We start from the raw sequence: 43,254 nt of genomic DNA, 5'->3' as shown, positions 1-43,254 counted from the left end.
GGGGGGCCGTTGCCGTTGCGGGGGGGGGGGCCGGGGTTGGGCCCCGGCACGGCGCCCGCGCCGAGGTGCTCGGTCACGGTCGATGTCCCGGTCGATTCCCGTACGGGCTCCGCCGCGACCCCGGCGCGGGCGAGCGCGCCGGCCAGGTCGAGGGGGTGCCCCTCGGGGAGTTCACGGACGCGCCAGGCGCCGTTCCCGGCGACCCGTGCGGCGTCCAGGAAGGCGAGGGCGGCGACGACCGCGGCCCGCGCGGCGTCCTCCCCGGAAACCCGGAACACCTGCGCCCCGACGCGCAGCAACGCGTCGCACACGGGCCGGGCCCCGCCGGTCGGCGCGGCCGCCGCGTCGGCGCCGGGCGCCTCGACCGGTCCGGCGGATGCGGCCTCGGTCGGCGGCCCAGCCTCGGCTGTCACCCCGGCCTGGGCTGTCACCCCGGCCTCGCTCGCGGAAGCGGCGGATGCGGCCTCGGTCGGCGGCCCGGCCTGGGCTGCCCCCCCGGCCCGGGCTGACCCGCCGGCCTCGGCGGCAGCCCGGCCGGAGACGGCCGCCGCCCCGGCCTCGCTCGCGGAAGCGGCGGATGCGGCTTCGGTCGACGGCCCAGCCTCGGCTGCCACCCCGGCCTGGGCTGCCCCCCCGGCCTGGGCTGACCCCCCGGCCTCGGCGGCAGCCCGGCCGGAGACGGCCGCCGCCCCGGCCTCGCGCGCGGGTCCGGCGGCCTCGGCCTCGGCCGGCGACTCCGCCTCGGCGCCGGGCCCGGTGCCCCCGCCCCCGGCCGCCGCCGTCCCCCCGACGCCCGTCGACGACCCACTGCTTTCGGCCACCCCCGTCGCCGCGGGGACTGCGATCAAGGTCACATCCGCGCCGAGGGCGGCGACGTCCGCGCGGCCGTCGTCGAGGGCGAAGAGGAAACGGCCGGAGAGGGCAGCCGCGCGCGGGTCCGCGCAGAGCAGGGCGTCCAGGTCGCGGGCCCACAACTGCACGTCGGCGTGGCCGTTTCCGTCGAGGCCGGCGGCCGGGGAGGCCACGATGTTGCGGACGCGCTCGTGCGTGGGGGAGGGCAGCAGGCCCGCCCCGTCGAGGAGCGCGGCCAGCTCCGCCCCGCAGCCCTCGCCGAGACCGCGCAGCTCCGCGTTGCCGCGCGAGGTGATGCTGACGCGCCCGTCGCCCAGGGTCTCCGCCGCCCCGGCCAGGACAACCGCCTGATGAGCCGTCAGGCGACCCCCGGGCAGGCGGAGTCGGGCCAGGCGGCCGTCGTCGGCGGGGTGCAGGCGCAGCGCCCCGGGGCAGGCGTCGCCACGGTCCCGTATGCGAGGTTCGCCCGGTTCGGGCGGTGGGGGTGGGGTGGGCGGCATGGCGGCGAGCATACCCACGGGGCACGGCCGGCCACCGGGTGTGATCCGGTCGACTCTGCCGGGGCCCTCCGGCCCGGCGGCGGCACGATCTAGGATGCAGACCGGCATGGGGTCCCAGGGCCCCGGGGAGGAAGCCCGGTGTGAATCCGGCGCGGTCCCGCCACTGTGAGCCCCGACCTGAAACGGGACGGGTGAGCCAGGAACTCCCGCCGTCCACACGACCACCCGGGGCGCGGACCACCCCGAGGAAGGGCCTGAGCTCGCCATGCTCCTGCTGCTGTCGCACTCCGACACCGACCTGCTCAGCGCCCGTGCGGCGAACGCCGCCGCGCCCGACGGCCCGGTCGAGTACCGCTTCGCCAACCCCGCCCGGCTCCCGCTCGCCGAACTCCCCGGCCTCCTCGACGGCGCCGACCTCGTCGTCGTCCGCCTCCTCGGCGGCCTGCGCTCCTGGCAGGACGGCCTGGACGCGGTCCTCGCCGCCGGCAAGCCCGTCGTCGTGCTCAGCGGCGAACAGGCCCCGGACGCCCAGCTCATGGAGGCCTCCACCGTCCCGGTCGGCGTCGCCACCGAGGCGCACGCCTACCTGGCGCACGGCGGCCCCGCCAACCTGGAGCAGCTGGCCCGCTTCCTCTCCGACACGGTCCTGCTCACCGGCCACGGCTTCGAGGCCCCGGCCGCCGCCCCCACCTGGGGCCCGCTGGAGCGGACCGCCGCGCCCGGGAACGCCAGCGGCCCGACCGTCGCCGTGCTCTACTACCGCGCCCACCACATGAGCGGCAACACCGCCTTCGTCGGCTCGCTCTGCGACGCGATCGAGGCCGCCGGCGGACGGCCGCTGCCGCTGTACGTGGCGTCGCTGCGCGCCCCGGAACCGGAGCTGCTCGACACCCTCCGTACGGCGGACGCGATCGTCACCACCGTGCTCGCGGCGGGCGGCACCAAGCCGGCCGAGGCGCAGGCGGGCGGTGACGAGGAGGCCTGGGACGCGGGCGCGCTCGCCGCCCTCGACGTACCGATCCTGCAGGCGCTGTGCCTGACCGGCTCGCGCTCCGCCTGGGAGGAGAACGACGAGGGCCTGTCGCCGCTGGACGCGGCGAACCAGATCGCCGTCCCCGAGTTCGACGGCCGCCTCATCACCGTCCCGTTCTCCTTCAAGGAGATCGACGCCGACGGCCTGCCCGCGTACGTCGCCGACGCCGAGCGCGCCGCCCGCGTCGCCGGGATCGCCGTCCGGCACGCCCGGCTGCGCCACATCCCGAACGCCGAGAAGAAGCTGGCGCTCGTCCTCTCCGCGTACCCGACGAAGCACTCCCGGATCGGCAACGCGGTCGGCCTCGACACCCCCGCCTCCGCCGTCGCCCTGCTCCGCCGCCTCCGCGAGGAGGGGTACGACTTCGGCCCGGCCGAGGAGCTGCCGGGCCTGGTCTCCGGCGACGGCGACGAGCTGATCTACGCCCTCATCGAGGCCGGCGGCCACGACCAGGACTGGCTCACCGAGGAGCAGCTGGCGAAGAACCCGGTCCGCATCCCGGCCGCCGACTACAAGCGCTGGTACGCCGAGCTGCCCGCGGAGCTGCGCGAGCAGGTGGAGGAGCACTGGGGCCCGGCGCCCGGCGAGATGTTCCTCGACCGGTCGCGGAACCCGGAGGGCGACATCGTCCTCGCCGCGCTGCGCCGCGGGAACCTGCTGGTCCTCATCCAGCCGCCGCGCGGCTTCGGCGAGAACCCGATCGCGATCTACCACGACCCCGATCTCCCGCCGTCCCACCACTACCTGGCCGCCTACCGCTGGATCGCCGCGCGCGCCGAGGACGGCGGCTTCGGCGCCGACGCCATGGTGCACCTCGGCAAGCACGGCAACCTGGAGTGGCTGCCCGGCAAGAACGCCGGTCTCTCCGCCGCCTGCGGCCCCGACGCGGCCCTCGGCGACCTGCCGCTCGTCTACCCGTTCCTCGTCAACGACCCGGGCGAGGGCACCCAGGCCAAGCGGCGCGTCCACGCGACGCTCGTCGACCACCTCGTGCCGCCGATGGCCCGCGCCGACTCGTACGGCGACATCGCGCGCCTGGAGCAGCTCCTCGACGAGTACGCGCAGATCAGCTCCATGGACCCGGCGAAGCTGCCCGCGATCCGCGCCCAGATCTGGACGCTGATCCAGGCCGCCAAGCTCGACCACGACCTCGGCATGGAGGAGCGCCCCGAGGACGACGGCTTCGACGACTTCCTCCTGCACGTCGACGGCTGGCTGTGTGAGGTCAAGGACGCCCAGATCAGGGACGGTCTGCACGTCCTCGGTGGCGCGCCGACCGGCGCGGCCCGGGTCAACCTGGTCCTCTCGATCCTGCGCGCCCGCCAGATCTGGGGCGGCACGCAGGCGCTGCCGGGTCTGCGCGAGGCGCTCGGCCTGGACGAGTCGGCCGCGACCCGCACCACCGCCGACGAGGCGGAGGAGAAGGCCCGCGCGCTTGTCGAGGCGATGGAGGCGGCGGACTGGTCGGTGGACGCGGTCGCGTCCGTGGCCGCCGCGTACGGCCCCGAGGTGCACGCCGTCCTGCGGTTCGCGTGCGAGCAGGTCGTGCCGCGGCTCGCCGCCACCACCGACGAACTCGCCCACGCCGTGCACGCCCTCAACGGCGGCTTCGTCCCGGCGGGCCCTTCCGGTTCGCCGCTGCGCGGACTCGTCAACGTCCTGCCGACCGGCCGGAACTTCTACTCGGTCGACCCGAAGGCCGTGCCGTCGCGGCTCGCCTGGGAGACCGGCCAGGCGCTCGCCGACTCGCTCCTGGAGCGCTACCGCACCGACAACGGCACCTGGCCGACGTCCGTGGGCCTCTCCCTGTGGGGGACGAGCGCGATGCGGACCGCCGGCGACGACGTGGCCGAGGCGCTCGCGCTGCTCGGCGTCCGGCCGCTCTGGGACGAGGCGTCCCGCCGGGTGAACGGCCTGGAGCCGATCCCGCTCGCCGAGCTGGGCCGCCCGCGCATCGACGTGACGCTGCGCATCTCGGGCTTTTTCCGGGACGCGTTCCCGCACGTCATCGGCCTCCTCGACGACGCCGTCCGGCTGGTGGCCGCCCTGGACGAGTCCGCCGAGGACAACTACGTACGGGCGCACGCGCAGGCCGACCTCGCCGAGCACGGCGACGAGCGGCGCGCCACGACCCGCATCTTCGGCTCGCGGCCGGGCACGTACGGCGCGGGCATCCTCCAGCTGATCGACTCGCGCGACTGGCGGACGGACGCCGACCTCGCCGAGGTGTACACGGTGTGGGGCGGTTACGCGTACGGGCGCGGGCTCGAAGGCCGCTTGGCGCGCGCCGAGATGGAGACCGCGTACAAGCGGATCGCGGTCGCGGCGAAGAACACGGACACGCGCGAGCACGACATCGCCGACTCCGACGACTACTTCCAGTACCACGGCGGCATGGTGGCGACCGTCCGCGCGCTGAAGGGCACGGCCCCCGAGGCGTACATCGGCGACTCGACCCGCCCCGAGACCGTCCGCACGCGCACGCTCGTCGAGGAGACCTCCCGCGTCTTCCGCGCCCGCGTGGTGAACCCGCGCTGGATCGAGGCGATGCGCCGCCACGGCTACAAGGGCGCGTTCGAGCTGGCGGCGACCGTCGACTACCTCTTCGGGTACGACGCGACGACGGGCGTGGTCGCCGACTGGATGTACGACAAGCTGACGCAGGAGTACGTCCTCGACCCGGAGAACCAGGCCTTCCTGAAGGAGGCCAACCCCTGGGCCCTGCACGGCATCGCGGAACGGCTCCTGGAGGCCGAGTCGCGCGGCATGTGGGAGAAGCCGGACGCGGAGACCCTGGCCGCCCTGCGCCAGGTCTTCCTGGAGACGGAGGGCGACCTGGAGGGTTCCTCCGACGACTAGGCCGCCTCTTTCCGATCAGGACGGGGCCGTGACGGGAACCGGGGCCGGTGCCAGGTCGAGGCGGCGGCCCCGGAAGCCTGCCCGCAGGCGGCGGTCGTGGCTGACCACGACCAGCGTGCCCGGGTAGGACGCGAGCGCGGCCTCGATCTCCTCCACCAGGCCGGGGGCCAGGTGGTTGGTCGGCTCGTCCAGGAGGAGCAGGTCGGCCGGTGAGGTCACCAGCCGGGCCAGTTCCAGTTTGCGGCGCTGGCCCGTCGAAAGCTGCCGTACCGGGGTCGCCAGATCCCGGGCGGCGAAGAGCCCGAGGGCGAGCAGTTCGTCCTCGCGGCCCTCTCCGAAGGCCTCGCCCACCGTACGGGGGTCGTGGGGTGGGGCCGTGTCCTGGCGGAGCAGCCCGACCCGGGCCGGTACGTTCACCGTGCCCGTGTCCGGGGCGAGTTCGCCCGTCAGGACCCGGAGGAGGGTGCTCTTGCCCGCGCCGTTGGGCCCGGTGACCAGGAGCCGCTCGCCCGGGTCGAGGTGGAGGGCGTCGAGTCGGAGCCGGCCGTCCACCCGCACCCCGGTGACGTCCACGGACGCGGCCTCGCCGGTGAGTCGCGCGCGGAACCGCAGCGGCTCCGGCGGTGCCGGCACGGGGTGGGCGGTGAGCCGGGCGAGCCGCTCGCGGGCGGTGCGGATGCGGCTCATCGCTCCGTGCGCCCGGGACCGGGCCCGGAAGGCGCCCGCCCCGCTGAACGCGGCCGGTGCCTTGCGCGGGATCGCCGAGAGGCGGTCGATCCCGGCGTCGGCGAGGGCCGTCGTGCGGGCCAGTTCGGCCTTCCACTCCTCGTGCTCCCGGGCCCTGCGGGCCCGTTCGGCGGCCCGGCCCGCCAGGTATCCCGCGTAGCCGTTGCCGTACCGCCGGACGGTGTGCCGGTCCTCGTCCACCTCCAGGACGGCGGTGGTGACGCGTTCGAGGAAGACCCGGTCGTGGGAGACGGCCACGACCGTGCCCCGGTGCCCGCGCAGCCGCTCCTCCAGCCAGGCCACGGCCTCGTCGTCGAGGTCGTTGGTCGGTTCGTCGAGCAGCAGCAGTTCGGGCTCGGCGGCGAGGACGGCGGCGAGGGCGAGCCGGGACCGCTGTCCGCCGGAGAGGGTGCCCAGCGGGCGGGCCCGGTCCAGCGGGCGGGGTTCGCCGAGCCGCCGCAGGACGGTCTCGACCCGCCGGTCCGCCCCGGCGCCGCCCCGTGCCTCGTGGGCGGCGAGCAGGTCCGCGTATCCGGCGAGGTCACCGGTGCCGGCGAGGGCCGTCTCGGCCGCCCGGATCGCCCGCTCCAGCTCCCGGATCTCCGCGAGCGCGTGGTCGACGGCGTCGCCGACGGTCGCGGCCGCGGGAAGGTCGAGGGTCTGGGCGAGGTGACCGAGGCCGCCGGGGGCGTCGACGGCCACGGTCCCGCTGTCGGCGGTGTCGAGGCCGGCGAGGAGCCGGAGGAGGGTGGACTTCCCCGACCCGTTGTCGCCGACGACGCCGAGGCGCTCGCCGGGGCGGACGGTGAGGGTGACGCGGTCGAGCACCGTCCTGTGGTGGACGTACCGGTCGTCGTAGCGCTTGCTGACCTCGGTGAGTTGGGCACGGAACAAGGGCGACCTCCCGGTCGATGGCGCGAGACGTTCCGTCTCGTTTCGATGACCGTACGACATGGAGGAGAAGTTGACAAGACGATACGTCTCGTCTGGTGCGGTGATCAGGCGGAGGCTATGCGCAGGACCAGCGCCGCCGCCGCGAGCAGCGCCAGGACGACCACCGGGGCGACGGCGTAGTCCTTGGCCCGCAGGTGGCTGACGAGCGCGCCCAGGAAGTAGAGGACCACGCCGACCGCCGCTGCGGCGCCGATGGCCGGGACGGCGAGCCCCGCCAGCAGGCCGATCGCGCCCGCCGCCTTCGCCGCTGCCAGCCAGGGGAGCCAGGACGAAGGCACCCCCAGCTTCGTCATGCTCTCCGTGATCTGCGGGTTCCGGGTGAAGGTCAGGAAGGCGGAGGCCGAGAGGGCGAACGCGAGCAGGACGCCGACGACGGCGTAGGCGATGAACATGGTGGTGCTCCAACGGTATGAGGACGGCAACCGTTGAAGAGTATCAACGATTTTCCGAGATCCACAATAGGGCCGCTGCTACGGTGGACGACATGGCAGCCCAACCGACCGACCGCCTCGGATTCCTCCTCTCCTTCCGCGGAGAGCTCACCGGCGCCCGCATCCGCGCCGCCCTGGCCGTCGCCGGGCTCCACCCGCGCCACGCCATGACCCTGATGCAGCTCGCCCCCGCCCCCATGAGCCAGCGCGAGCTGGCCACGGCCATGGAACTCGACCCCAGCCAACTCGTCGCCATCCTGAACGAGTTGGAGTCCGCCGGACTCGCCGAACGACGCCGTGACCCGGCCGACCGCCGACGGCACATCGTCGAGATCACCGACGCCGGCACGGCGGTCCTCGACCGGATCGACGCGGCGGTCGGTGCGGCCGAGCGCGAGCTCTTCGGTGACCTCACCGAAGCCGAACAGGCCCTGCTGCGGGCCCTGTTGAACCGCGTCGTCGTGGACCCCGCCGCCCACGAGTGCGGCGATTAGCCCATTCGGTGCCCCAAGCCCGCCTGGTTGTTCTAGCGCAAGGCGAACAAGTTGTTCTAGGGTGAGACGAACAAGGGAGGTCTTCATGCACCAGCCCCCACGCCGTCTCCGAGCGCTCACCGCGCTCCCCTTCGTCCTCGCCCTCGCCGCCCACACGCTGCTGCTCGCCCTGTGGGCCGCCCGTCTCCCCGATCCGCTCGCCACCCACTTCGGCGCGGACGGCACGGCGAACGGCTTCACCCCACGCGCCCTCCACGCCCTGCTCGCCACCGCCCTCTTCCTCCTCCTCGGCGCCGGCTGGACGCTCCTCGTCCGGCGCTCCTCCCTCTGGGGCGCCTGGGCCACCGCGGGCTTCCTCGGCGGCCTGCTCTGCCTGCTCCTGAGGGCCAACCTCGACGCCGCCGACGCGGCCCGCGTCGTCTCCCCGCTCGCCGACCTCGCCCCCGCGGCCGCCGCCGCGGCCCTCGGCGCCCTCGTCGGCGCCGGCCTGTCCCTGCTCGTACCGGCGGAGACACCCCACGAGGCACCGCTCCAGGAGACGCCAGGGGCGCCTTCCGTCGGGCCGCGCCTGCCGCTCGGGCCGAGCGAGGTCGCCGGCTGGAGCCGCGCCACCGGCTCCCGGCCCCTGACCGCGCTCGCGGCCGTCCTCCTCGCCGCCGTCCCGGCCGTCCTGCTCCTCGCGCCCTGGCCGCTCGCCCTGCTCGCCCTGGCCGTCGCGGTGCCCGGCCTCGCCCTCGCCCGGGTCCGGGTCACCGTCGACCGGCGCGGCCTCACCGTCCGCTCCGCGCTCGCGCCCAGGCCCCGCGTCCGGGTGCCGCTCGACGACGTCGGCGCCGCCCGCGTCGACGACGTCCGGCCGGTCGCCGACTTCGGCGGGTGGGGCTACCGGGTCCGGGCCCACCGCACGGGCGTGGTGCTCCGCGCGGGCGAGGCCCTCGTCGTACGGCGCCGGAGCGGCCGCGAGTTCGCCGTCACCGTGCCGGACGCGCGGACCGCCGCCGCCCTGCTCAACACGCTCGCCGCCCGCCCTGGGAAGGTCTGACTGTGCTCTTCCGGGTCGACCCGTCCTCCTCCGCGCCCCTCGGCGACCAGATCGCCGCCTGCGTCCGCGGAGCCCTCGCCGACGGCACCGCCGCCCCCGGCGAGCGCCTCCCCGCCGCCCGGGAGCTGGCCGACTCCCTGGGCGTCAACGTCCACACCGTCCTGCGCGGCTACCAGCGGCTGCGCGAGGAGGGCCTGATCGAACTCCGCCGCGGCCGGGGCGCCGTCATCGTCCCCGGCGCGGCCGCCCCCGACCGCGCCCGCCTGGTCGCGCGCCTGCGCGAGGCGGCGGCCGCCGCGCGCGCCCTGGGCCTCACCGACTCGGAGTTCCTCGACCTGGCCCGTACGAGCCTGGACTGAGCCCCGAAGGCCCCCGAGGGCCCCAGAACCCCCGCAAAAGGCCCCCGCGTCCCACCGTTGCCTCGCCCGGAGCGACAGGGGCGCCCGTTCGTCGAAGAATTGCCCCGATCTGTCCCTCTAGGAGAGGTGGGGTTCATGGCCACGGGTGCCTCGGACGCCTCAGGTGCCTCGGACGCGTCAGGTGCCCCGGACGCGTCAGGTGCCCCGGACGCGTCACATGCCCCGGACACCTCGGGTGCCTCGGCTGCCTCGCACACACCAGGCGCACCCCACGCCCCGGCCGCCCCGGCCGCTCCCGACGATGGTGACGAACTCGCCGTGCTCCGGGCCCGGGTCGCCGCGCTCGAAGCGGGTGAGGGGAGCGCGCGCCCGCCCCGCCACCGGGTGCGCTCCTTCTTCTCGGCGCTGCTGATCGTCCTCGGCTGCGTCCTCGCCCCGCTCGGCCTCGTCGCCGCCTGGACGGCGGACATCGTCGGCGACACCGACCGCTACGTACGGACGGTCGCCCCGCTCGCCTCCGACCCCGACGTCCAGGCCGCCGTCGCCACCCGCGTCACCGACGCCGTCATGGACCACATCGACCTCGCCACCCTTCTCCAGGGCGTCGCCCCCGACCAGCGGCCCCTCGTGGAGAAGGCCCTGGGCAAGCTCGGCGGCTCCCTGGAGGACGCGGTCGGCAGCTTCGTGCACGACCGCGCGCGGGACGTCGTCGCCTCCCCGGCCTTCGAGACCGTGTGGACCGACGCCAACCGGCTCGTCCACACCTCCCTCGACCGGGCCCTGACCGGCGACGAGGACGGGGCGGTGAAGATCGGCGCCGACACCGTCACCATCGACCTCGCGCCGGTCGTCGAACGCGTCAAGGAGCGGCTCGTCGACTCCGGCCTCACCGTCGCCGGGAACATCCCCGAGATCCACACCGACTTCACCGTCCTGCGCTCCGACGACATCGGCAAGGTCAGGACCGGCTTCGCCCTGCTCCAGGCGATGGGCTCCTGGCTCCCCGTGATCGCCGTGCTCTGCCTCGCCGCCGGGGTGCTGCTCGCCGTGCGCCGCCGCCGCGCCCTGGTCGCCGGGGCGCTCGGCTTCGCCGTGGCGGCGCTCCTCCTCGGCATCGCGCTCACCGTCTTCCGTACGGTCTATCTGAACGCCCTGCCCGCCGGGGTCTCCCCGGCCGCCGCCGGAGCCGTCTACGACACGCTGATCCGCTATCTGCGCACCTCGGTGCGGGTCGTCGCCTGCCTCGGCGTCCTGGTCGCCCTCGCCGCCTGGCTCACCGGCCGGAGCCGCCCCGCCGTCCTCGTCCGCGGCCTGTGGCGCGCGGGCATCACCGCCGCCCGCTCCTTCGCCGACCGCGCGGGCCTGCGCACCGGACCGGTGGGCCCGTTCGTCCGCCGCCGGCGCACCTGGATCGTCTGGCTCCTGGTGGCGGCGGCGGCCGTGGCGTACGTCCTGTGGCCCCACCCCACGGGCTGGGTGGTGGTGGGCCTGGCGCTCGCCCTGCTGTGCGCGCTCGCGGTGACCGACTTCCTGGCGGCGGAACCGGCGGAACCGGCGGAGCCGGCCGGGGCGGCCGGTGCCGAGGAGGAGAGCGGGGCCCCCGCCCGCGGGCGATAACCGAACGACAGGCCGGGCCCCCGTGCCCATAGAATTCAAGCCTGCTGTCGGAACGACCACGGCATCGCACCCCACTGGAATGGAGCATCCCAGGATGGCTCGACACCTTGTCACCAGCGCACTTCCCTATATCAACGGGATCAAGCACCTGGGCAACATGGTCGGGTCGATGCTCCCGGCGGACGTGTACTCCCGGTACCTCCGCCAGCGCGGTCACGACGTCCTCTACATCTGCGCCACCGACGAGCACGGCACCCCCGCCGAGCTGGCCGCCAAGGAGGCCGGTCTGACGGTCGCCGAGTTCTGCGCGCAGGCCCACGACGCGCAGAAGGCCGTGTACGACGGCTTCGAGCTGGCCTTCGACCACTTCGGCCGCAGCTCCTCGCCGCAGAACGCGGAGATCACGCAGCACTTCGCGCGCAGGCTCCACGAGAACGGGTTCATCGAGGAGCGGGCCATCCGCCAGGTGTACTCGCCGGTCGACGGTCGCTTCCTGCCCGACCGGTACGTCGAGGGCACGTGCCCCCACTGCGGTTACGACAAGGCCCGCGGCGACCAGTGCGAGAACTGCACCCGCGTCCTCGACCCCACGGACCTGATCGACCCGCGCTCGGCGATCAGCGGCTCCACGGACCTGGAGGTGCGCGAGACCAAGCACCTCTTCCTCCTCCAGTCCAAGCTCCAGCACGAGGTCGAGGAGTGGATCGCGCGCGTCAGCGGCGAGTGGCCGCACCTGTCCACCTCCATCGCCCGCAAGTGGCTGACCGAGGGCCTGAACGACCGCGCCATCACCCGTGACCTGGACTGGGGCGTGCCGGTGCCGGCCGACACCTGGCCGGAGCTCGCCGCCGAGGGCAAGGTCTTCTACGTCTGGTTCGACGCCCCCATCGAGTACATCGCCGCCACCAAGGAGTGGGCCGACGCCGCCCCGGCGGACGCCGCCGACGGCGAGGTCCGCGACTGGAAGTCGTGGTGGTACGAGGCCGACGACACCGTCCGCTACACCCAGTTCATGGCCAAGGACAACGTCCCGTTCCACACGGTGATGTTCCCCGCCACCGAGCTCGGCGTGCGCGAGCCGTGGAAGAAGGTCGACGTCGTCAAGGGCTTCAACTGGCTGACGTACTACGGCGGCAAGTTCTCCACCTCGCAGAAGCGCGGCGTCTTCACCGACACCGCCCTCTCCCTCCTGCCGGCCGACTACTGGCGCTACTTCCTCATCGCCAACGCGCCCGAGTCCGACGACTCCTCCTTCACGTGGGAGCACTTCACCGCCACGGTGAACAAGGACCTCGCCGACACCCTCGGCAACTTCGTCAACCGCGTCCTGTCCTTCTCGCGCAAGCGCTTCGGTGACGAGGTCCCGGCCGGTCACGCCGCCGGGGAGGCGGAGGCGAAGCTGGGCGAGGAGATCGCCAGCCTGCTGACCGAGTACGAGGAGCACATGGAGGCCCTCCAGTTCCGCAAGGCCGCCGCCGCGCTGCGCGCGCTGTGGTCCGCGGGCAACTCGTACCTGGAGGAGAAGGCGCCCTGGCTGGAGATCAAGACCGACCAGGAGGGCGCCGCGCTGACCCTGCGCACGGCGATGAACCTCATCCACCTGTACGCGGTCGTCTCCGAGCCCTTCATCCCGGCCTCGGCCGCCGCCATGCGCGGGGCGTTCGCCCTGGCCGACGACACGGCGGCGTGGGTCACGGCCGAGCAGGCCAAGGCGCTGGACACCGTCCCGGCCGGCACCCCCTTCACGGTCCCGCCGGTCCTCTTCGCCAAGATCACCGAGGAGGACATGGAGTCCTACCGCGAGCGCTTCGGCGGCGCGGCCTCCTGATCGGGTGACCACCTGATCGGCCTCACCTGACGCCCGAGGGGCCGGGGACCCGCACGGGTCCCCGGCCCCTCGCCGTTCCCCCCTCCCCGCCGCCACTCCGAGGAGGAGGACGGCGGACGGCGGACGGCGGACGGCGATGAGTTTCGGCATGATCGTCGGTCAGAGAAGGCAGAACCCGAACGACGGACCGACCCGAGGACCTGACATGCGCACCCTGATCAGCACCGCCTTCATCTCGCTCGACGGCGTCGTGGAGGCCCCGGGCGGCGAGCCCGGCTACCGCAACTCCGGCTGGACGTTCAAGCACACGGAGTTCCTGCCCGAGGCGTTCGAGATCAAGGACCGGGAGCAGAAGGAGTCCACGGCGCTCCTCCTGGGCCGCACCAGCTACCAGGCGTTCAGCCCCGTCTGGCCGGACATGGCGGAGTTCGCCGAGTACAACGGAATGCCGAAGTACGTCGTCTCCACCACGCTGACCGAGGACGACCTGGTCGACAACTGGGGCCCCACGACGATCCTGCGCTCGGTCGAGGAGGTAGCCGCCCTGAAGGAGACCGAGGGCGGCCCGGTCATCGTCCACGGCAGCGCCTCCCTGAACCACGCCCTGTCGGACGCCGGCCTGATCGACCGCTACCACCTCCTGGTCTTCCCGCTCCTGCTCGGCGCGGGGAAGCGCCTGTTCAGCACCACCGACAAGGACGTCCAGAAGCTGAAGCTGGTCGAGCACGAGGCCTACGCCAACGGTCTGCAGAAGAACGTCTTCGACGTCGTCCGCTGACGTCCGCCGAGGGTCAGTCCTGGGAGGTGGGCTTCGGCTCGGCCGCCGCACGCCGGTACTCGGCGTTGATGCGCTGGGCCTCTTCGAGCTGGTCCTCGAGGACGATGATGCGGCAGGCGGCCTCGATGGGGGTGCCCTGGTCGACGAGTTCGCGGGCGCGGGCGGCGATGCGCAGCTGGTAGCGGGAGTAGCGGCGGTGGCCGCCCTCGGAGCGCAGCGGGGTGATCAGACGGGCCTCGCCGATGGCGCGGAGGAAGCCCTGGGTGGTGCCGATCATCTCGGCGGCCCTGCCCATGGTGTAGGCGGGGTAGTCGTCGTCGTCGAGACGGTCGTACGAGTCGTCTGCTGTCATTTGCACCTCTCCGTGACACGCATAGAGGGGCCCTGGTGCCGGTACTGGCACCAGGGCCCTGAAGGAACTACTACACCACCTGCCGGCCCCGATGACGCGCCGGCCTTCTGTGTCCGCCTACCCGACCTGATTGCCGTCGGGGTGCGGGGATCGCGTGTGCCTGACCGGAGACCACCTCACTGTCGATGTCCTGCGGTACCCGGACTCTCGACTTCCGTCCGGGCGATCCCTGATGGCGCTGCGTTCCTCCGTTCTCCCAGGGGTACTGCCTCGAAGCTCGCGCGGGACCGCTTTCGCCATGACCGCGGTCCCGCTCGTGGAGGCCCCTGATCACCGCGGGCCTCCCGGTCCGGCGGCCAGCTTCGTCGCCGTTCTGCGCGATCCCTGGCTTCGAAGCTCCGCCGCCGTACCGTCCTGCTCACTACCACTGGCTGTACTGCCACCAGCTGTACTGCTGCCCGCAGTTCGTCTCTGCGAGGCCGATTCTCTCTCTGGGTACGAAAAAACCATAACCCTGCGACCATCCAATGTCTACTCCGGCGAGCATAGATTTTCGTGTCCCGGGTGAGCAGATCCGGGCGGGCGGCAGGAAGGGCGAGGGGAGGGGGTCCGACGGCACAGCTCACGCCGGGGCCTCCACGGCCGTGCGGCGTACCCGTAGGATCGGTTTCCATGTCGAAGATTGACGAGCTGCTCGTTGACGTCGCCGGCCTGGTCGAGTCCGGGCAGAGCAACCAGATGTCCCTGACCGTCGTTACCGGGGGCGCGGTCATCACAGGTCGGTTGGCGCCCGAAGCGGTGTGGAGGCAGCGGGTGTCGGAGGTCCTCGCGGACTCCGCCCGCCTGGGCGAGTTCTCCGCCGTCTTCGCCGCCCCCCGCGCGCGCGAGGACGAGCCGCCCACCCACCTGCACTTCCACATGGCGCGGATCCTCCAGGGCACGGTGGGCATCCCCGAGACGGGCGGGATGTACCGCGTCTCGATCGCGGACATCAGCGCCTGGACGATGGGCGACGTCACCTACTCCGACCACTGACCGATACGCGAGAGGGCCCGGCCGGCGGATGCCGGTCGGGCCCTCTCGACTGCCAGGACCAGGGTCAGGCCGCGGGGGCGCCGAGCGCCGCGGAGGCCTGTCGGAGGGCCTCGACGCCGTGGTCGGGCGCGGTGCTCACGGGAACGCCGTGACAGGTGAACCCGAGCTTGGTCATGGCGCGGACGACCTCACCGGCGGTGAAGTCGCGGCGGTCCTGACGGGTGATGACCTGCCCCACCTGCTTGACGGGGTAGGTGCGGCGCCCGATGGTCACGGACTCGCCGGTGATCTCCTCGGGCTTGACGCCCTTCATGGACTCCAGGACGCCGCTCTTCGTCAGGTCGAAGGGGAAGCGGGCGATGACACAGCGCACGATGCCTCACAGGGGAGAGAGGGAGAGGAAGGGGACGGTCCCGCCGGGGCGGGCGGTTCACGCGCGGACGAGGGTCGGCGCGGGCGCGCCGGTGGTGCCGTCGTCGGAGAGGTCGCGCAGCCGGAGCCGGTCCGTGTAGGCGGGGCCGTCGCGGACCGTGGTGAGCTGGGCCCGGGTGACCAGGCCGGTGCACTGGTCGTCCTGGTCACAGACGAGCAGGTGACCGCTGCGGGCTCCGGCCATCACGGCCAGGGCCACCTCCACGGTCATGTCGTCGCAGACCTGCGGTCCCGCCGCGTCCGGGGCGGCGGCCGGCGCCGGGTGGGGGGTGCGGGGTCGCGGTGGGCGGGACAGCGTCGGGAAGAGCTGTGCCGTGAGGGACTGCGTGGCGAGGGACTGCGTCTGGACCGGTGTCACGAAGGGCCTCCTGAGGAGATGGGTCGGCTTCCGGAGCACGCGACGCGCGGTCAGGCCGCCGTGTCGGCGGTACGCCGCGCGAGGGCGCGCCGCGCCGCCGACGCCGGAGCGCGCCGCCCGCGGGAGGACGTGCCGCGCCCCCGCCGCTCCGAGGGCGGCGCGGTGATCGTCACCGGAATGCCCGAGGGGTTCCGCGCGCCGGTGATCCGGACGAGGGCGTCCTCGCCGGAGCGGACCTGGGTGGTGACGGGCACGATGCCGGCCGCCGTCATGAGGCGGGTCATGTCGCGCCGCTGCCCGGCGGTGACGAGGGTGACGACGCTGCCCGACTCGCCGGCCCGGGCGGTACGGCCGCCGCGGTGCAGGTAGTCCTTGTGGTCGGTCGGCGGGTCCACGTTGACGACGAGGTCGAGGTGGTCGACGTGGATGCCGCGGGCCGCGACGTTCGTGGCGACCAGCACGGTGACGTGCCCGGTCTTGAACCAGGCCAGGGTGCGGGCGCGCTGCGGCTGCGTCTTCCCGCCGTGCAGGGCCGCGGCCCGCACGCCGCTGCCGAGGAGGTCCTGGGTGAGCCGGTCCACGGCGTGCTTGGTGTCCAGGAACATGATCACCCGCCCGTCGCGCGCCGCGATCTCGGTGGTCAGCCGCTGCTTGTCGGTGCCCTGCACGTGCAGGACGTGGTGCTCCATCGTCGTCACCGCGCCCCGGGAGGGGTCCACGGAGTGGACGACGGGGTCGGTGAGGTAGCGGCGGACCAGGAGGTCGACGTTGCGGTCCAGGGTCGCGGAGAACAGCATCCGCTGCCCCTCGGGCCTGACCTGGTTCAGCAGCGCGGTGACCTGGGGCATGAAGCCCATGTCGGCCATCTGGTCGGCCTCGTCCAGGACGGTGACGGCGACCTGGTTCAGCCGGCAGTCGCCGCGCTCGATCAGGTCCTTGAGCCGCCCGGGGGTGGCCACGACGACCTCGACGCCGCTGCGCAGCGCGTTCGCCTGCCGGCCGATCGGCATGCCGCCGACGACGGTGGCCAGGCGCAGCTTCACGGCGCGGGCGTACGGGGTGAGGGCGTCCGTGACCTGCTGGGCGAGCTCCCGGGTGGGGACCAGCACCAGCGCGAGCGGCTGACGGGGCTCGGCGAGCTGCCCGGCGGTACGGGCCAGCAGGGCCAGGCCGAAGGCGAGGGTCTTGCCGGAGCCGGTCCGGCCGCGGCCGAGGACGTCACGGCCCGCCAGTGAGTTCGGCAGCGTCGCGCCCTGGATGGGGAACGGGACGGACACGCCCTGCACGGTGAGCGCGGCCAGGAGACGCCGGTCGAGCGCCAGGTCGGCGAAGTCCTCGACGGCGGGCAGCGCCGGGGTGATCGTCTTCGGCAGGGCGAACTCTCCCTGTACGGCGACGGGGCGCCCGCCGCGTCCGCCCGACCGGCTCGCGGGGTGGCCGCCCTGGCGCCGGGTGCGGGAGGTACGGCCGTTCGTGCGTGTGGGGTTCATTCAGAACCTTCCTTGACGCGGCGCGTATCGGGGAATTCCGCAGCGGAAGAGGGGCGCGGGGAATCACAGGCACGAGCCGAAGGGAATGCGAAACAGGGAAACCCCGGCGATGCGAACGCCCGTGGAAACCCGAAAGGAGAATGCAGCTGGGGCCCGCACCCCGAAGGATGCGGGCCCCAGCTGCGTGCGCGCGACGTCAGGCGGGAACGATGTTCTCGGCCGTCGGGCCCTTCTGGCCCTGCGCGATGTCGAAGGAGACCTTCTGGCCCTCCTGGAGCTCGCGGAAGCCCTGGGTGGCGATGTTCGAGTAGTGGGCGAACACGTCGGGGCCGCCACCGTCCTGCTCGATGAAGCCGAAGCCCTTTTCCGCGTTGAACCACTTCACGGTACCAGCAGCCATGTCATATCTCCTTGGGGCAGTGCAGCGGCATCCGCACTGTACGGATGCCGTGTCGCCGCGATGATGCCCCGCCGGGAAAATGACCGGAATTTTCGGGTACCAAAACTGCAACTGATTCGACAGTAGCACGTGCGAACAGCCCGTGCGCATCGAATATTTGACCCGGAGTGTCGCCGTCAAAAAGCCTCTCCGCGATGCCGTGAAAAACCTCGGACCGCGAACACAGAATTTCCTCTCCGGCGGTGGGCGCTCAGCGGCACGGAGCGCGAGGCGGGGCACCGGCGGGCAGGTGGACGGTCGCCGCGAGGGGAGAGACGTCAACAAGCGGACCGCCCGGCGGTGGCGCCGCCCGCGTGACTCAGGACACACCGGCGGAGCCGATGACTTCGCTCCTCGCCGTCAGTCGTACGAACGACCCCACCGCGTCGAGGCGGTGAGACGGACGGACCGCACAGAACGGAGACACCCCATGGCCGACGCGGTGAAGGGCCCTGCCGGCTACTTCCCCTCCATCGAGAAGAAGTACGGTCGCCCGGTCGCCGAGTGGAAGGACCTCATCCGCACTTCCCCGCTGACGAAGCACATGGAGCTGGTCGCCTGGCTCAAGACCGAACACGGCCTGGGCCACGGCCACGCCAACGCCCTGGTCGCCCACACCCTCGCCGAGGGCGGCGGTCGCTGACCGGGAGGGGAAGCCCGGCCCGGAGGCCCCGACCGGCCGCACAGGCCGCCACGACCAGCACGGGAACGAGGACGAGCGCCGTCGGGCTTCCCCGCTCCGCGGGAAGGTGCGCGAACAGGGCTGCTCCGCACGCGCCCCCGGCCATGTCGGCGGCGCTGAGCCAGGCCCTGGTCTCGGTGACCTGTCCGGGCGGGGCCCTGAAGGGCACGGGTGGGTCACGGCCGGCTTCCTCGCAGACGCGGTGCTTGCTGGCCGTGCTTGGTTGCCGGTGATCAGTCGTCGGGCGGGCCGGCCGCTTCCTGGAGTCTCTCGGCGATGTCATCGGCCCACTCCTGAGCCCACTGGCGCAGCTCGATGGTCTGGTGGTCGTCGAGTCCATACGCGGCGAATTCGGTGTCGTCGATCCAGTCCGCCCCGGCGAGCCGGGCCTGTAGGTCGGAGAGGTCGAAGCTGTCACGGGCGTGGCGGCGGCCGAGCTCTTCGAGGTCGATGTGACTCCAGCGATCGGCTGCCGCTCGGACGTCGATCAGGTCACGCGCCAGGCCCCGGTCTGCCGGCGCGCGAACCTTCGTGCCGACCACGTCCTCCAGAGACAGCACCAAGCCGTGCCGAGTCTTCACAGGCGGACGCCAGAGTGCTTCCTTGAGGACGTCGACCTCGCACTCCTCGCCGGTGGCGGCGTCGGCGACGATCAGACGGGCGGACAGCGGGTCGGTTTCCAACCCCCGCACGTGCCAACCGCGTTGTTCCAGCCCGGCGCGCACGGTGGCGACGATCTTCTCCATCGGCTCCGGGTTCTCGGTGGCGACATCGAGGTCCTTGCTGAGCCGGTTGACCAGTCCGTGCGCCTGGACGGCGTAGCCACCCGTGAGCACGAGCGGGTAGACGTCGCCCACGGCGAGGACATCCGCGAGGACCGCCGGTGCAGTTCCGTGAGATTCACGCAGCAGCCTGAGCGTCGGGGGTCAGTTCGGCGAAAGCGTTCTCCCAGACATCACGGATGTCCCGGCTGATCAGGGTGCGCAGGACAGGCCACATGGTGACGAGCAGCTCCCGGTTCAGGTAGTGGACCAGGTCGTCGTGCTGTCCTTCGGCCAGGACGATCCGATAACAGCTCATCCGCAATCGGGGCTGGGCGAGGTCGAAGCGAGACAGGCCGGACCAGGCCAGGTGCAGCGGAGGTCGACGTGGCCGTGGGCGGGGCCGGCGAGCTCCGAGAGCTCGGCAGGAAGCCGCCGGGTGAATCTGGTGCGGCGGAGCTCGGGAACGCTGGGCGTGGCTGCCATGCCTTGATTATTCCGCAGGAGGGCGAGGCGGCCCGTGATTCCGGCACAGGGAACCCCCGGCGAGACGATGCAGGGGCTCGTGCCCGCCGCATGCCCCTTCTTGCGGGACTGAAGGGCGTGCGAGCAGCCACACCCGTCTGCCAACAAACAAGCCCCAGGTCGCTGACCTGGGGCTTCGTGAGAAGAGCGGATGACGGGAATCGAACCCGCGCTATAAGCTTGGGAAGCTCATGTTCTACCATTAAACTACATCCGCACAGCGGCCGGGTGATCCGTGCCGCATCGTTGCACACTGTACCCCATATGCCACGTGAGGCGAAGCTCGCGCCGCCGTCGCGGCGCGGAGAGTCTCGTGGAGGGTGTCCCGTTGATCCCCTAATGTGGCTGTCTCGTCCACCACGTGTGTAGGGGAAGGGACTTGATGGGTCCGATGGAGCGCACCGTCGTCCGTTGTGCCGAGGGGCACGTGTTCAGTACCGCCTCGTTCCCGCTGCAGCAGCTCGGTGCCGCGCGGATCGGGCCCGGGCGGCTCATTCGGTGTCCGCGGTGTGCGCGGCTGCGGCACGCGGTGCCGGTGGAGGCGTTGCCGCAGCGCTGAGGGCCGGTGGGGCGCGGGCTCTCCCGATTGCGGGAGGTCCGCGCCCCCTGCGTATCGTGGGGGCGTGCTTCTCTCAGACAAGGACATCCGGGCCGAGATCGATTCCGGTCGGGTGCGCATCGACCCGTACGACGAATCCATGGTGCAGCCCTCGAGCATCGACGTGCGGCTCGACCGCTTCTTCCGGGTGTTCGAGAACCACCGCCACCCGCACATCGACCCCGCCGTCGAGCAGCACGACCTGACGCGCGAGGTGGAGCCGGAGGGCGACGAGGCGTTCATTTTGCACCCGGGCGAGTTCGTGCTCGCCTCGACGTACGAGGTCATCACCCTGCCGGACGACATCGCGTCCCGCCTGGAGGGGAAGAGTTCCCTGGGGCGGCTCGGGCTCGTCACGCACTCGACCGCCGGTTTCATCGACCCCGGCTTCTCCGGGCACGTGACGCTGGAGCTGTCGAACCTCGCCACCCTGCCGATCAAGCTCTGGCCGGGGATGAAGATCGGTCAGCTCTGCATGTTCCGGCTGAGCTCGCCCGCGGAGTTCCCGTACGGGAGCGAGCGGTACGGCTCGCGGTACCAGGGCCAGCGGGGGCCGACGGCCTCCCGCTCGTACCTGAACTTCCATCGGACCCAGGTGTGAGGCGGTAGCGGACATGAGTGAGGTACGCGAGAACCTGACGTACGAGGGCTTCGGCCGGGCCGTGCGCGAGCTGGCGCAGACCATCGCCGACGACGGCTACGAGCCGGACGTCGTGCTCTCGATCGCCCGCGGCGGCGTCTTCGTCGCCGGCGGCCTGGCGTACGCCCTCGACTGCAAGAACATCCACCTGGTGAACGTGGAGTTCTACACCGGCGTGGGCACGACGCTGGAGATGCCGGTCATGCTGGCGCCGGTCCCGGACGCGATCGACTTCTCCGACAAGAAGGTCCTGATCACCGACGACGTCGCCGACACCGGCAAGACGCTCAAGCTGGTCCACGACTTCTGCATCGACCACGTCGCCGAGGTCCGCTCCGCCGTGATCTACGAGAAGTCGCACTCCCTCGTGAAGTGCGAGTACGTGTGGAAGAAGACCGACGAGTGGATCAACTTCCCCTGGTCGGTCGAGCCTCCCGTCGTGAAGCGCGAGGGTCAGGTCCTCGACGCCTGACGCGTACGCGCGGACGGGAAAGGGGCCCCACCGGCTGCGGTGGGGCCCCTTTCCGTGCGGTCTACAGCGTGCCGAGCTTGATCAGGCTCAGCAGCGCCACGAGCTGGATCGCCGAGGCGCCCAGCGCCTTCGGCCAGGGGAGGTCGTGGGAGCGGCTCACCATGATCGTGAGGAGCGCGCCCGCCGCCAGCCAGGTCAGCCAGCCGACGATCTGGACGAGGCCGTTCTCGCCGCCCAGGAAGAGCGCGAAGACGAGCCGGGGGGCGTCCGTGATCGACATGATCAGCATGGAGAGGCCGACGGTCGGCTGCCAGGCCCCGTCGCCGCCGAGCTGGCGCGCCAGGGTGTGGGTGACGGCGCCGAGGATGAGGCCGCCGAGCACGAAGCCGACGCCGGTCATCAGGACGTACGGGATCGCCGTCGACAGGGTCGCGTTGATCGCCTCTTCGCGCGCCTGGTCGAAGCCGAAGATCGCGAGGAGCCCGTAGAGGAAGGTGACGATCAGCGCGGGGCCCCACACGGCGTGGTCGCGCATCCGGAGGAAGGTGTCGGCGGGGCGCAGCACGATGCCGCCGAGGAGCGCCTTCCAGTGCAGCCGCGGGCCCGTGGGTACGGGTGCGGCGGCCTGGTACGTCCCCGGCTGCCCGTACGGGTCGTCGACGCTGAACATCTGGGTGTGGCCCGGATTGTTCGCCGCCGCGTGCTGCTGCTGATGTGGGTCGCCGAAGTACTCCGGCTGGCCGTACTGCTGCTGCGGTGGCTGGTGTTGCCACTGCTGCTGCGGGTACGGCGGCGGGGCCGCCTGGTGCCCGTACGGCGCCTGCCGCGGGTGCTGCGGTTGATGCTGCTGCGGGGTGCGGTTGTCCCGGCCGCGTCCGTTCCTGAATCCAGCCACGTCACGAACGTACCCGCTTCCGCTGTGGGGCGGCTCCTTTGCCGCTGACCTGTGACATCCCCTAGGGGTTCCCGAGGTGGGACGAGCGCCCCCGAAAGGTCCCCGGAAACCCGGAGGGCCGCACCGCGCGACGCGCGCGGTGCGGCCCTCCTCGTCGTACGAGCGGCGTACGAGCGGCGTACGAGCGTCGTACGCGTGGCGGTTACGCCGCCGGCTCCGGCTCCGGTTCCTCGGTGGCCGGCTCCGGCTCGACCGGGGTCTTCACCGAGTCGAGCAGCAGCTGCGCGACGTCGACGACCTGGAGGCTCTCCTTCGCCTTGCCGTCGTTCTTCTTGCCGTTCACGGAGTCCGTGAGCATGACGAGGCAGAACGGGCAGGCGGTGGAGACGATGTCCGGGTTGAGCGACAGGGCCTCGTCGACGCGCTCGGTGTTGATGCGCTTGCCGATCCGCTCCTCCATCCACATCCGCGCGCCGCCGGCGCCGCAGCAGAAGCCGCGCTCCTTGTGGCGGTGCATCTCCTGCTGGCGCAGGCCGGGGACGGCGGACATGATCTCGCGCGGCGGCGTGTAGACCTTGTTGTGACGGCCCAGGTAGCACGGGTCGTGGTAGGTGATGAGGCCGTCGACCGGGGTCACCGGGATCAGCTTGCCCTCGTCGATGAGGTGCTGGAGCAGCTGGGTGTGGTGGATGACCTCGTAGTCGCCGCCGAGCTGCGGGTACTCGTTGGCGATGGTGTTGAAGCAGTGCGGGCAGGTGGAGACGATCTTCTTCGCCGACTTCGGCTTCTTCGTCGACTCGTCCTCGTCGTCCTCGCCGAACGCCATGTTCAGCATCGCGACGTTCTCCTGGCCGAGCTGCTGGAACAGCGGCTCGTTGCCCAGGCGACGGGGCGAGTCACCCGTGCACTTCTCCTCGCCGCCCATGATCGCGAACTTGACGCCCGCGATGTGCAGCAGCTCCGCGAAGGCCTTGGTGGTCTTCTTGGCGCGGTCCTCCAGGGCGCCGGCGCAGCCGACCCAGTAGAGGTAGTCGACCTCGGAGAGGTCCTCGACGTCCTTGCCGACGATCGGGACCTCGAAGTCGACCTCCTTGGTCCACTCGACGCGCTGCTTCTTGGCCAGGCCCCAGGGGTTGCCCTTCTTCTCCAGGTTCTTCAGCATCGTGCCGGCCTCGGACGGGAAGGCGGACTCGATCATGACCTGGTAGCGGCGCATGTCGACGATGTGGTCGACGTGCTCGATGTCGACCGGGCACTGCTCGACGCAGGCGCCGCAGGTGGTGCAGGACCACAGGACGTCCGGGTCGATGACGCCGTTCTCCTCGACGGTGCCGATCAGCGGGCGCTCGGCCTCCGCGAGGGCCGCGGCGGGAACGTCCTTGAGCTGCTCCTCGGTGGCCTTCTCGTCGCCCTCCATGGTCTTGCCGCCGCCCGCGAGCAGGTACGGCGCCTTGGCGTGGGCGTGGTCGCGCAGCGACATGATCAGGAGCTTCGGCGAGAGGGGCTTGCCGGTGTTCCAGGCGGGGCACTGCGACTGGCAGCGGCCGCACTCGGTGCAGGTGGAGAAGTCGAGGAGGCCCTTCCAGGAGAACTGCTCGACCTGGGAGACGCCGTAGACGTCGTCCTCGCCCGGGTCCTCGAAGTCGATCGGCTTGCCGCCCGAGGTCATCGGCTGGAGGGCGCCGAGGGCGGTGGAGCCCTCCGCGTTGCGCTTGAACCAGATGTTCGGGAACGCGAGGAAGCGGTGCCAGGCGACGCCCATGTTGGTGTTGAGCGAGACCGTGATCATCCAGATCATGGTGGTGCTCAGCTTGATCATGGCGAAGAGGTAGACCAGGGTCTGCAGCGCGCCGACGCTCAGTCCCTCGAAGGCGAGGACGAGCGGGTACGAGGCGAAGTAGGCGGCCTCGTAGTGCTCCACGTGGTGGAGGGCGCCTTCGAGGCCGCGCAGCACGTAGATCGCCAGACCGATGGTGAGGATGACGTACTCGACGAAGTAGGCCTGGCCCGCCTTGGAGCCGGCGAAGCGCGACTTGCGGCCGGCGCGGCGCGGGAGGCTCAGCAGGCGGATGACGATCAGCGTGGCGATGCCGAGGGTGGTCATCGCGCCGATGAACTCGATGTACAGCTCGTACGGCAGGAAGCCGCCGAGCACCGGCAGCGTCCAGTCGGCCTGGAACAGCTGGCCGTACGCGGTGACGATCGTCGGCGGCAGCGTCAGGAAGCCGACCGCGACGAACCAGTGGGCGAAGCCGACGATGCCCCAGCGGTTCATCCGGGTGTGGCCCAGGAACTCCCGGACCAGGGTGACGCTCCGCTGGTACGGGTTGTCGGTCCGGGTGCCGGCCGGGACGGGCTGGCCGAGCTTGAAGTACCGGACGAACTGACCGATGGCGCGAGCGAGCAGGGCAACGCCGACCACGGTCAGCGTCAGCGACACAATGATCGCGGCGAGTTGCATGACGGGCTCCTCGAGCGGGCCGGCCGCGTACCTGAGCCGAGCCTACTAAGCGGTAACTTATCTAGTCCGTGCTGAGATTACCGGGCCGGGCGCCGCACTTGTAGCGGGCCTCGCGGTGATCTGTGTCGCTCAGGCAACCCTTGCCGCGCGGGTTCCCGTGCGGGACGCCGTGCGACGACGACGGACTGCTGGAAGCGTACGCGCCAGGATGGCCAGATCCATCCCGAGCCAGTGATGGTCCACATAGTGGAGATCGAGCAGCTCGCGCTCCTCCCAGGGCAGCTCCGACCGGCCGCTGATCTGCCACGGGCCGGTCAGCCCCGGTCGTACGGAGAGGCGGCGGCGTCCCTCGCCCGCGCACTCCCGGTGGCCGGGGGTCAGGGGGCACGGTCCGACCAGCGACATCTCGCCCCGTACGACGTGCAGCAGGAGCGGCAGCGCGGCGAGCGGGCTCCTGGTGCGGAAGGTCAGCATCGTGAACGGCCGGCCGTGCAGGCCGGCCACCGTGCGGCGGCGGAGCACCCCGCCCGCCGGCGCCGGGGCCGCGCCGACGGCGACCGAGAGGGCGACGGCGGCGACGAGCGGGGAGAGGGCGGCGAGGAGGGCGAGGCCGCCGAGGAGGTCGAGTGTGCGCTTGGCCGTCATTTCCCCGGACCCCTCCGCTGGAGAATCATGGGATATTCGTGGGATATGCCTGGTTTGCCCGGCAAGGGGCATCCGGACTCTCTCACGGCGGCACCGGCCGCCCCGGGCAATGACGCGCCCCGCGCTCCCCATCGGGTGACCGCCCGGCGAGCCCTCCGGGGCGCCCGCCGGAGCGCCGGTATGAGCGGCATAAAGACCGAAGAGTTGAGTCGAAGCGACTCAGGTCTGTTGACGCGCCGGGACCCGTCGTGCATCCTTGAGTCAGTTCCACTCAAGTCAGTCAGCTGGAGGAATCGAAATGGCACGTGCGGTCGGCATCGACCTGGGCACGACTAACTCCGTCGTCAGCGTTCTGGAAGGCGGCGAGCCCACCGTCATCACCAACGCCGAGGGCGCCAGGACCACGCCGTCCGTCGTCGCCTTCGCGAAGAACGGCGAGGTGCTCGTCGGCGAGGTGGCCAAGCGCCAGGCCGTCACCAACGTCGACAGGACCATCCGGTCGGTCAAGCGCCACATGGGCACCGACTGGAAGATCGACATCGACGGCAAGAGCTTCAACCCGCAGCAGATGAGCGCCTTCATCCTGCAGAAGCTGAAGCGCGACGCCGAGGCCTACCTGGGCGAGAAGGTCGTCGACGCGGTCATCACCGTCCCGGCGTACTTCAACGACTCCGAGCGCCAGGCCACGAAGGAGGCCGGCGAGATCGCGGGCCTCAACGTCCTGCGCATCGTCAACGAGCCGACCGCGGCCGCCCTGGCCTACGGCCTCGACAAGGACGACCAGACGATCCTCGTCTTCGACCTCGGTGGCGGCACCTTCGACGTGTCCCTCCTGGAGATCGGCGACGGCGTCGTCGAGGTGAAGGCCACCAACGGTGACAACCACCTCGGTGGTGACGACTGGGACCAGCGCGTCGTCGACTACCTGGTGACGCAGTTCCAGAACGGCCACGGCGTGGACCTGGCCAAGGACAAGATGGCGCTCCAGCGTCTGCGCGAGGCCGCCGAGAAGGCGAAGATCGAGCTCTCGTCCTCGACCGAGACCACGATCAACCTGCCGTACATCACCGCCTCCGCCGAGGGCCCGCTGCACCTGGACGAGAAGCTCACGCGCGCCCAGTTCCAGCAGCTCACCTCGGACCTGCTCGAGCGCTGCAAGGTGCCGTTCCACAACGTCATCAAGGACGCGGGCATCCAGCTGTCCGAGATCGACCACGTCGTCCTCGTCGGCGGCTCGACCCGCATGCCGGCCGTCGCCGAGCTCGTCAAGGAGCTGACCGGTGGCCGCGAGGCCAACAAGGGCGTCAACCCGGACGAGGTCGTCGCCATCGGCGCCGCGCTCCAGGCCGGTGTCCTCAAGGGTGAGGTCAAGGACGTCCTGCTCCTCGACGTGACCCCGCTGTCCCTCGGCATCGAGACCAAGGGCGGCATCATGACCAAGCTCATCGAGCGCAACACCACGATCCCGACCAAGCGGTCCGAGATCTTCACGACGGCCGAGGACAACCAGCCGTCCGTGCAGATCCAGGTCTACCAGGGCGAGCGCGAGATCGCGGCGTACAACAAGAAGCTCGGCATGTTCGAGCTGACCGGCCTCCCGCCGGCCCCGCGCGGCGTCCCGCAGATCGAGGTCGCCTTCGACATCGACGCCAACGGCATCATGCACGTGACCGCGAAGGACCTGGGCACGGGCAAGGAGCAGAAGATGACCGTCACCGGCGGCTCCTCGCTGCCGAAGGACGAGGTCGACCGGATGCGCCAGGAGGCCGAGCAGTACGCGGAGGAGGACCACCGCCGCCGCGAGGCCGCCGAGTCCCGCAACCAGGGCGAGCAGCTCGTCTACCAGACCGAGAAGTTCCTCAAGGACAACGAGGACAAGGTCCCGGGCGACGTCAAGACCGAGGTCGAGGCCGCTCTCGCCGAGCTGAAGGAGAAGCTCAAGGGCGAGGACACCGCCGAGATCCGCACCGCCACCGAGAAGGTCGCGGCCGTCTCCCAGAAGCTCGGCCAGGCCCTGTACGCCGACGCCCAGGCCGCCCAGGCCGCGGGTGGCGACGGCCAGGCCCAGGCGCAGGACGACGACGTCGTCGACGCCGAGATCGTCGACGAGGACAAGCCGAAGGGTGGCCAGGCGTGACGGAGGAGACTCCGGGCTTCGAGGAGAAGCCCGACGTCCCCTCCGGCGCCACCCCCGAGGACGCCGCCGAGGCCGCCGAGTCCCGTGAGGACGCGGCGGCCCCGGCCGGGGACGCGAACAGCAAGGACACGGCCGGGGACGCCGGGCTCACCGCCCAGCTGGACCAGGCGCGCGCCGCGCTCACCGAGCGCACGGGCGACCTCCAGCGGCTCCAGGCCGAGTACCAGAACTACCGCCGCCGCGTGGAGCGGGACCGGGTCACGGTCAAGGAGATCGCCGTCGCGAGCCTCCTGACCGAGCTCCTGCCCGTCCTCGACGACGTCGGCCGGGCCCGCGACCACGGCGAGCTCGTGGGCGGGTTCAAGTCGGTGGCCGAATCGCTGGAGACCGTCGTCGCCAAGATGGGTCTGCAGCAGTTCGGCAAGGAGGGCGAGCCCTTCGACCCGACGATCCACGAGGCCCTCATGCACTCGTACGCGCCGGACGTCACCGAGACGACCTGCGTGGCGATCCTGCAGCCGGGGTACCGGATCGGCGAGCGGACCATCCGGCCCGCCCGCGTGGCCGTCGCCGAGCCCCAGCCGGGCGCGCAGGCGAAGGGCGAGGAGTCGGACGACTCCGACGGGCCGGACGCGTCCGGCAAGGACAGCGAGTAACAGCCGTACCCGCATGCGGGAGGAGGGACGTCGATGAGCACGAAGGACTTCGTCGAGAAGGACTACTACAAGGTCCTCGGCGTCCCCAAGGACGCCACCGAGGCCGAGATCAAGAAGGCCTACCGGAAGCTCGCCCGCGAGAACCACCCGGACGCCAACAAGGGCGACACCAAGGCGGAGGAGCGCTTCAAGGAGATCTCCGAGGCGAACGACGTCCTCGGTGACCCCAAGCGGCGCAAGGAGTACGACGAGGCGCGCGCGCTCTTCGGGAACGGCGGCTTCCGGCCGGCCGGACCGGGCGGCGGCTCGTTCAACTTCGACCTCGGCGACCTCTTCGGGGGCGCCCAGGGTGGGGGCGGCGGCTTCGGCGGCGGCGGCATCGGGGACGTCTTCGGCGGCCTGTTCAACCGGGGCGGCGCGGCGGGTGCGCGCACCCAGCCGCGGCGCGGCCAGGACATCGAGTCCGAGGTGACGCTCAGCTTCACCGAGGCGATCGAGGGCGCGACGGTTCCGCTGCGCATGTCCAGCCAGCAGCCGTGCACGGCCTGTTCGGGCACCGGCGACAAGAACGGCACGCCCCGGGTGTGCCCGACCTGCGTCGGCACAGGACAGGTCTCGCGCGGCGGCAGCGGTTCCTTCTCGCTCACCGACCCGTGCGTGGACTGCAAGGGCCGGGGGCTCATCGCCGAGAACCCCTGCGAGGTCTGCAAGGGCAGCGGGCGGGCCAAGTCCTCCCGCACCATGCAGGTCCGCATTCCGGCGGGAGTCTCCGACGGCCAGAAGATCCGGCTGCGGGGCAAGGGCGCGCCGGGCGAGCGCGGCGGGCAGAACGGCGACCTGTACGTCGTCGTGCACGTCGACGCCCACCCGGTCTTCGGCCGCAAGGACGACAACCTGACGGTCACCGTGCCGGTCTCCTTCACGGAGGCCGCGCTCGGCGGCGAGATCAAGGTGCCGACCCTCGGCGGCCCGCCGGTCACCCTCAAGCTGCCCGCCGGCACCGCCAACGGGCTGACCATGCGCGCCCGCGGCAAGGGCGCGGTCCGCAAGGACGGCACCCGCGGCGACCTGCTGGTGACGGTCGAGGTCGCGGTGCCGAAGGAACTGGACGACAAGGCCCGCGAGGCCCTGGAGACCTACCGCGAGGCGACCGCCTCCGTGGACCCCAGGGCGGAGCTGTTCCAGGCTGCGAAGGGAGCGTGACGCGGTGGACGGGCGCCGACGCAATCCGTACGAACTGACCGACGAGACGCCGGTGTACGTCATCTCGGTGGCGGCGCAGCTCTCCGGTCTGCACCCGCAGACCCTGCGGCAGTACGACCGTCTCGGACTCGTCTCCCCGGACCGCACGGCGGGCCGGGGGCGGCGCTACTCGGCCCGGGACATCGAGCTGCTCCGCCAGGTGCAGCAGCTGTCGCAGGACGAGGGCATCAACCTCGCCGGCATCAAGCGGATCATCGAGCTGGAGAACCAGGTCGCGGCCCTGCAGAGCCGGGTCGCCGAACTGTCGGCGGCGGTCGACGGCGCGGCGGCGGCGATGCGCCAGCGCGAGGCGCAGGTGCACGCGTCGTACCGGCGCGACCTGGTGCCGTACCAGGACGTGCAGCAGGCGAGCGCGCTGGTGGTGTGGCGGCCCAAGCGCGGCGACCGGACGCCCTGACCGGACCACCCGACCTGACGGCCCCGACCTGCCGGCCCCGACCTGACGGCCCCGACCCGAAGGTCCGCACCGTCGACGTGAGGCCCCTTCCACAGTCGTGGAGGGGGCCTCACGCGTGCGCGGTCACCGGCCCCGGATCAGGGGATGAGTTCGCCGACGATCTCGCCGACGGTCTCGTACCAGGGCGCGGCGCCCGTGCCGAAGGCGGCGGCCAGGGCCGTACCGACGGCGACGTCGAGCGGGGTCGCGCCGGGCTCCCAGGTGTCGACGACCCGGCCGTCGCCGGAGGACTGGAGCTCGCCGACCGGCCGGCGGCCCCGGGTGAGGCGGCTGCGGTCGTGGTCGCAGGGCATCAGGCGGTAGCGCTCCCCGCCGGTCCGCACGTCGACGCGGTAGGAGCGCCGCAGGAGCCGTCCGCGGGCCGTGCGGAGCCCCGCGGGCGCCCCGTCGACCGTGAGGGCCAGGAGGGCCGCCCTGCGGGTCCCGATGGGCGTGTGGGCGTCGGGGGCGGTGCCCGGGGTCCGTACGAGCTCCACGGTGGGCAGGCCGTGGCCGGAGACCCGCAGGGTCCCGGCGGGGCCGTCGAGGTCGATCCGCGCGTACACCGGCCGTCAGTCCTCCTGCTGGAGGATGCCGGACTGCGCGATGAGGTAGCCCAGCTGGGCGCGGCTGCCGCTGCCGAGGGCGGCGGCGAGCTTGGCTATGTGGGCGCGGCAGGTGCGGACGTTCATGCCGAGGCGGCGGGCGATGGCCTCGTCGACGAGCCCCTCGACGAGGAGGCGCGCGATGGACCGCTGGACGCCGCTGACGCCGTCGAGCGGGGGCTGGTAGGCGACGGGGGCGTCCAGCGGCGTGGCCTGGAGCCAGAACTGGTCGAAGACGCCGCCGAGGTACTCGACGAGTCCGGGGTGGCGCAGTTCGAGGGCGACCTGCCGGTCGCGGCTCGCGGGGACGAAGGCGACCTTGCGGTCCACGATGATGAGCCGGTCGATGATCTCCTCGAGGGTGCGGACCTCCACCTCGGGCCCTATGCGCTCCAGGTAGGCGAGGGTGATGGGCTGGTGGCGCGCGGTGTGCTGGTAGAGCGTGCGCATGCGGATGCCGCGGCCGAGGAGCGGGCGGACGCGCCGGAGCGCCTCGCCGAACGTGTGGGCGCTGCGGCCCTTCCCCGGCTGTACGGTGAGGAGTTCGGACGTGCAGTCGGCGACGGCACGGTCCAGGTTGGCGTTGATCCGGTCGAATCCCTCGAGGACGGTGATGGCCTGGGTCATCGAGGGATCGGTGACGCCGAGGGCCATGAACGGCTCGAAGACGTCGGAGAGTTGGGCGGCGAGGCGGCGGCGCTCCTGTATCTCCTTCTCGATGGGGAGGAGCATGCGGGTGAGGGCCGCCGACGGGGGGACGGGGCGCAGCCACTGCGGGTCGTCCGGGTCGGGTCTCAGCAGGTCCAGGTCCATGAGACACGGCGCCGAGGCGGTCTCCGCCCGGTCGATCCGGCCTGACCGAAGGGCTTCGGTGTAGAGGAGAGTGCCCGCTTCGCACAGTTCTGTGCGCGCGTGAGGGTGTCCCTCTTCGGCCGGTTCTGTTCGCATATGTACACCCCCAGGCTTTTGCGATACAGGAACATGATGCATTGAGCCAGTGGTGGAAACGGGAGGAGTGGGCCATCGTCATGACTGCGGGGGAGCTGGTTGTTTCACACCTTCAAGTGAGGTTGCTCGGTCATGTCCATGAAGCTCATACGCACCGTAGCCGGTGTCGCACTGATGGCAGCCGCCGCTGTGGGAGCGGTGACGGCATCCGAGGACCCGGGGTGGGGTTCCGGCACTCAGGTCGTGAACGCCGACCCGGGCTGGGGGTACCGCACCCAGGTCGTGAACGGCGATCCGGGCTGGGGCGCCGCTCCGGCTCGTGAGGCCGACCCCGGCTGGGGCGTCGTCGCTCCGGCCGACGCGGACGCTGACCCCGGCTGGGGAGCGGTGCGGGCCCTCGTCGCCGACCCGGGTTGGGGAGCGGTGGCGCCGGCGACCGCCGACGACCCGGGATGGGGGTCAGTGGGGGCATGACGGTTCCCGAAGATCCCCGTTTTCGACGCGAGATGGCGAGTGCCTACCGCTCGGGGTGGCACTTCATCGACCTCGTCACCGCGGTGCCGCACCGTGGCGAGTCGTTGATGGTCACCCTCTTCGGTGAGCCGATCCTCGTCACCCGCGGCGACGACGAGGACATTCGCGCCTACCGCTGTCTCCGCCGTCCCCGCGGCGCCCCGCAGCCCATCCGCTGTGCCATCCGGTACGGCATGATCTTCGTCAACCTCGACCAGCGGGACCACCAGCTGATCGAGCCCGAGGCCATCCCCGCCACCCCCCGCAGTGCCTGAGCGATTCCCCCGTCGTTGTAGATCGCTCAGGTACTTCCCCCACACAGCGGCGCCATCGCGGACCTGAAACGCGATGGCGTCGCTGTGCGTTTTCCGTCAGGTCGTCGCCACGGGACGCGGTCCCGGTGCGCGCCGCCCCGGGGCTCGCGCTCCGGGCCCGCCCGGGGCTACGCCCGGCCCATCGCCCGGGTAAGGGCGATCTCGATCACGACGCGGTCCGGGTTCGGGGTCGGCGTCCGGCCGTAGCGGTCGGCGTAGCGCGCGACCGCGTCCGCGACCGCGTCCTCCTCCGTACGGATGCGGGCGACGCCCTCCAGGGTGGCCCAGCGCCCCTTGTCGACCTGGCAGACCGCGACCCGCGCGCCCTCCGCGCCCGCCGCCAGGACGTTGGCGACCTTCCGGCTGTGCTTGTTGGTGATGACCCGCGCGATGCCGTTCTCGCCGCCCTCCGGGTCGTACGTGACGCCGACCGCCACGACGTGCGGGGTGCCGTCCGGACGCGGGGTGGTCAGCGTGCACATGTGGTACTCGCGCCAGAAGCCGAGGTACGAGTCGCCGGGGTTGCGCGGATCAGTCGCCATGCCCCGGAAACTACCCGGGGGAGGGCTCCCGGGAACACATTGAGCGTTATCGACTCAACTTTGTGTACCCTGTAAGGGTCATGGAAGACAGGGCAGAAGACGAGGACCGCGAAGCCGAGGAGGAGCACCGCACGTGGACGCCGAACTCACCAACAGGAGCCGGGACGCGATCAACGCGGCGACGAGCCGCGCCGTGTCCGAAGGGCACCCGGACCTGACCCCCGCCCACCTGCTGCTGGCGCTCCTGGCGGGTCAGGACAACGAGAACATCACCGACCTGCTCGCCGCCGTCGGCGCCGACCAGGCCGTCGTACGCGGCGACGCGGAGCGGCTGCTCGCCGCGCAGCCCAGCGTCACCGGGTCCACCGTCGCGCCGCCGCAGCCCAACCGCGAGTTCCTCGCCGTCATCGCCGACGCCGACAAGCGCGCCAAGGAGCTCGGGGACGACTACCTCTCCACCGAGCACCTGCTCGTCGCCGTCGCCGCGAAGGGCGGCAAGGCCGGTGAGATCCTCGACGCGCAGGGCGCGAGCGCATCGGCGCTCCTCGACGCGTTCGAGAAGAGCAGGGGAGGACGCCGGGTGACCACACCCGACCCGGAGGGTCAGTACAAGGCGCTGGAGAAGTTCGGCACGGACTTCACGGCCGCCGCGCGCGAGGGCAGGCTCGACCCGGTCATCGGCCGGGACCACGAGATCCGCCGCGTCGTGCAGGTGCTGTCGCGCCGCACCAAGAACAACCCGGTCCTCATCGGCGAGCCCGGCGTCGGCAAGACCGCCGTCGTCGAGGGCCTCGCCCAGCGGATCGTGAAGGGCGACGTGCCCGAGTCGCTGCGGAACAAGCGGCTGGTCTCGCTCGACCTCGGCGCGATGGTCGCGGGCGCCAAGTACCGCGGCGAGTTCGAGGAGCGCCTGAAGACCGTCCTCTCCGAGATCAAGGAGAGCGACGGCCAGATCATCACCTTCATCGACGAGCTGCACACGGTCGTCGGCGCCGGCGCCGGCGGCGACTCCGCCATGGACGCGGGCAACATGCTCAAGCCGATGCTGGCCCGCGGCGAACTGCGCATGGTCGGCGCCACGACCCTCGACGAGTACCGCGAGCGGATCGAGAAGGACCCCGCCCTGGAGCGCCGCTTCCAGCAGGTCCTGGTCGCCGAGCCGACGGTCGAGGACACGATCGCCATCCTCCGCGGCCTCAAGGGCCGGTACGAGGCCCACCACAAGGTGCAGATCAACGACTCCGCCCTGGTGGCCGCCGCGACCCTCTCCGACCGGTACATCACCTCCCGCTTCCTGCCCGACAAGGCCATCGACCTCGTCGACGAGGCGGCCTCCCGGCTCCGCATGGAGATCGACTCGTCCCCGGTCGAGATCGACGAGCTCCAGCGCTCCGTGGACCGCCTCCGCATGGAGGAGCTGGCGCTCAAGAACGAGACGGACGCGGCGAGCAAGCAGCGCCTGGAGAAGCTGCGGCGCGACCTCGCCGACCGCGAGGAGGAGCTGCGCGGCCTCACCGCCCGCTGGGAGAAGGAGAAGCAGTCCCTCAACCGGGTCGGCGAGCTGAAGGAACGCCTCGACGAGGCCCGCGGCAAGGCCGAGCGCGCCCAGCGCGACGGCGACTTCGACACCGCCTCCAAGCTGCTCTACGGCGAGATCCCGGCCCTGGAGCGGGAGCTGGAGGAGGCGAGCGAGGCCGAGGCCCAGCAGGAGGCCCGCAAGGACACCATGGTCAAGGAGGAGGTCGGCCCCGACGACATCGCGGACGTCGTCGGCGCCTGGACCGGCATCCCCGCAGGCCGCCTCATGGAGGGCGAGACGCAGAAGCTGCTGCGCATGGAGGACGAGCTCGGCAAGCGGCTGATCGGCCAGGGCGAGGCCGTGCGGGCCGTCTCCGACGCCGTGCGCCGCACGCGCGCAGGGATCGCCGACCCCGACCGGCCGACCGGCTCGTTCCTCTTCCTCGGCCCGACCGGCGTCGGCAAGACGGAGCTGGCGAAGGCGCTCGCGGACTTCCTCTTCGACGACGAGCGGGCCATGGTCCGCATCGACATGTCGGAGTACGGGGAGAAGCACTCGGTGGCCCGGCTCGTCGGCGCACCCCCCGGCTACGTCGGGTACGAGGAGGGCGGCCAGCTCACGGAGGCCGTTCGCCGCCGCCCGTACAGCGTGGTCCTGCTCGACGAGGTGGAGAAGGCGCACCCGGAGGTCTTCGACGTCCTGCTCCAGGTCCTCGACGACGGCCGCCTCACCGACGGCCAGGGCCGGACCGTGGACTTCCGCAACACCATCCTGATCCTCACCTCGAACCTCGGCAGCCAGTACCTCGTGGAGCCGCTGACGAGCGCCGAGGAGAAGAAGCAGCAGGTCCTGGAGGTCGTACGGGCCAGCTTCAAGCCCGAGTTCCTCAACCGGCTCGACGACCTGGTGGTCTTCTCGGCCCTCGACAAGGCCGAGCTCGGCCGGATCGCGCAGCTCCAGATCGACCGGCTCGCCAAGCGGCTGGCCGAGCGGCGGCTCACCCTGGACGTCACCCCGGAGGCCCTGGCCTGGCTGGCGGACGAGGGCAACGACCCGGCCTACGGCGCCCGGCCGCTGCGCCGCCTGATCCAGACGGCGATCGGCGACCGGCTCGCGAAGGAGATCCTCGCGGGCGAGGTCCGCGACGGGGACACCGTGCGGGTGGACCGCTTCGAGGACGGCCTGATCGTCGGCGCCGCCCATTAGGTCGCTTCTTCCGGAACAGGCCGGAGCGGGGGCGGCGCGGGTGACGAGCGTTGCCCCCTTGGGGCGAGATCCTGTCAGCCGGCAGCGGATCGCGCCGTGGGGACTTGCCACGTACCGCCCGGCATGGGGGAGGATGGCGAGCATCCGTACGAAGGGAAATACACGGTGAGCATCGACCCGTCCTCGATTCCGAATTTCGGGGGCCAGCCCCAGCCTCAGGCCGCAGGACCGGCGGGCCCCGTCGTCCCCGACCAGGACCTCGTCAAGCAGCTCCTCGACCAGATGGAGCTGAAGTACGTCGTCGACGACGAGGGTGACCTCGCGGCGCCGTGGGAGGAGTTCCGCACCTACTTCATGTTCCGCGGCGAGGACGAGCAGCAGGTCTTCTCGGTCCGTACGTTCTACGACCGCCCGCACTCGGCCGACGACCGCGCCAAGGTCCTGGACGCGATCGACGACTGGAACCGCCGCACCCTGTGGCCGAAGGTCTACACGCACCTGCACGAGGAGGAGGACGGCTCCGCCACCCTCCGCCTCATCGGCGAGGCCCAGATGCTGATCGGCACCGGCGTCGCCCTGGAGCACTTCGTCTCCTCGACGGTCAGCTGGGTCCGCGCCTCCATCGAGTTCGACAAGTGGATCGTGGAGCAGTTCGGCCTCGCCGCTCCGGACGAGAAGGCCGAGGGCGGCGACGAGGCCTGAGCCTCCCCGCACCCGTACGCCCGGAAGCCCGGCCCCTCCCGAGGGGGCCGGGCTTCCGCCGTACGGGCTTGTGTCGTACGGGGCTCAGGCCAGCCGCTTGAGGCGTGCGACGGCGTCCTCCAGGACCTCGGTCCGCTTGCAGAAGGCGAAGCGCACGAAGGGGGCGCCCTCGTCGCGGTGGTCGTAGAAGACGGCGTTCGGGATGGCGACGACGCCCGCGCGCTCCGGCAGGGACCGGCAGAAGGCGACGCCGTCGGACGTGCCGAGGGGGCGGATGTCGGTGGTGACGAAGTAGGTGCCGGCCGGCTTGTGGACCCGGAAGCCCGCCTGGGCCAGGCCCGCGCTCAGCAGGTCCCGCTTGGCGGCGAGGTCGGCCCGGAGGGTGTCGAAGTAGGCGGTGGGGAGGCGCAGGGCCTCGGCCACCGCGTACTGGAAGGGCCCGGCGGAGACATAGGTGAGGAACTGCTTGGCCGAGCGCACCGCGGTGGTCAGCTCGGGGCTCGCGGTGGTCCAGCCGACCTTCCAGCCGGTGAAGGAGAAGGTCTTGCCGGCCGAGCCGATGGTGACCGTGCGCTCCCGCATGCCGGGCAGCGAGGCGATCGGCAGGTGCTCGGCGTCGTCGAAGACCAGGTGCTCGTAGACCTCGTCGGTGACGACGAGGAGGTCGCGCTCGACCGCCAGTTCGGCGACGGCGGTCAGCTCGGCGCGGGTGAGGACCGTGCCGGTGGGGTTGTGCGGGGTGTTGAGCAGCAGGAGCCGGGTGCGGTCGGTGACGGCGGCCCGCAGCTCGTCGAGGTCGAGGACGAAGGCGCCCCCGTGGGGCCGGAGGGTGACCGGGACGCGGGTGCCGCCGGCCATCGCGATGCAGGCCGCGTACGAGTCGTAGTACGGCTCCAGGGCGATCACCTCGTCGCCGGGCTCGACCAGGGCGAGGAGGGCCGCGGCGATGGCCTCGGTGGCGCCCGCGGTGACCAGGACCTCGCGGTCGGGGTCGTACTCCAGGCCGTAGCGGGCGCGCTGGTGGTCGGCGACGGCCGTGCGCAGCTCGGGGACGCCGGGGCCGGGCGGGTACTGGTTGCCGAGGCCCGCCCGCAGGGCGCGGACCGCGGCCTCCCGGATCTCCTCGGGGCCGTCGGTGTCGGGGAAGCCCTGACCGAGGTTGATCGCCCCGGTCCTGGCGGCGAGGGCGGACATCTCGGCGAAGATCGTCGTGCCGAACTCGGCCAGCCGGCGGTTGAGCAGCGTCCTTGTCATGACGGTCATCCTGGGCCGAAGCTCTGGAGTTGCTCAAGTGCGCTTTGGCGGGGAGCGCGGGTGGGGATCGCCCTGGCATGGGCATCACATTCTTCATCCTGGGGATCGCGCTCGTGTGCGCGGTCGTGGTGGGGGTCGTGGCGCGGGGGCTGAACGACACGCCGGTCCGGCGCGGCGGCGACAGCTGGTGGGCCGGGCCCGCCTCGTCCTCCTCGTCCTCCGGCTCGTCGTCCTCCTCGTCCTCGTCGTCCTGCGGGACCTCGTCGTCGTCGTGCTCCTCGTCCTCCTGCTCCAGCTCGTCTTCCTGTTCGAGCTGTTCCAGCTCCAGCTCCTCGTGCAGCTGAAGCTCTGGTCTCGCTCAAGTCCGCTTTGACGGGGTGCCGGACCGGGCATCCCCCTCGCACCACAGACATACGGGGGTTGATCATCATGGAAGTCTTCGCGATCGTCTTGTTTGTGCTCCTGATCGCTTTCGGGACGGGGTCCTCCCTCCTGGGGGCGCGGAACAGGCGGCGCAACAGCCACCGGGGCGGCAGGCGCGGCAGGGGGGGACGCAGTTGGGCCGACGGCGGGGGCGGCAGTGGCGGCTGCGGCGGGGGAGGGAGTTCCTGCGGCTCCGGCTCCGGCTGCGGCGGAGGCTGCGGGGGCAGCTGATCCGGCTCCCCTCGGCACGTCGGATCGGCTCCGCAAGCACATCGGATCGGCCCCGCGCATCGACGTAACGATCGATTCCGATTGAACAAGTGAACTGTGTGGACCCCGAAGGGGTTGGAAAACGCAGCAAGTTGGGTAAAAACGCTGCGAGTCGCCCGACGGGCGTGGTTCTCTCGCTCCTGACAGAGACAGCCCTCGGACCGTGTGTGGACCCGAGCCGGCGATCCCCCACTCCCGTTGGACCCTTCTCCGGGGCGCCCCCGGCCCACCCGTCAAACCGTGTTTGCGGAGCCGACCCATGCTCACGACCCTGAAGACCTCCTACACCGACACGCGCGCGGACGATCTTGCCTGGGCGCTCGGGCGCGAGCCGCTGCCCGCCCTCGCCGTGCTCGACCTCGAACTAGCGGGCGCGACCGTGCAGTTGCGGCTGCTCGGCGCCTCCCACCAAGTCCTCCTGGAGGAGGACGGCCGCAGCTGCTCGGAGACCGTGGCCTGTATGCCCGGCAGCAGCACCCCGCTCCCGCTCGGCGTCTCCAAGCGCGTCGGCGAGTGGGAGTACGAATTCGCCGCCCGGGTCGAGACGCTCCCGCACGGCTCCTTCGCGGGCCGTGCGCAGGAGTTGCTCGCCCTGGTCGCCGACCACCCGAACGGACTCGCGGGGACCTTCCCCGGCTCGCCGCACGCCTTCACGGCGATGCTGGCGCAGCGCCACGAGGGCCAGGTGCGCTGGCGCACCTGGCACGCGTACCCGCAGGAAGGGCAGTTGGTGGTCACCAGAACCCGCATCGGCGCACGTATGCCCGCAGCGCTCTGACGCGCCACCCCCCGGGCCCAGGTGCACTCGTGTGGGTGACAAGGGGTGGGGGTGGCGTGACGTAGCGTTACGGACATGACCGAGCCGACCCTGACCATGCCGCCCACGAGAGTGCGGCGACCGTCGCCCGTGCGGCGGCGGCGCGAGCCGGAGGTGCGCCTCCCGGTCCTCGCCGTGGTCTTCGTCTGCGCCGCCTGCGGTCTGGTCTACGAGCTCGAACTGGTGGCCCTGGCCTCGTACTTGATCGGGGATTCGGTCACCCAGGCCTCCGTCGTGCTGTCCGTGATGGTCTTCGCGATGGGGGCGGGCTCGCTCCTCGCCAAGCGGTTGCGCTGCCGTGCCGCCGTCGGCTTCGGCCTGGTCGAAGGCGCGCTCGCGCTCGTCGGCGGCTGCTCGGCGATGGTGCTGTACGCGGCCTTCGCGTGGTTCGGCGAGCCGCGGTACGTCGTGGTGGGGTTCTCGCTGGCCATCGGCGTGCTCATCGGCGCCGAGATCCCGCTCCTGATGTCCCTCATACAGCGGGCGCCCGGGTCGTCGCCGGCCGGCTCGGGCCGGCCGGGGCGCGCGGGAGGGCCCCCGTCGACGGGGGAGCGGGACGACGCGGCGGGGACGGTCGCCGACCTCTTCGCCGCCGACTACGTGGGCGCGCTCGTCGGCGGGCTCGCCTTCCCGTTCCTGCTGCTGCCCTGGCTCGGCCAGCTCACCGGCGCGCTCGTCACCGGCGCGGTGAACGTGGTCGCGGGCGGCGGGCTCGTGCTGTGGGTGTTCCGCCGCGACCTCACCGCCCGCTCCCGGAGCCTGCTCCTCGGCGTGAACCTCGCGGTCCTCGCCGTGCTCGCCACCGCGACCGCTCTCGTCGACGACTTCGAGGAGGCCGCGCGGCGGGCGGTGTACGGGGAGCGGGTGCGGGTCGCCGTCCACACCGACCTCCAGGAGGTGGTGGTGACCGGGGGCCGGGAGGGCCCGCCCGACCTGTTCCTCGACGGCCGGCTGCGGGTCTCGGGCCGGGACGAGCACCGCTACCACGAGGCGCTCGTCCACCCGGCGATGAACGGCCCGCACGGGCGCGTGCTGATCGTCGGCGGCGGGGACGGGCTCGCCGCCCGCGAGGTGCTGCGCTACCCCGGCGTCCGCTCCGTCACCGTCGTGGAGTTCGACCCCGGGGTCGTACGGCTCGCCCGCACGGACCCGGCGCTCGCCGCGCTCAACGGCCAGGCCTTCCGCGACCCCCGGGTGCGGGTGGTCCACGAGGACGCGTTCACCTGGCTGAGGGGCGCCGCCGATCGTGTGCAGGAACGGTACGACGTGCTGATCTCCGATCTGCCGGACCCGGGCATCACCCCCAGCACCAAGCTCTACTCGCAGGAGTTCTACGGGCTCGCGGCCCGGTCCCTGACGGCCGCCGGGCGGCTCGTCGTCCACGCCGGCTCGGTCATCGGCCGCCCGCACACGTACTGGACGGTCGAGGCCACCCTGCGGGCCGCCGGGTACGCCACCCGCCCGTACAGCGCGAGCGGCCGCACCCCCGGCTTCTCCGCGGGCCCCGACCGCGCCGACCGCACCAGCGGCAACGACCGGCAGCCGGGTGACTGGGGCCTCCTCCTCGCCGTCCCCGGCACCCGGCCCCCCGTCCTCGCGCTCGCCCCCGGCGCGCCCCGGCCGCGCTCGCTCGGCCCCGGCGCCCTGGAGGCCGCGGCGCGCCGCGCCGAGCGGGCGCGGGTCGCCGGGCTGCCGCCCTCGACGCTGGTCCACCCGCGCTACGGCAACTGAGTGCGGTACCGGAGCGGGGCGCCGGGCGCCGCCCCGGCGCGAACAGGCGACGGGGCGGCCCGCTCTGAGTAGGCTCGGCTCCCATGGAGCATGAGGTGTTCGTTCCGGTCCCGGCCGAGGTCCTGCGCGCGACGCTCACCGATCCCGCACGGGTGGCGCGCTGCGTCCCCGGCCTGCAGCGGGACGCCGACGCGGAGGCCGGGCCCCTCGCGGGCAGGCTGAAGCTCCGGGTCGGTGGCAACACCATCACCTACCGGGGCGCCCTGCGGATCGTCGAGCGGGACGACGCCATCACGTACGAGGGCGAGGGCGCCGAGGTGCGCGGCAAGGGCGAGGTCGAGGTGTCGCTGACCGTCGTCCTCACCCCGCTGGCCGAGGGCACGAGCCTGAGCTTCACCGGAGCCGTCTCGGCCGCCGGCCGGCTGGCCGAGGCCCCCGAGGAGGCCCGTGCCACGGCCGGGATCCGGCTCCTCGACCGGTTCGCGGAGGCGGTGGCCGGGCTCGCCGACGAGACGGCGCCGGGGACGGGACCGGAGGAGGGTGCGGGGACGGAGCCGGAGCCGGGGACGGCGTCGGGTGCGGGGACCGGGGCCGGCGCGGGGTCGGCTCTGGCGTCCGGGCCTTCGGCCGACGGCGCGGAGAGCGACGAGGACGGCGTGGACGACGGGATCGAGGAGCCCGGCGACGGCTCCCTCCCGGACACCCCGGTCCTGCCGACGCCCCTCGACGCGCCCGCCGAGGAGGCCCTCGCGGAGGAGGGCCTCACCGAGGAGTACTTCGCGGGCGAGGAGTTCGACGCGGTGGAGTTCCCCGTGGCGAAGCCCGCGGCCGAGGCCGCCCACGCCCGGCGCACCATGATCGGGCGTAGCGCCGAGGAGGTCGACCACGCCCCGCCGCGCGGGCGGTACGCCCCGGTGCCCGCCCCCGAGGCCTCCGGCGCGGGCGCGACCCTCCGGTGGGTCGCCCCCGCCGCCGCCCTCGCGCTCGCCTCCGCCGTGGTCGTCGGACGGGCGCTGCGCCGCCGCCGCTGAAGCTGCCGTCCGATCCGCTGTCCGATCCGCTGTCCGATCGGCTCCCCGATCCGCTTGTCGATCCGTCGTCGAAGCGTCGTTGACACGGTCCAACCGGGGCTAGGGTCGGAGCGTGAGCATGCAGACGCGACTGACGGCGGGCGACGCCGAGTTGACCATCAGCCCCGAGAACGGCTGCCGGATCGAGAGCCTGCGGATCGGCGGCACGGAGGTGCTGCGCCAGGGCGAGCGGTACGGCAGCTTCCCGATGGTGCCCTGGTGCGGGCGGACCGCGCTCGGCCGCTTCCACAACGGGGCCACCGAGCACCGGCTGCCGATCAACGCGGCCCCGCACGCGATCCACGGCACCGTACGGGACCTCGCCTGGAAGACCGCCCGGACCTCCGCGACCGAGGCCGTGTTCACCTGTGAGCTCGGTGACCCCTGGCCGTACACGGGCCTGGTCACACAGGTCTTCGAGCTGGCCGAGGACTCCCTCACCCTGCGCTTCGGCGTGGAGACGTACGACGCCTCCTTCCCGGCGCAGGCCGGCTGGCACCCCTGGTTCCTGCGGAACCTCGGGGCCGGCGGCGAGGACGTACGGATCGACTTCACGCCCGCCTGGCAGGAGGAGCGCGGCGCCGACCACCTGCCCACCGGTGAGCGGATCGCCCCCCTGCCCGGCCCCTGGGACGACTGCTTCGGGATGCCCGACGGCGTCGACGTCACCCTCACCTGGCCCGGCGAGCTGGAGCTCAAGGTGGCGAGCCGCGCCGAGTGGGTCGTCATCTACGACGAGCCGGCGGAGGCGGTCTGCGTCGAGCCGCAGTCCGGCCCCCCGAACGGCCTCAACACCCACCCGCGCCTCGTCACCCCGATCGACCCCCTGGAGGTCGAGAGCGTGTGGAGTTGGCGGCGCGCTTAAGCTCGGGGCATGACTGACGTACGTGCTGAGCTGCTCCAGCAGATCAAGGACAAGGCCGTGGTGCACGGCAAGGTGACCCTCTCGTCGGGTCGGGAAGCCGACTACTACATCGACCTGCGCCGGATCACGCTGGACGGCGAGGCCGCCCCGCTCGTCGGCCAGGTCATGCTGGACCTCACCGCCGATCTCGACTTCGACTGCGTCGGCGGTCTGACCCTCGGCGCCGACCCGGTGGCGACCTCGATGCTGCACGCCTCCGCCGCGCGCGGGGAGCGCCTCGACGCCTTCGTCGTCCGCAAGGCGCAGAAGGCGCACGGCATGCAGCGCCGCATCGAGGGCGCCGACGTCAAGGGTCGTCGCTGCCTCGTGGTCGAGGACACCTCGACCACCGGCGGCTCGCCGCTGACCGCCGTCGAGGCCGTCCGCGAGGCGGGCGGCGAGGTCGTGGCCGTGGCGACGATCGTCGACCGGGGCGCCGCCGGAGCCATCGCGGAGGCGGGGCTGCCGTACCTGACCGGCTACCAGCTCGCCGATCTCGGCCTGGCGTAACCGCCGCGAAGTCGTGACGTAGGGCCCGGGGTACCGCTCGAACGGCTTTGACCTGCGCTTTTATCGAGGGGCGGGGGGGTTGGCGTGGAAAACCACCCGCGGGCAGGTAATGAGCCGAGTCTAAAAAAATAACCATATACAAAAATCTTTATTTCCTCTTTTTGGTGGTTATTTTT

Annotated in this window: 40 protein-coding genes, 1 tRNA gene, 2 pseudogenes and 1 riboswitch; of the genes and pseudogenes, 25 read left to right on the top strand and 18 right to left on the bottom strand. The window is 72.1% G+C overall.

The features are described 5' to 3' along the window. On the bottom strand, positions 1-1,352 hold a 1,352-nt coding region (locus tag ACWDVG_RS27660), incomplete at its 3' end, for a cobalamin biosynthesis protein CobG (protein ID WP_451703010.1). A 127-nt stretch (positions 1,353-1,479) separates the two neighbouring features. Beyond that, positions 1,480-1,558: riboswitch (cobalamin riboswitch) on the top strand. 59 nt (positions 1,559-1,617) lie between these two features. On the opposite strand from ACWDVG_RS27660, the gene cobN reads away from it, so the two are divergent. Next, complete coding sequence (gene cobN / locus ACWDVG_RS27655) at positions 1,618-5,244, top strand: cobaltochelatase subunit CobN (RefSeq protein WP_451703009.1); 3,627 nt, start codon at positions 1,618-1,620, stop codon at positions 5,242-5,244. 15 nt (positions 5,245-5,259) lie between these two features. Here the strand turns inward: cobN and ACWDVG_RS27650 are convergent, their stop codons facing one another. Then, entirely contained in the window at positions 5,260-6,864 is a 1,605-nt protein-coding gene (locus ACWDVG_RS27650; protein ID WP_451703007.1) for an ABC-F family ATP-binding cassette domain-containing protein, read from the bottom strand. A gap of 104 nt (positions 6,865-6,968) precedes the next feature. Beyond that, positions 6,969-7,316: a DoxX family protein gene (locus ACWDVG_RS27645; RefSeq protein ID WP_451703005.1), complete on the bottom strand. Its 348-nt coding sequence runs from the start codon at positions 7,314-7,316 to the stop codon at positions 6,969-6,971. A 92-nt stretch (positions 7,317-7,408) separates the two neighbouring features. Between ACWDVG_RS27645 and ACWDVG_RS27640 the strand changes: the two genes are divergently transcribed. From ACWDVG_RS27640 to ACWDVG_RS27615, 6 genes are all read left to right on the top strand, one after another. Next, on the top strand, positions 7,409-7,849 hold the full coding sequence (locus ACWDVG_RS27640; RefSeq protein WP_451703004.1) for a MarR family winged helix-turn-helix transcriptional regulator: 441 nt from the start codon (positions 7,409-7,411) through the stop codon (positions 7,847-7,849). 85 nt (positions 7,850-7,934) lie between these two features. Then, a complete protein-coding gene (locus tag ACWDVG_RS27635; RefSeq protein WP_451703002.1) occupies positions 7,935-8,891 on the top strand; it encodes a DUF1648 domain-containing protein in 957 nt (318 codons plus the stop codon). A gap of 2 nt (positions 8,892-8,893) precedes the next feature. After that, complete coding sequence (locus ACWDVG_RS27630) at positions 8,894-9,250, top strand: GntR family transcriptional regulator (protein WP_451703001.1); 357 nt, start codon at positions 8,894-8,896, stop codon at positions 9,248-9,250. Between the two features lie 135 nt (positions 9,251-9,385). Continuing rightward, positions 9,386-10,867, top strand: a complete 1,482-nt coding sequence (locus ACWDVG_RS27625; RefSeq protein WP_451702999.1) for a hypothetical protein — start codon at positions 9,386-9,388, stop codon at positions 10,865-10,867. A gap of 94 nt (positions 10,868-10,961) precedes the next feature. Next, positions 10,962-12,695, top strand: a complete 1,734-nt coding sequence (gene metG / locus ACWDVG_RS27620; RefSeq protein ID WP_451702997.1) for a methionine--tRNA ligase — start codon at positions 10,962-10,964, stop codon at positions 12,693-12,695. A 205-nt stretch (positions 12,696-12,900) separates the two neighbouring features. Continuing rightward, positions 12,901-13,473, top strand: coding sequence for a dihydrofolate reductase family protein (locus ACWDVG_RS27615; protein WP_451702995.1), 573 nt, complete (start codon positions 12,901-12,903; stop codon positions 13,471-13,473). A 13-nt stretch (positions 13,474-13,486) separates the two neighbouring features. Here ACWDVG_RS27615 and ACWDVG_RS27610 read toward each other — a convergent pair whose 3' ends face one another. Further along, positions 13,487-13,825, bottom strand: coding sequence for a MerR family transcriptional regulator (locus tag ACWDVG_RS27610; protein ID WP_451702992.1), 339 nt, complete (start codon positions 13,823-13,825; stop codon positions 13,487-13,489). Positions 13,826-14,497: 672 nt separating this feature from the next. Between ACWDVG_RS27610 and ACWDVG_RS27605 the strand changes: the two genes are divergently transcribed. Then, positions 14,498-14,860, top strand: coding sequence for a hypothetical protein (locus ACWDVG_RS27605; protein WP_451702990.1), 363 nt, complete (start codon positions 14,498-14,500; stop codon positions 14,858-14,860). A gap of 64 nt (positions 14,861-14,924) precedes the next feature. On the opposite strand, the gene ACWDVG_RS27600 is transcribed toward ACWDVG_RS27605, so the two are convergent. The 4 genes from ACWDVG_RS27600 to ACWDVG_RS27585 all read right to left on the bottom strand — a co-directional run bounded on the left by ACWDVG_RS27600 (position 14,925) and on the right by ACWDVG_RS27585 (position 17,540). Further along, the gene (locus ACWDVG_RS27600; protein ID WP_451702987.1) at positions 14,925-15,233 is read right to left on the bottom strand and encodes an SCO5918 family protein; all 309 of its coding nucleotides are present in this window, start codon (positions 15,231-15,233) and stop codon (positions 14,925-14,927) included. Between the two features lie 57 nt (positions 15,234-15,290). Next, complete coding sequence (locus ACWDVG_RS27595) at positions 15,291-15,503, bottom strand: hypothetical protein (RefSeq protein ID WP_451703015.1); 213 nt, start codon at positions 15,501-15,503, stop codon at positions 15,291-15,293. A gap of 197 nt (positions 15,504-15,700) precedes the next feature. Continuing rightward, on the bottom strand, positions 15,701-17,140 hold the full coding sequence (locus ACWDVG_RS27590; protein ID WP_451702985.1) for a DEAD/DEAH box helicase: 1,440 nt from the start codon (positions 17,138-17,140) through the stop codon (positions 15,701-15,703). 196 nt (positions 17,141-17,336) lie between these two features. Further along, positions 17,337-17,540 carry a cold-shock protein gene (locus ACWDVG_RS27585; protein WP_190223980.1) on the bottom strand — a complete coding sequence of 68 codons (204 nt, stop codon included), beginning with the start codon at positions 17,538-17,540 and terminating at the stop codon, positions 17,337-17,339. 469 nt (positions 17,541-18,009) lie between these two features. Between ACWDVG_RS27585 and ACWDVG_RS27580 the strand changes: the two genes are divergently transcribed. Then, positions 18,010-18,222, top strand: a complete 213-nt coding sequence (locus tag ACWDVG_RS27580; RefSeq protein WP_451702982.1) for a DUF4287 domain-containing protein — start codon at positions 18,010-18,012, stop codon at positions 18,220-18,222. Positions 18,223-18,494: 272 nt separating this feature from the next. Here ACWDVG_RS27580 and ACWDVG_RS27575 read toward each other — a convergent pair. The 3 genes and pseudogenes from ACWDVG_RS27575 to ACWDVG_RS27565 all read right to left on the bottom strand — a co-directional run bounded on the left by ACWDVG_RS27575 (position 18,495) and on the right by ACWDVG_RS27565 (position 19,764). Next, a pseudogene (locus ACWDVG_RS27575) lies at positions 18,495-19,165 on the bottom strand (nucleotidyl transferase AbiEii/AbiGii toxin family protein). Further along, positions 19,162-19,508, bottom strand: a pseudogene (locus tag ACWDVG_RS27570) (transcriptional regulator). The pseudogenes ACWDVG_RS27575 and ACWDVG_RS27570 overlap by 4 nt, the downstream one beginning before the upstream one ends. Positions 19,509-19,693: 185 nt before the next feature. Further along, positions 19,694-19,764: transfer RNA gene (locus ACWDVG_RS27565), tRNA-Gly, on the bottom strand. Between the two features lie 406 nt (positions 19,765-20,170). On the opposite strand from ACWDVG_RS27565, the gene dcd reads away from it, so the two are divergent. Both dcd and ACWDVG_RS27555 read left to right on the top strand, forming a co-directional pair. Continuing rightward, the gene (dcd, locus tag ACWDVG_RS27560; RefSeq protein WP_451702979.1) at positions 20,171-20,746 is read left to right on the top strand and encodes a dCTP deaminase; all 576 of its coding nucleotides are present in this window, start codon (positions 20,171-20,173) and stop codon (positions 20,744-20,746) included. Positions 20,747-20,759: 13 nt separating this feature from the next. Then, positions 20,760-21,257, top strand: coding sequence for a phosphoribosyltransferase (locus ACWDVG_RS27555; RefSeq protein WP_451702976.1), 498 nt, complete (start codon positions 20,760-20,762; stop codon positions 21,255-21,257). A gap of 61 nt (positions 21,258-21,318) precedes the next feature. Here ACWDVG_RS27555 and ACWDVG_RS27550 read toward each other — a convergent pair whose 3' ends face one another. The 3 genes from ACWDVG_RS27550 to ACWDVG_RS27540 form a co-directional block, all read right to left on the bottom strand. Next, positions 21,319-22,152 carry a Yip1 family protein gene (locus ACWDVG_RS27550; RefSeq protein WP_451702973.1) on the bottom strand — a complete coding sequence of 278 codons (834 nt, stop codon included), beginning with the start codon at positions 22,150-22,152 and terminating at the stop codon, positions 21,319-21,321. 202 nt (positions 22,153-22,354) lie between these two features. Further along, positions 22,355-24,613: a (Fe-S)-binding protein gene (locus ACWDVG_RS27545; RefSeq protein WP_451702970.1), complete on the bottom strand. Its 2,259-nt coding sequence runs from the start codon at positions 24,611-24,613 to the stop codon at positions 22,355-22,357. A gap of 129 nt (positions 24,614-24,742) precedes the next feature. Next, entirely contained in the window at positions 24,743-25,258 is a 516-nt protein-coding gene (locus ACWDVG_RS27540; protein ID WP_451702968.1) for a sugar transferase, read from the bottom strand. Positions 25,259-25,556: 298 nt separating this feature from the next. Here ACWDVG_RS27540 and dnaK point away from each other — a divergent pair, with 298 nt between their 5' ends. Genes dnaK through ACWDVG_RS27520 form a run of 4 tightly spaced genes read left to right on the top strand, consistent with a single transcriptional unit; the run spans position 25,557 to position 29,711 of the window. Continuing rightward, positions 25,557-27,395 (top strand): molecular chaperone DnaK, encoded by a 1,839-nt coding sequence (gene dnaK, locus ACWDVG_RS27535; protein ID WP_451702966.1) that lies wholly within the window; start codon positions 25,557-25,559, stop codon positions 27,393-27,395. Next, positions 27,392-28,051: a nucleotide exchange factor GrpE gene (grpE, locus tag ACWDVG_RS27530; protein ID WP_451702964.1), complete on the top strand. Its 660-nt coding sequence runs from the start codon at positions 27,392-27,394 to the stop codon at positions 28,049-28,051. The genes dnaK and grpE overlap by 4 nt, the downstream gene beginning before the upstream one ends. Before the next feature lie 33 nt (positions 28,052-28,084). Then, positions 28,085-29,254, top strand: coding sequence for a molecular chaperone DnaJ (dnaJ, locus tag ACWDVG_RS27525; RefSeq protein ID WP_451702962.1), 1,170 nt, complete (start codon positions 28,085-28,087; stop codon positions 29,252-29,254). A 4-nt stretch (positions 29,255-29,258) separates the two neighbouring features. Beyond that, on the top strand, positions 29,259-29,711 hold the full coding sequence (locus tag ACWDVG_RS27520) for a heat shock protein transcriptional repressor HspR (protein ID WP_451702960.1): 453 nt from the start codon (positions 29,259-29,261) through the stop codon (positions 29,709-29,711). Between the two features lie 137 nt (positions 29,712-29,848). Here the strand turns inward: ACWDVG_RS27520 and ACWDVG_RS27515 are convergent, their stop codons facing one another. Together ACWDVG_RS27515 and ACWDVG_RS27510 are read right to left on the bottom strand one after the other, a co-directional pair. Beyond that, entirely contained in the window at positions 29,849-30,316 is a 468-nt protein-coding gene (locus ACWDVG_RS27515; protein ID WP_451702958.1) for a hypothetical protein, read from the bottom strand. A gap of 6 nt (positions 30,317-30,322) precedes the next feature. After that, positions 30,323-31,303, bottom strand: a complete 981-nt coding sequence (locus ACWDVG_RS27510) for a helix-turn-helix transcriptional regulator (protein ID WP_451702956.1) — start codon at positions 31,301-31,303, stop codon at positions 30,323-30,325. Between the two features lie 243 nt (positions 31,304-31,546). Here ACWDVG_RS27510 and ACWDVG_RS27505 point away from each other — a divergent pair, with 243 nt between their 5' ends. Further along, positions 31,547-31,777: a hypothetical protein gene (locus ACWDVG_RS27505; protein ID WP_451702954.1), complete on the top strand. Its 231-nt coding sequence runs from the start codon at positions 31,547-31,549 to the stop codon at positions 31,775-31,777. Then, the gene (locus tag ACWDVG_RS27500) at positions 31,774-32,091 is read left to right on the top strand and encodes a (2Fe-2S)-binding protein (RefSeq protein WP_451702952.1); all 318 of its coding nucleotides are present in this window, start codon (positions 31,774-31,776) and stop codon (positions 32,089-32,091) included. The genes ACWDVG_RS27505 and ACWDVG_RS27500 overlap by 4 nt, the downstream gene beginning before the upstream one ends. A 167-nt stretch (positions 32,092-32,258) precedes the next feature. On the opposite strand, the gene ACWDVG_RS27495 is transcribed toward ACWDVG_RS27500, so the two are convergent. Then, positions 32,259-32,672 carry a pyridoxamine 5'-phosphate oxidase family protein gene (locus ACWDVG_RS27495; RefSeq protein ID WP_451702949.1) on the bottom strand — a complete coding sequence of 138 codons (414 nt, stop codon included), beginning with the start codon at positions 32,670-32,672 and terminating at the stop codon, positions 32,259-32,261. 133 nt (positions 32,673-32,805) lie between these two features. Here ACWDVG_RS27495 and clpB point away from each other — a divergent pair, with 133 nt between their 5' ends. After that, a complete protein-coding gene (gene clpB, locus ACWDVG_RS27490; RefSeq protein ID WP_451702947.1) occupies positions 32,806-35,397 on the top strand; it encodes an ATP-dependent chaperone ClpB in 2,592 nt (863 codons plus the stop codon). A gap of 165 nt (positions 35,398-35,562) precedes the next feature. After that, complete coding sequence (locus tag ACWDVG_RS27485) at positions 35,563-36,099, top strand: YbjN domain-containing protein (RefSeq protein ID WP_451702945.1); 537 nt, start codon at positions 35,563-35,565, stop codon at positions 36,097-36,099. Between the two features lie 84 nt (positions 36,100-36,183). Here the strand turns inward: ACWDVG_RS27485 and ACWDVG_RS27480 are convergent, their stop codons facing one another. After that, complete coding sequence (locus ACWDVG_RS27480; protein ID WP_451702944.1) at positions 36,184-37,362, bottom strand: pyridoxal phosphate-dependent aminotransferase; 1,179 nt, start codon at positions 37,360-37,362, stop codon at positions 36,184-36,186. A gap of 178 nt (positions 37,363-37,540) precedes the next feature. Between ACWDVG_RS27480 and ACWDVG_RS27475 the strand changes: the two genes are divergently transcribed. The 6 genes from ACWDVG_RS27475 to pyrE all read left to right on the top strand — a co-directional run bounded on the left by ACWDVG_RS27475 (position 37,541) and on the right by pyrE (position 43,078). Then, the gene (locus ACWDVG_RS27475) at positions 37,541-37,726 is read left to right on the top strand and encodes a hypothetical protein (protein ID WP_451702943.1); all 186 of its coding nucleotides are present in this window, start codon (positions 37,541-37,543) and stop codon (positions 37,724-37,726) included. Positions 37,727-38,305: 579 nt separating this feature from the next. Beyond that, entirely contained in the window at positions 38,306-38,824 is a 519-nt protein-coding gene (locus tag ACWDVG_RS27470) for a DUF2617 family protein (protein ID WP_451702941.1), read from the top strand. A gap of 96 nt (positions 38,825-38,920) precedes the next feature. After that, entirely contained in the window at positions 38,921-40,594 is a 1,674-nt protein-coding gene (locus ACWDVG_RS27465; RefSeq protein WP_451703013.1) for a polyamine aminopropyltransferase, read from the top strand. 83 nt (positions 40,595-40,677) lie between these two features. Next, positions 40,678-41,625 carry an SRPBCC family protein gene (locus ACWDVG_RS27460; RefSeq protein WP_451702939.1) on the top strand — a complete coding sequence of 316 codons (948 nt, stop codon included), beginning with the start codon at positions 40,678-40,680 and terminating at the stop codon, positions 41,623-41,625. Positions 41,626-41,743: 118 nt separating this feature from the next. Further along, positions 41,744-42,529, top strand: coding sequence for an aldose epimerase family protein (locus ACWDVG_RS27455; protein ID WP_451703012.1), 786 nt, complete (start codon positions 41,744-41,746; stop codon positions 42,527-42,529). Positions 42,530-42,538: 9 nt separating this feature from the next. Further along, the gene (gene pyrE / locus ACWDVG_RS27450; protein WP_451702937.1) at positions 42,539-43,078 is read left to right on the top strand and encodes an orotate phosphoribosyltransferase; all 540 of its coding nucleotides are present in this window, start codon (positions 42,539-42,541) and stop codon (positions 43,076-43,078) included. Positions 43,079-43,254 lie beyond the last annotated feature (176 nt).

The sequence above is a fragment of the Streptomyces sp. NPDC003327 genome (assembly GCF_053589515.1).
Note: the sequence above shows the minus strand (reverse complement) of the source record. Positions and strands in the feature narration are given on the sequence as shown.

Coding starts and splice junctions, on each gene's coding strand:
- cobN (WP_451703009.1), top strand. CDS start 1,618: ATGCTCCTGCTGCTGTCGCACTCCGACACCGACCTGCTCAGCGCCCGT.
- ACWDVG_RS27645 (WP_451703005.1), bottom strand. CDS start 7,316: ATGTTCATCGCCTACGCCGTCGTCGGCGTCCTGCTCGCGTTCGCCCTC.
- ACWDVG_RS27640 (WP_451703004.1), top strand. CDS start 7,409: ATGGCAGCCCAACCGACCGACCGCCTCGGATTCCTCCTCTCCTTCCGC.
- ACWDVG_RS27635 (WP_451703002.1), top strand. CDS start 7,935: ATGCACCAGCCCCCACGCCGTCTCCGAGCGCTCACCGCGCTCCCCTTC.
- ACWDVG_RS27625 (WP_451702999.1), top strand. CDS start 9,386: ATGGCCACGGGTGCCTCGGACGCCTCAGGTGCCTCGGACGCGTCAGGT.
- metG (WP_451702997.1), top strand. CDS start 10,962: ATGGCTCGACACCTTGTCACCAGCGCACTTCCCTATATCAACGGGATC.
- ACWDVG_RS27615 (WP_451702995.1), top strand. CDS start 12,901: ATGCGCACCCTGATCAGCACCGCCTTCATCTCGCTCGACGGCGTCGTG.
- ACWDVG_RS27610 (WP_451702992.1), bottom strand. CDS start 13,825: ATGACAGCAGACGACTCGTACGACCGTCTCGACGACGACGACTACCCC.
- ACWDVG_RS27605 (WP_451702990.1), top strand. CDS start 14,498: ATGTCGAAGATTGACGAGCTGCTCGTTGACGTCGCCGGCCTGGTCGAG.
- ACWDVG_RS27595 (WP_451703015.1), bottom strand. CDS start 15,503: ATGACCGTGGAGGTGGCCCTGGCCGTGATGGCCGGAGCCCGCAGCGGT.
- ACWDVG_RS27590 (WP_451702985.1), bottom strand. CDS start 17,140: ATGAACCCCACACGCACGAACGGCCGTACCTCCCGCACCCGGCGCCAG.
- ACWDVG_RS27585 (WP_190223980.1), bottom strand. CDS start 17,540: ATGGCTGCTGGTACCGTGAAGTGGTTCAACGCGGAAAAGGGCTTCGGC.
- ACWDVG_RS27580 (WP_451702982.1), top strand. CDS start 18,010: ATGGCCGACGCGGTGAAGGGCCCTGCCGGCTACTTCCCCTCCATCGAG.
- ACWDVG_RS27555 (WP_451702976.1), top strand. CDS start 20,760: ATGAGTGAGGTACGCGAGAACCTGACGTACGAGGGCTTCGGCCGGGCC.
- ACWDVG_RS27545 (WP_451702970.1), bottom strand. CDS start 24,613: ATGCAACTCGCCGCGATCATTGTGTCGCTGACGCTGACCGTGGTCGGC.
- ACWDVG_RS27540 (WP_451702968.1), bottom strand. CDS start 25,258: ATGACGGCCAAGCGCACACTCGACCTCCTCGGCGGCCTCGCCCTCCTC.
- dnaK (WP_451702966.1), top strand. CDS start 25,557: ATGGCACGTGCGGTCGGCATCGACCTGGGCACGACTAACTCCGTCGTC.
- dnaJ (WP_451702962.1), top strand. CDS start 28,085: ATGAGCACGAAGGACTTCGTCGAGAAGGACTACTACAAGGTCCTCGGC.
- ACWDVG_RS27510 (WP_451702956.1), bottom strand. CDS start 31,303: ATGCGAACAGAACCGGCCGAAGAGGGACACCCTCACGCGCGCACAGAA.
- ACWDVG_RS27500 (WP_451702952.1), top strand. CDS start 31,774: ATGACGGTTCCCGAAGATCCCCGTTTTCGACGCGAGATGGCGAGTGCC.
- ACWDVG_RS27495 (WP_451702949.1), bottom strand. CDS start 32,672: ATGGCGACTGATCCGCGCAACCCCGGCGACTCGTACCTCGGCTTCTGG.
- ACWDVG_RS27480 (WP_451702944.1), bottom strand. CDS start 37,362: ATGACCGTCATGACAAGGACGCTGCTCAACCGCCGGCTGGCCGAGTTC.
- ACWDVG_RS27470 (WP_451702941.1), top strand. CDS start 38,306: ATGCTCACGACCCTGAAGACCTCCTACACCGACACGCGCGCGGACGAT.
- ACWDVG_RS27465 (WP_451703013.1), top strand. CDS start 38,921: ATGCCGCCCACGAGAGTGCGGCGACCGTCGCCCGTGCGGCGGCGGCGC.
- ACWDVG_RS27460 (WP_451702939.1), top strand. CDS start 40,678: ATGGAGCATGAGGTGTTCGTTCCGGTCCCGGCCGAGGTCCTGCGCGCG.
- ACWDVG_RS27455 (WP_451703012.1), top strand. CDS start 41,744: ATGCAGACGCGACTGACGGCGGGCGACGCCGAGTTGACCATCAGCCCC.
- pyrE (WP_451702937.1), top strand. CDS start 42,539: ATGACTGACGTACGTGCTGAGCTGCTCCAGCAGATCAAGGACAAGGCC.